Source organism: Thalassospira sp. ER-Se-21-Dark (genome assembly GCF_017922435.1).
Classification (GTDB): domain Bacteria; phylum Pseudomonadota; class Alphaproteobacteria; order Rhodospirillales; family Thalassospiraceae; genus Thalassospira.
The window spans coordinates 455,542-513,212 of record NZ_VDEZ01000002.1 but is presented as its reverse complement, the minus strand read 5'-3'; the positions used below and the strand labels follow the sequence as shown (position 1 = coordinate 513,212).

Below are 57,671 nucleotides of genomic sequence, written 5' to 3'. Positions count from 1 at the left end.
AACTCACTTGCATATTCAATGCAATTAAGATCAACTCGCATTTAATTCAACACAAATTTTCAAGACAGGGCGTCAAAATGTGACGGACTTCACGTCTGAAGTCATGCCTGGGCACAACGTCGAGCCATATCAAAGAACGTTGAACGACCCGCCACTCGATTGCTGCCAGGCATCCAAGAATTCCTGGTAGGCGGGAATATCCCCTGCCCGTTCTTCCAGCCAGCCTACAGTCAGATTGATCGCATGGTTATAGCCATCATGATCGGTCAACCCGGTATGAAGCGCATGGCGCAGATACAGCAGATAGGTATTCAAAACATCGGTCTCGCAATAGCGACGAATGCCATCAATCTCGCCATTGTCATACATATCCGAGACTTTACTGCCATCCACCCCGGTTTTGCCCGGCAGATCAAGTGCAGCACAGACTTCATTCATTTTGGTCCGCGCAGACGCACCGTAATCAGATAAGACTTCCGCCAGATCACAATGCCAATGCGGCGCATAGCGCGCGGTATAGTTTTCCCACTTATTGGACGCCTGATGCAGCCAACGGGCCGAAACGCCATGTTTCATCGCTCGGTATTTCAACACCGGCAGATCAAACCCCCGGCCGTTGAAACTGACCAAACGCGGATAAAGCTTGCCGCAATAGGCAAAGAACCCGTTCACAAGGTCCTTTTCCTCGGATGTCAGTTCGCCGCCCGACCGTAACTCTTCGATCTCGTACATTTCGGTATCGCCATCACGTTGAATGGTCGCGCGCAGGAAGCTGATCGCCACCACCTTGTGAAACGGCTGGCGCGGGAAGCCATTGCGACCACTGGTGATTTCAAGATGATAGTCTTCCAGCATCTTGCGACCGGTTTCAGGATCCGGCGCAGTTTCGCCGGTTAGCTGCGGCAGAACATCAATGTCGGGCACGGTTTCGATATCAAAAACGAACAGGTTGGTATGCATCATGACGGCCCCCGATAATCTGTGCCCGATTGGTTGGTTTGCCCAACATAACGACAAAGTCCGATAAATTCACGGGCAGAGTTAAACCAATCGCGCCCGCTACCGTAAATCACATTACCTGACATCTCCTGCCATCCCTGTCAGGAGCATTCTGCAATGATATCAGCACGGAAACACTTATCACGGCGGCGTTATAATCGACACCGGGGGTTGCGCGCGTTCTAACCACACGTCTAGAATTGCCGCACCTGTATCAGGGGCACGGTCAATTCGAAGTTCAGGATCACACCTGATCCCAAGCTTTGCGGGCTTCCCGCACCGACCATGCATTTGATGCGATTCCGGACCGCAACCACGAAGGGACAGAAGGATGAAAACCCTGCCTACCGGAGCCGCAATGCTTTTGGCCGCTGGCCTTGCATTTACTTCTCATTCAAGCGCAAACGCGCAAGATGCCACATGCGAAATTGATCGACCGGTGATGTTTGCCGGTCTCAATTACGACAGTGCGCTTTTCCATAACGCCGTTGCCCGCTTCATCATTGAAAAGGGCTATGGCTGTCAGACCGACGCCCTGCCCGGCGATGTCATTCCGCTTTTGACCGGGGCGGGCAAAGGGGACGTTGATATCGTCATGGAAATCTGGCGCGATAACGTTGCCGAGGCCTGGACCAAGGCCGAAGAAGCCGGCAATGTCAGCCAGATCGGGGTGAATTTCGATGACGCCGTCGAAGGCTGGTTCGTGCCAACCTATGTTATCGAAGGCGATGCCGAACGTGGTATAGAACCGATGGCGCCTGACCTGGAATCGGTCGATGATCTGGCAAAATACACTGAACTGTTCGAAGACCCGGAAGAACCCGGCAAGGGCCGCTTCTATAACTGCCCGTCGGGCTGGGTGTGTGAAAAGGTCAACTCCGCCAAGCTTGGCGCCTATGGCCTTGATGACAGCTTCACCAATTTCCGCCCCGGCACGGGTGCGGCGCTTTCGGCTGCCATCGCATCGGCGCATAAACGCGGCAAACCGGCCCTTTATTACTATTGGGGTCCGACCTGGGTGATGGGTCTTTATGACAGCACGCGTCTTGAAGAACCGGCTTATGACAAGGCGATCTTTGATGCGCTGAAAACCGAAGAAAACCCGACCAAGGCAACCGCCTACCCGCAAAGCACAATCACGATTGGTGTGAACAACGACTTCAAAGCCGCCGCACCAACCCTGATCAATTTCCTGACCAACTACGAAACCAGCAACGCGCTGGTCTCTGAAATGCTGGCTTACATGCAGGAAAATGATGAAAAGCCCGACGGGGCCGCGATGCATTTCCTGAAATCCAAGCCGGACGTCTGGAAAGCGTGGGTACCAGCGGATGTTGCCGCACGTGTTGAAAGCGCGATGTAAGTAACACCACCAATAAATTACTCAAACACCCCGCAGGGGAAATCCTGCGGGGTGTTTTGTTTAGCAAGAAAAATACGACGATAACTGAACAAACTAGGTCGGCTGGGGTCAATCCTCAACAGCCGCTAACTGGCAGTGCGTAAGGCGTTTGAAACGCCATGCGGCCCACAGTCGATACACAAGGTTTGCAATCTGACGAATGATCGGCAGCGCGACAATAGCTGCCAAAACACGCCATCTGTCTAGCTGGCGCCAGATCAGAATGAAGGCATCAGCACCTGCATGCCATTGCCCATCTGAGTCGAGGGCGCGCATTTGCTTTAAGCCATCAACAAGGGAAATGCCGTGCTTTTCAAGATCACCAGCGTGTTCCGTGACATCGCACCATTCGAAAACGCCTCTTGGCGCGATCTTGCGGTAGTAATTGATTTCTCTGGAACACAGACCGCATTTTCCATCAAAGAACACAGTGATCATCGCAACCTCTCAGGAAATCGATATTGTCTATGATTTACGGCTTTGGCTGGTCTCTGGATTATCAATCACATTAACAGGCTACCAAAAGAAGTCAGGAGATATCAGTCACAGTTCGATTTACGGTCGCGCGGTCCACGTGATCTTGTTAGGCTCTTACGCTCATTGATTTTTTGAGCAGATCGGGCCAATTGCGCCATGTTTCCAGAACAGTTGAATGTGCCTTTGGGCAAGTGGGTCAATCAGTTTGTTGATTGGCTGGTGGTCAATTATGGCGCGGCGTTTGAAGCCTTTGCCGACAGTTTGCTGACCGTTTTGGTGGCGTTGGAGCAGGTTTTGCGCGGTACGCCCTGGTGGGTGGTCTTGATCGCCATTGCCGCCATCACCTGGCATGCCAGCAAGAACTGGAAGCTGGTTGTCGGGCTGGTCATCGCCATGTTTGCCATTGGCATGCTGGGTCTTTGGGATAAGGCAATGCAGACCCTGGCGCTGATGATCGTCGCGACATCGCTTTCGGTTCTGATTGGCATTCCGGTCGGAATTGCCATGGCGATGTCCAATCGTTTGCGGGCCGTCATGTTGCCGATCCTTGATACCATGCAAACCATGCCGAGTTTCGTCTATCTGATCCCTGCCCTGATGCTGTTTGGATTGGGCAAGGTTCCAGCGATCCTCGCCACGGTGATTTATGCTGCCCCGCCCGTCATGCGCCTGACCGATCTTGGTATCCGCCTTGTTGATCAGGAAGTGCTCGAAGCATCGCGATCATTCGGCGCCAGCCGCAAGCAGATCCTGTTTGGTGTGCAGTTGCCACTCGCCCTTCCCAACATCATGGCCGGGATCAACCAGACGACGATGATGTCAATCTCGATGGTGGTGATTGCATCCATGATTGGCGCGCGCGGGCTTGGCGAGCAGGTCCTGATGGGTATTCAGCGTCTGGACGTAGGTGCGGGGATGGAAGCCGGGGTTGCGATTGTGCTTCTGGCCGTGGTGTTTGACCGGATCGGTCAGGCCTATGGCAAGCGATCACAACGATCGCACGATGCGGAGGACGCATAATGAGCTACATCGAAATCCGCAATATTTTCAAAATCTTCGGACCTGATCCGCAATCTGCACTTGAACTGGCAAAGGGTGGTGCTGACAAGGATGAAATCCTTGCCAAAACCGGTCATACGGTTGGTCTTCACGATGTCTCCCTGTCGATTGAACAAGGGGAAACCTTTGTCGTCATGGGCCTGTCCGGATCGGGAAAATCAACCCTGATCCGCCACCTTAATCGGCTGATTGATCCGACAGCGGGCGAAGTATCATTTGGTGGCGAAGATATCCTTGCCATGGATATCACAACCCTCAATGCGTTTCGTCGCAAGCGGCTTGGTATGGTGTTTCAGCGCTTTGGACTGCTTCCCCATCGCAATGTGATGGATAACGTTGCCTATGGGCTCGAAATCCAGGGTACCGCGCGCAAGGAGCGCGAAGCCGCCGCATCGAAATGGATCGAGCGGGTTGGTCTGGCCGGGTATGAGGCCAAGTATCCCGATCAGCTGTCGGGTGGCATGCAGCAACGCGTCGGCCTTGCCCGGGCCCTTGCGACCGATCCGGAAGTTTTACTGATGGACGAGGCTTTCTCGGCCCTTGATCCATTGATCCGATCCGACATGCAGGATGAGCTGATGAAGCTTCAGGCGGAGCTTCACAAGACCATCGTGTTCATTACCCATGATCTGGACGAGGCGCTTAAGATCGGCGACCGGATCGCGATCCTCAAAGACGGCAAGCTTGTGCAGGTCGGGCGGCCGGAAGAAATCGTGCTTAGACCCGCCGATGACTATGTCCAGGCCTTTACCCGCGATGTGAACAGATCACGCGTCTTGCGCGCAAAGTCGATTATGGAACCGATCACATCTGGCGAAAACCAAGCGGCACACGAAGACTGGCCGAGCATTGCGGCAAATGCACGTCTTGCCGATATTCTGCCTGTTGCGCTTGCCAATGGCACGTCAATGACGGTGCGTGATGCCAAAGACACTGCGATTGGGACACTGTCGCCAAAGCAGATTGTCGAAGCACTGGAAGGTTGAGCCAGAGCGCCCTGCAAAAACTTAGCGGTCAATAATCTGGCAGCGCCGAAAGTATCGTAATTCTGATTGCTCTGCCGCTTCGGCGGTTGATTGGTGAATGATGCGATACAGGCCGCCGTCGCCTGCGCGATTATGCTCTGTGGCAATGATCAGCCACAGAAAACCATTTTCATCAGCGCGTGCGCGATCTGCCGGCGATGGCAGGGCCTTGCCATTGGGGTGGGAATGAAAACATCCCACAACCCGCTCCCGCTTTTGCCGCGCAGTACGATGGGCATCAATCAGGGTTTGCGGATCAATTTCAAACGTGGTCAGCGGATCTTCCGCGACGTTGCGCGCAAACACCACACGGTCAATCCGGTTCGGGGTATCAATGGCGGCAATCAGAAGTCCACAGGCTTCCTCCGGCCATTTAACAGCGGCGAAATCGCGTATTTCTTCGAGAAGCGCCTTGCCAAGTGCGATGTGGGTCTGATCATCGCCACCTGATGAGTTGTTGTTTGCGATCCCCTGCCCGTTTGCCATCGCTGCACGCGCCCTTGTGGTTTCAGGCTACTTCGCGGCCTGTTGCAAAAGGATACGCCCAAGGATCTTCTTTTCGCTTAAGGAAACGATAACAAGACGCGCGTTGTCACCGTGTCGACCTTCGATATGGAGCGTTGCCTGCGGACCCTCGACAGTATAGCCAACAAGACGTTCACCGTCTTCAAGGTCGATAACGATATCACCGAATGCGCCAAGAGCACCTTGTGCGGCTGCATTATCGCCACCTGCAAACGGCACGGACGGCGTCACCGTTGGTGTATTTTGCTCGACACTTGTGTCTGGGGCGTTCTTGTCAAGCGACAGGCCATAGACGACAAGTCCGATACCCACCACGATCAGAATGCCCATGAACGCGACCAGAGCCTTAACTACACGCATCGTATTTCCAACTGACAAAGTTTGATGAAACCTGCATGCTCGCCAAAAGCGCGATCATACGTACCCTGTTTCAAGGCCATAGCGACAAGCACGACCAATTGCAAGGCAACAACGCCAAATGAAGCAAGTTGTCGCAATTCGTTGCAATCGCCGGACAAAGCGCTAAAAGCGGCGAACACATGCATCATTACAGTCACCCAATCAAACCATGCCAATAGCAAACAATGTCTGAAAACCTGACCTATACCGCGACAGACCAGGACGAAGGTGCCCGCCTTGATAAGGTGTTGGCGACCGCCTGGCCCAATCAGTCGCGTTCGCGGATCAAGGCCTTGATCGAAGACGGTCAGCTTTGCGTCAATGGCACGCCTGCAGCCAAGATGTCTGCCAAGGTCAAGGCTGGTGATGTTTTTGATCTGAGCGTGCCCGAACCGGAAATGGCCGAACCCACACCGGAAGACATCAAACTTGATGTGCTTTTTGAAGATGAAGACCTGCTGGTGATCAACAAGCCCGCCGGCATGGTTGTTCATCCTGCGGCCGGCAATGAAAGCGGAACGCTTGTGAATGCGCTTCTGGCCCACTGCGGGGACAGTCTTTCGGGCATTGGCGGGGTTAAACGCCCGGGGATCGTGCACAGGCTGGACAAGGACACCAGCGGTGCAATGGTGGTTGCCAAGAACGATGCCGCCCATCGCGCCCTTTCAAACCTGTTTGCCGAGGACAAGGAAAACATTGAGCGTGCCTACCTTGCGGTCGTATGGGGTGTTCCCCGCCCCCGTTCCGGTGAAATCGAAGGCAATATTGGCCGCAGCCCACGCAATCGGAAAAAGATGGCGATGGTCAAAAAAGGGGGGAAATATGCCCTCACACACTACAAGACTCTGCAAACTCGCGACGACTCGTTGGCGTCCCTTGTTGAATGCCGCCTTGCAACCGGACGGACGCATCAAATTCGTGTTCATATGAACCATATTGGGCACGCACTTGTATGTGATCCGGTTTACAGCCGAAACAGACCAGCTGGTAAACTCAACCTAGAAGCGCAACAGATTTTGAACGCATTCAACAAACAGGCTCTGCATGCCCGAACGTTAGGATTTCTGCACCCTCGCACCGGTGCCTATATATCCACAGAGGCACCTATACCAGGTGACCTTTTGGCACTGATAAAGGCCCTAGATCTATACCTTTGAATAGTTGATACTAGCCTTACTGTCTAATTTTCCATTGACGGTTTCTAATACTCCCGTATAAGCTCTTAAAAAGTGCAAGGGGTAAAATGCACTTTTCGAAAGCAATACGGGAGGCTTTGATGAAGCAAGGAAACGCTCTTCCAACTATCTCTCAAGATGGTCTCACGGTATACCTTCAACGTATACGCCGCTACCCGATGCTTACCCCGGAACAGGAAACGACCTATGCCTGCAATTTCCGGGACAAGGATTGCGATAAATCTGCTGAAAAACTGATTACCAGCCACTTGCGCCTGGTCGCCAAGATCGCGATGAGCTACCGCGGTTATGGCCTGCCGATCAATGAACTCATTTCCGAGGGTAATGTCGGCCTGCTGCAGTCGGTAAAACGCTTCGACCCGGACAAGGGCTTCCGCCTTGCGACATATGCAATGTGGTGGATACGCGCCGCCATCCAGGAATACATCCTGCATTCATGGTCGCTTGTGAAAATGGGCACGACTGCCGCACAGAAAAAGCTGTTCTTCAACCTGCGCAAACTCAAAAGCCAGATGCAGGCAATCGATGAAGGCGACCTTCAACCTGAACAGGTCGAGCTGATCGCGACCAAACTCAATGTGTCCGAAGATGACGTTGTGATGATGAACCGCCGCCTGGCCGGTCCGGATCACTCACTGAATGCGCCGGTCCGTATTGAGGGTGACGGTGAATGGGTCGACTGGATCGAAAGCGATGACGAAGACCAGGAAACCCTTTATGGCAAGCGTGAAGAATTCCTGCAGCGCATGAGCATGCTCAAGAACGCGATGTCGCATCTCAATGATCGTGAGCGCGATATTCTGACGCAGCGCCGCCTGCTTGAAAGCCCGGTCACGCTTGAAAACCTGAGCCTTGCCTATGGCATCTCGCGCGAGCGCATCCGCCAAATCGAAGTACGCGCCTTTGAAAAGGTCCGCAAATCGATCCATACGGACCTGCCCCACTAATACTGCCTGCTCTGCGTCCCTTCTGAAACAACTTGCGGCGGACAATGTCCGCCGCTTTCTTTTTGCATGGTCTTTTTCAATCAAGTCACGCAGTGATCAGTTCCCGGACCGATCCACTTCCTTGATCAGACTATCGCCCCAGGTTTTGATAAGTCCGCGCTGTTTCTTGCGCAATTCACTGACACGACGCTGGGCTGCCAGGTTCAGAACATTGGCAACAATTGGCGGCATGGCGAGGTATAGAAGCCAACCAAGGCCAGCTGCCCCATACATGATCGACAGCGCCAGCGGCTGGAAAACGGCCTGTGTTGCCCCACCAACCGTTTGCGATGGTTGCATCCATACTTCCAGAATATAGGGCGCAACCCCTGAAAAGTTCAGACCGAAGACACACCGCGCCATCGTCCTGCCCGCGCTGCGATCAAAGATAAAGGCCACAAGGGATGGCAAAAGCCCAACCGTCAACGTGATAAAGGTGGGAAGTGCGACCATGAACAGCAGCACGGCGGATGCAATAACCGACAAGCCGGAAAATGCGCTGCGACCGCCTTTTTTTGTGCCTGCTCGTTTACCCTTTGCCATGGCGATCCCTTAAAAGATATGCATCAAAAACAGCGCGGACACTGTCAGTAGTGCGATCATGGTAGACGCGAAAGCAGCCGCCTGTTGCCCGACCTTTTCGGCCAGCTCCATACGGGCCGGCCCCGACGATTCAAGATCAAACACTTCGCTTTCCGCTTCGGAATATTCCGCGACGGCTTCGACAAACTCTGACTGGTCCTTGCGACGTTCCTGTTCGTCATTGATCAGGTTGTACAGCTCGACAAGGTTGCCGCGTTTGGCCAGTTTGGGAATCTCGGTCTCGACCCGTTCACGACGTGCCTTGCTATGGAATACCTTGATCGCCGGTTCCATCAGACGCGCAACCCAATGCGACAGGTTCTGCAAATTGTCCGGCCCATGACGCCATTGCGCAATCGCCAGCATGCTGATTATTGCGCGGCTATATTCGACCTCGTCTGACGGGTTTTGCATCGCCAACAACTGCCCTTCGACGTCGTCCTCGAGGCGAGCGGCGATGAAGGCGGCGATATGACGATCCACCGGCCAGCTTTCTTCAGATGCGGTTTCGGCTGCCTTTTCAAGGGCTGGCAGCAGGTCTGCGATCTCGACGACATATTCCTCTTCGACCAGCGGACTCAGGCAATGCTGGTTGCGCACGGTCGCATAGAGGCAGCGTTCATACCCGTAACCGGCACTTTGCTGCTGAATGTAATAGCGCAGGTTCTTGTATAGCTGCTGTTGCCTCTGGACCTCGGGGCTGTATCCCATCTGACGGCCAAACCAGAAAGATGGAATATCGCGCACGATCACGTCGGCAAAACGTTGGGGCCCCTTTCCATGTTGGACATCATAGGACAGCATGAAGCCAAGCCCGTCGACCATCGACGAAAAGCCCTTGAACCGGATCGGGCCCGCCGGATCAAGAATCAGGATAGACCGCGCAACCAACACGTCCTCTGCCGACCGTTTATCCGTCCCGGCCCACTGCAGTTGTCGCATGGCATCCGATAGCGCCTTGGCGCGATCATTATCACCAAGGCCACGCCGCAACCAGACTTCGACCGTGCTGTCACGCAACGGGCCAAGCGCGGTTACCCAGTTCTTGGCGATCCCCTGCGCCAATGAGCGCACGGTATAATAATCCCGACCAGCCAGGTTTTGAGACCGCGCTGCGCGTTTTTCAGTATTGGCCTGAACCGGCTTGGTTCGTCTTCCATCCAGCCATGCGTTCAATTCGGCCAAGCCCCAGCGTTCTTCGGGGTCATCACACAACAGACCACGGACCGGTTCAATCAGAACAAGCGGCAGCTTTTCGTGTGATGCGATTGCCTGAAACGACCCTTTGGCCAGTTTAAGTTCGATAATTTCCTGATCATTCAGCTTTTTGAGTGGCTGGCGGCCAATGCCAAGCTCAGCCAAAGTCATGCCAAGAGCGTAAAAATCGTCGGTCGCATTGCCAGAACCACGACCGGCAGGATCAGCACTCATACGTGCTGTGGTCTCATAAACAGCTGGCTGATCATAACCGGGCGGTCCACTGGCACAATCGCCAAGCACGACCTTTTCACGCATTGGATCGGCAAAGAACAGGTTATCGGCGCGAATATTGCGGTGTGCCAGCCCCTTCTCGCTGAATGCCTGCATGGCATTCATCAGCGGCTCGACCACAACCGTGGCAATATCATGCTCATCGATGGCGAGTTTCTTGTGTTCGCGCGCGACGACCTTTCCGCCTGCCGGCTTTTCATAGAAAAGCACCATCGTCTTGCGACCAATTGGCGGCCAGTAGGCGGTTTCATAATCGATAAGGTCAATCTGACCGGCCATATGCATACCGGCCAGGAAGGTCAGATGGTCATGGCGGGTCGGAAGAACAGGATCGGTTACCAGCGCAAAGGCGCTGCCCTCTTCCCGGCGGAGATTGTCAGCCGAATAGGCCTTACAGTGGCCCATATCGAATTCGGGCATCCGCAAATCCAGAAAGACGCGAAAATTGCCGATCTCGACACTTTTGCCGCCTGCATTGATTGCGACACCATCAAGTTCAGGGGCTTCTTCGGGTTCCTCAGGCGCAGATGCACCACCGCCCGGTGCATCCATCACCGGCCCTGTCGCAGCACCATTCGAAACGTCCTGTTCCTGATCTTCTGCTTGCTCTGCCATGGTCCCGATATTTCTTTACAGGTTATCATTCCCTGAGTGACGCACATACTTGGGCCAAAAGTCTTCCTGACCTAACCCTCAGAACGCTATCCTCAAAAGGTTGATAAAACGATACTTGTGATCCCCCCTGTCGGCAAGCTGTTATCCCGCGGCCGCAGTCACGGATGAACGGTAAGCCCCGCAACTGCAAACAAAAAAGCCACCAGTCATAAACTGGTGGCTTTCGAAGTTCGTAAATTCAGGCAATCAGGCGCTGAACGGATCGTGTACCAGAATGGTGTCATCGCGCTCCGGGCTGGTTGACAGAAGCGCAACCGGCGCTTCAATCAGCTCTTCGATGCGGCGAACATATTTGATCGCCGTTGCCGGAAGGTCGGCCCAGCTACGCGCACCCATGGTCGTTTCCGACCAGCCGTCGATGGTTTCGTAAACCGGCTTGGCTTTTGCCTGCAGACGCTGGTTGGCCGGCAGATGATCATAGATTTTGCCATCAATGTCGTAACCGGTGCAGATCTTGATTTCATCAAAGCCATCAAGAACGTCCAGCTTGGTAAGCGCAATACCGGTGATGCCGTTGACCTTGACCGACTGACGGACAAGGGCCGCATCAAACCAGCCGCAACGACGCTTACGGCCGGTGACAACACCGAACTCGTGACCGCGCTGACCAAGACGTTCGCCGTCTTCATCAAACAGTTCGGACGGGAACGGACCTTCACCAACACGGGTGGTGTATGCCTTGGTGATACCCAGAACATAACCAACGCCCGACGGGCCCATACCAGAGCCAGCAGCAGCCTGACCGGAAACAGTGTTCGACGAGGTCACAAACGGATACGTGCCGTGATCGACATCAAGCATGGTGCCCTGTGCACCTTCGAACAGGATGCGTTTACCCGCTTCCTTGAACTGATTAAGCGACTTCCAGACAGTGTCGGAAAACGGCAGGATTTTCGGTGCGATTTCCTTAAGCTGCGCAAGCAGTTCCGCACCGTCGACTTCCGGCTGGCCGAGACCACGCAAAAGCGCGTTATGGTGCGTCAGAAGGTTTTCGACCTTGGCTTCAAGAAGATCAGTGTCTGCCAGATCACCTACGCGGATCGCACGGCGACCAACGCGGTCTTCATATGCCGGGCCAATGCCACGACCGGTGGTGCCGATCTTGTTGTCGCCCGAAGCAGCCGCTTCGCGCGCACGATCAAGATTGCCATGCAGTGGCAGGATCAGGCAGGCATTTTCAGCCAGACGCAGGTTTTCCGGGGTGATGTCCACACCCTGCTCTTTCAGGCGGCCGATTTCGGCAAGCAGCGCCCACGGATCAACAACAACGCCGTTGCCGATCACCGAAAGTTTATTTTCACGGACGATACCTGACGGCAGCAGGCTCAGTTTATAGGTGGTTCCGTCGATCACCAAAGTATGACCGGCGTTGTGACCACCCTGGAAACGCACAACAACGTCTGCCCGTTCGGACAGCCAGTCGACGATCTTGCCTTTACCTTCGTCCCCCCACTGGGAACCGATCACGGCAACATTGGTCATCGCAAAACTCCTTGCGCGATAAAAAGTTCGTTCGATTAGGCGTTCAGCGGCACAACCTGACCGCCGATATAAATATGATTACAGCCCATGCCTTGCGCTTCGATGCGTGCGGCGGCTTCGGTTTTGGCCTCGGCCGCACCTTCAAGGGCGGCAACGGTGTAATGGCCTTCTGCGCGCAATTTGCGCGCTTCACGCTGTGGCGTTCCAAGCGGCAGATAAACACGATCAACCGGCTCGGCATCTGGAAGACCACGCAAAATGCTGTCCATATAAAGCGACATACCTGTTGCGGCTTCGCCCGAGGCACCCCCGGCACGATAACGGCCACCGCGGCCGATTTCGCCACGTACGTTGCGCGCAAACAGCGTAAAGCTGACGCCGGTCTGATAGCGGAAACCAGCCATCTCGACCGGATCAATGGTGAGCGCTGCGTCAAGGCCGGACGCCAGAACGCGTTCAGCAACATCGATCAGGCGATAAAGTTCCTCGGATGCACCAAGCGGCAGTTCGAGTTTTTTGAGTTTCGGCAAAGCTGACTGTGCCGGGCCAGCGGCCTCAAGCAAGGCAACCAGAACACCGGTAACTTTGCCATCGGCAGCACGAAGGGCCGCGACATCACGCCGTTCAAGCGCCTCGGTCAATACTTCACGGTCATCGCGCGACACACCAAAGGCATCAAAAAGACGAACCGGGAGTGTTGGCAAATTAAGGTCAACCGAGACATCGGCCAAACCGATGCTTTCCAAAGCTTCGAGCGCAAGCAGAACAATCTCGGTATCAGCAGCAGCACTCGACACACCGATCAACTCGGCACCGACCTGTGCAAACTGGCGTTCCGGGCGCAGATGCGATCCCTTGATCCGCAAGACATCGCCGGAATAGGAAAGACGAAGAGGACGGGGTGCATCAACCAGACGGGTCGCTGCAATGCGTCCGACCTGGGGTGTCATATCGGAACGAACGCCCATCATGCGGCGGGACTCAGGGTCCATCAAACGGAACGTCTGGGTCGACAATTCCGGTGCAGCACCTTCAAGCAAGCTTTCTTCGAACTCGACCAGTGGGGTTTTCACGCGGTCATAGCCTGCATGCGCCAGACTGGCCATCAGCTTTTCACGGATTTCAGCTTCCCGTGCAGCGGTTCCTGGCAGGACATCCTGCAGGCCGGCGGGCAAAAGAGCTTTCCTGGCAAGTTCGGTCATTTTGTGTGCTTTCCCGGACGAGGCGCGCAGATTTAAATTGATAATATCCCGAGCAACGCTCAGGGCTCACTATCCGGTAGCGGTTACTACCGCGTTGTGCCGGACAGAGCAACGGGGAAAAACCCTGTAACGCAAATAATACGTACGAATTATTTCCTAGCTGGCCGCAAATTCGGCTTTTACCACCGCATATGCCCAATCGAGCCAAGGCAGCAAAGCCTTGATATCGCTGGGCTCCACGGTTGCACCACCCCAAATACGCAGTCCCGGAGGCGCATCACGATACCCGTTGATATCAAGTGCGACATTTTCCGCTTCAAGAAGCTGCGAAATCTTTTTCGGCAGCAAAGCCTGCTGATCGGCAGACAGACCAAGCGCCCATGGATCGACAATCTTGATGCACATCGAGGTGTTTGAGCCGGTTGCCGGATCCTCGGCAAGGTCGGCCGCCCAGACGCTGCTGGCAAGCCACGCATCAAGATGCGCGCGGTTTGCACGGGTACGTTTCAGAAGCCCTTCAAGGCCACCAATCTCTTCGGCCCATTTCAAGGCATCAATGGCATCTTCGACAACCAACATCGATGGCGTATTGATGGTTTCACCGCGGAAAATGCCATCAATCAGCTTGCCGCCCTTGGTCATGCGGAAGATTTTCGGCATTGGCCATGATGGCGTGTAGCTCTCAAGGCGTTCAACAGCACGCGGGCTAAGGATAATGATCCCGTGACCACCCTCGCCGCCCAGAACCTTCTGCCAGCTATAGGTCACGACATCGAGCTTGTCCCAAGGCAATTCCATGGCAAAGATGGCCGAGGTCGCATCGCAAATGGTCAAACCCTTGCGGTCGTCGGCAATCCAGTCGCCATTGGGCACACGAACACCGGCCGTCGTGCCGTTCCAGGTAAAGACAACATCGCGATCAAAATCAACCGATGCCAGATCCGGCAGCTTGCCATAATCGGCTTCAAGGGTGCGCACATCATCAAGTTTGAGCTGCTTGATCACATCGGTGACCCAGGTCGCCCCGAAGCTTTCCCACGCCAGCATATCAACGCCACGTGCGCCCAGCATCGACCACAGCGCCATTTCAACGGCACCGGTATCGGATGCCGGAACCACACCCAACAGATAATCTTCTGGCAGGTTCAAGATAGCGCGCGAACGTTCAATCACCTCTTCAAGACGTTGCTTGCCCAGCTTGGATCGATGTGAACGGCCAAGTATCTCCGTCTGCAATGCGTCTACCGACCAACCCGGGCGTTTTTTGCACGGGCCCGACGAAAAATTCGGGCTGGTCGGACGAGTAGTCGGCTTTGCAAGTACGGCAGTCTGGGCCATCTGTAAGTTCCTGAGAAAGAAGGATAACCAATGCAGGTTGGTTTAGAATATTCAAGCGACCCGATCCTATTGCCCCAAAGGCAAAAGTCAAACGCCTTCCACACAGACATGACAGCCATTTTTGCATGGCTGAAACGAACCGCCGCAAACAATCATTCTTTGGTTTATGCGCCTTAGAACGGGATGTCGTAATACCAAGGCGCAAACAGGCTGAACGCAATCCAAAGAATAATGATCAGCGGTGTGCCTGCCTTCAGGAAGTCGATAAACCGATAGTGCCCTGGCCCCATGACAAGAAGGTTGGTTTGATACCCGACCGGCGATGCAAACGAACAGTTGGCCGCCATCACCACCGCAATCGCAAACACATGTGGCTCCACGCCAAGTTGCTGGGCCATGCCGATACCGATGGGCGTAAACAGAACCGCACAGGCATTGTTGGACAGAACGTTGGTGAAGCCCGCCACAATCAGGAAGAACAGCGACAAAATAACCGGTGCGGGTGCGCCGCGGGTTGCCGCCAACAACTGATCGGCAACGAATTCTGCGCCGCCGGTCAATTGCAACGCATTACCAAGGGCAAGTGCAGCAGCAACAAGCAAAACGATTTTGCGATCAATTGCGCGCGATGCCTGACGCAAATTAAGCGCGCCAGATGCGATCATCAATCCGGCACCAATAAAGCTTGAAACCATGATCGGCACGACACCGGTCGCAGCAAGCGCAATCACGCCAAGGAATATGGCTGCTGCCCTACGCGCGTGGAATGGACGGGGCAAGGTTCTGGTCGACCATTCCAGCAACACAACGTCGCGGATGGTACGAAGGGCCTCGACATCCTCTGATCGTCCCTGCACCAGCAAAACGTCCCCGGCCTCAAGCCGGATCTCGGTCATCTGGCTTCGGATCATGCGCGAACGACGCTGGATACCAAGCACAAGGCACTTGTACTGATACCGGAACCCGATCTGCTCAAGGTTAAAGCCAATCAGGCGCGACCCTGGCGGCAACATGACCTCGGCCAACAACTGCGTGGATTTCTGCGGGGTTTCGTCACCGTCTGCACCAACGGCGGCGGCGTCTGAATGCAACAATCCCGGATCCTTTTGCAGAGCCTCGGTCAGTGCCTTGCGGGTGGCGGCAACCACTAGAACGTCGCCCGCCTGAATTTCCATATCGTCTTCAAACGGCGGCAGTTCAGCATGTTCGCGCCGAACAATCATCTGAACGGTGATATTGGGCAGGTTCTTGAAGAACCCGGCAACCGGCTTGGTGCCAATCATGTTCGCCGCTGGCCCAACCGTGATCTGGGCGATGAACTGCTTGCCGCTGCTATCGGGATTGGCAAGTTTGCTGCGCATAGATGCCAAGGCCGGAAGCAGGCGCGGCGCAATCAAAAGGACATAGACAAAGCCGGTCAGGGCAAGCACGCTGCCAATCGTTGTGAATTCAAAGAATTCAAGCCCCGGCATGCCGAGTTCGATCAGGGAACTAGACACCAGAAGGTTGGTCGATGAACCGATCAGGGTCGTCATGCCGCCAAGGATCGCGGCATAGGAAAGCGGGATCATCAATGCTGACGGGGAACGTTCAATACGCTCGGCGAGTGCCTGAATAATCGGGATAAAGATAACAACAACCGGCGTATTGTTCAGGAAGGCCGACAATACCATCACAACGAACAACCCGACAAAAATCGCAACCGAGGCATTCTTGCCGCCATGTTCGGTAATCAGACCGGCGATGTAACTGACCCCGCCGGTCAGGACCATTCCCTGCCCGACAACCAGCAAGGACAACACCGTCAGCAAGGCCGGGTTGGCAAAGCCCGACATGACCGTGGCAGGCCCCATCAGGTTTTCACCATCCGCATCAAGCAGCGGGAAAAAATCAAAGAAAAGCAAAAGCGTTGCGATAAGGGCAATACTGGTCAGTTCGAGCGAGATACGCTCCAACCCATACAGAACAAGCGATCCGGCAACGAGTGCAAGGACCACCCACATCTGCATCGGCGTTGCAGAACTGGCAACAACACTTTCGAGCACGATAAACTTTCCCCTGTAAAGCCTGCATTCTTGCGGTTATCGCGCACCTTTGCACTGGCGAGATCTGTCCACAATCGTTTCATTTTGCCTTTTACTTAGACGAAAGCCCTATAGCGCGGTCAATAAAAAAACAAAGCAAATCAGTTCGAATGCGGATTAGTCGGTAGAATACCCCAAAACAGAATGCAGCCCCCTTGAACAAGGAAAGGCGGGCAAATACCAGATTGCCCGCCCTTTTGAATTCATTGCCCGACACCGCCAAGCCAATCACGCCGGAACCGTCATTTCCCCTTTGAGATACTGCACGGCTTCGCCCTTGAGATGCACACGGTCACCGTCGATTTTGCAGGCAACCACACCACCCCGCGCGGACGCCTGATATCCGACAACATCGACCTGCCTCAGTTTTTCTGCCCAATAGGGCCCAACGACACAGTGCATATAACCGGTGACCGGGTCTTCATTGATTCCAAGTGCTGGCAGGAAATAACGTGAAATCATATCAAGTCCGGTTTTATCGCCGGGTGCCGTAACAATCACACTGCGCCCCGCCAATTTGCCCAACGCCGACATATCCGGGCGCATATTTCGCACAATGGCAGCGTCATCATAGACAATCACAATGTCGGTATCACGGCTTACCACGCCAAATGTCTCGGCGGGCTTAACTCCGCCAAGGGCGACAAGCACCTCCTCGGAGACAGTTTCAGCCTTGATCGGTTGTTTCGGGAAGTTCAGGACAATCGCATCACCTTCGCGCCGGGCGGTCAAAACGCCGCTTTGGCTTTGCAACCTGATCAGATCGCCCTCAAAACCAAGTCGATTGAAAATCACAAATGCACTTGCAAGCGTCGCGTGGCCACACAGCGGCACCTCGACGGTCGGCGTGAACCAACGAATATGAAAATCGGCCTCGTCACCGGCAGTTGGGACGAAAAAGGCCGTTTCCGAGAGATTGTTTTCCATCGCGATTTTCTGCAGCACGTCATCAGGCAACCAGTGAGATAACGGCACAACCGCCGCCGGATTGCCGGCAAACAAAACATCGGTGAAGGCATCGATCTGATAGATCGGCAGGGTTTGGGTCGTCATCGTCTTATCCTGAACTCGGCATATGTGTGATGTAGAAGTCGATACATCGAATGGGTTATCGATGATTTGGGTTCGCCTTTACAAGGCCGTTTGAATGGCCTGCTTGACGACCACAAGATCTTCGTCGCGGGTCCGCCAGTTGCTGAAGGCCGCGCGGAATCCGAAACGACCGCCATAAACCGTTGGTGTCAGGAAAACCTTGCCGGTCTCATTGATACGCTGGAGCAAGGCCCGATTCTCGTCATCAGTTCCACGCGATGCGAACATTGTCACATTGAGTTTGGGTTCACGCAGTAGTTCGAGCTTCTCATGGGTTCGAATCCACGCGGCCAGGTTTGCCGTCTGATCACAGTTTGCCCGGATGATGGATGCAATTCCGTCGCGACCATAAGCCGTCATCGCCATCCAAAGCGGCAACGCGCGGAAGCGCCTGGAGTTTTCGACCCCGCGATTGATATAGCTATTCCCGTCCGCCTTGGTATCGAGATACGGCGCGAAGGCGCGGCAGCATGTCTCCAGCACTGAAATATGACGGGTCAGGAAAATTCCGCAATCATATGGGACATTGAGCCACTTATGCCCGTCTGATGTGATGGAGTCCGCACGTGCTATTCCCTTGGTAATGTAGGCACGACGATCATCCAGGGCAGCGAAAAAGCCAAACGCGGCATCGACATGAAGCCATGCGCCAAAGTCACGACACAAATCGGCAATCGCATCAAGGTTATCGAAATCCGTGGCGTTCACGGTTCCCGCCGACGCAATAACGATCTTGGCACGAGCATCACTGGCCGCAACTTTGGCCTTGAGGTCTGCAATATCGGTTTCTTCCGATCCCGGTTTGGTTGCAACCTTGGTAAAGCTGTTACGACCAATGCCGGCAATCGATAAATCCTTGATCATGCTGGCGTGCGGACTCGCGGCAAAAATCTCAAGATCTGGCAAAACGCTTGCACCATCGGCATCGACATTCACACCAATCTGTTCACCACACCACTGGCGGGCCGCAACCAGACCCAAAAGGTTTGATACCGTTGCACCGGTCGTCAACACACCATCAAACGTATCTGATGGCACACCACCCAGCTCACACAACCAGTTGATGACCTGTTCTTCAACCGCGGCATTGACTGATCCTTCCGGTCCGGTGGCGTTCTGATCAATTGCACTGACAAGCCAATCGCCAACAAGGGCGGCCGGCGTCGTGCCACCGGTAACAAATCCAAGATAACGAGGACCAATTGATGCGGCGAGCAGCGGCAGAATTTCTTCCTTCGCTGCCCGCAACGCATCAAGCGCACCGCGTCCCTGCCCCGGCATGGGGCGCGAGGGGTCAAAGGCAGAGAAATCGCGGCAGGTTACATCCATGTTATCCGCAGCCTGAATAAAGCTGTGTGCAACATCACCTGTTTCCACAAGAATGCGGCCAAGTTTTTCAAGGTCATCAAACATGAGATGACGTTCATCAACAGTGGGGCTGTCATCTGAACGATTTGAAATGCTGTTCATTTGTTCTCTCCTGAAAGGATGCGCGCAAAGTCGGAGCGATCGATGTTCGCCCCGGTCAACACAACGGCAACCTTCTTGCCGATATTGCTTTCGCGCTGTGCAATCGCAGCCGCCAGCGGCACGGCACCTGCACCCTCGGCAATGGTGTGACAAGAACTGAAATAAAGGCGCATGGCATCCGCGATCTGTTCGTCATCGACAGCAACAATGTCCGCAGCACCGCTTTTAATGATCTCAAACGCGCCCGGATCGGGGCTACGGCAGGCAACCCCGTCGGCAAATGTATTGGCCGTCGGTGTCTGGATGATTTCACCGGCCATGAATGATTGACGTATGGCATCCGCACCCGTTGCGACCACACCAATAATTTCGGTCTTAAGGCCCAGCGCATCACGCACCGTGATCAGCGAACAAATCCCGGATCCCATGCCAACCGGCACATAGATACGATCCAGACCGGAAATAGCGTCAAACAGCTCCAACCCATAGGACGCGACACCACGCACAAGTTCCCGATGGAACGGCGGGACCATTACAAGGTCTTCCTTGGTGGCAAGTGCCTTGGCGTATTCCGCTGCCTCCTGGAAGTCATGACCATGCTCAATCACCTCTGCACCCCAGGCTCGCATGGCGGCGTTCTTTTCAACGGAATTGCCATGCGGGACAATAATGGTCGCAGGCATACCAAAACGGCTGGCCGCATGAGCAAGGCTCTGACCATGGTTGCCCCGTGTCGCCGAGATAATCCCGCGGTTCACATCAACCGACTTTCCGAGATAACGACAAAAGGTCAGCCCACCCCGGATTTTGAACGCACCAAGTCGAGTGTGGTTTTCGTGTTTCACATACAGGGACAATCCGGTCGCACGATCAAGCAGCGGCCACTGAATTGTCGGCGTCGGCGCAACATATTGATGCACAAAATCCGCGGCCTCGCGCAACTCACCCGTATTAAACATTGCATTGTATTCCTGACAGATCAAAATCGTGACAATTTGCATTTACAGCCGCTTCCCGCCGAACGGAGGCACAATGGGAGCAAAGTGACTCCGTCAAACGCGGCGGTGGCGAGCCGCGCTGGGGGAAACCTTACAGGAACGGCTTTGACAGTTCCTGTTCGATATCTGATCGGGTCAGCCCGACATCCTTAAGCATATAATCATCAAGCCCTTGCAAAGCGTGACGATCGCGCGAATGCGCCTGCAGACAGGCAAGATATTCAGCCGCAGAGATCATCACGCCAGTGATCGCGGCACGCCAGGTCACAGGCTGCTTGGCCTGCTTAAATGTGCTTGCTGTGCGCTCAGTGACATTGATGCCAGGAAGCTGGATTGTATCGTTACAATTTACCATTTCCATCTCCTTTCGGTGAATTGTCTCGATATTGTTTTGTCATTGACATTATTATTGTGTCAATTTAAACATTGTCACCATGACAATATGGTTCCCGAAACTTGATGAGGCTGGTGGTCCCGTTTATCGACAGATCGCGCAAGCCATCCGCAAAGCAGTCAAAGACGGCTCTCTGAAACCCGGAGACCGACTGCCCACCCATCGCGACCTCGCCTATCAACTTGGCGTCACGGTTGGCACAATTACCCGCTCCTACCGCGAGGCGGAAAGATTGGGGCTGGTGGCCGGTGAAGTTGGCCGTGGAACCTATGTGCTCGACAATATCCAGTCGGAACTTGATATGGCGGCCACCGCGCCAATTCCGATGGCATTTACCAACAACCTCACCCAGCTGGCGCGATCTACCGGTACTGCGCCATCGACGAACTCCCAGTCAAATGAGACCGAAGATACCGGACCGATCAATTTCAGGATGAACTGCCCTCTCCCACCAAGGGAAGGCCGCATTCGCGAAACCCTGATTGAGGTTGCGACTACCATGTCGACAGACGATATGGTGTCCTACAAATCGGAATATGGCGTTGCTCATCAGCGTGAAGCATTGGCTTTTTCCGCCGGAAGACTGGGGTTGGATGACAACCCGGAACGCGTGTTACCAACGGCGGGCGTGCAACATGGCATGACGGTCTCGCTGCTGGCGACAGTGCGCCCAGGCGATCTTGTCCTGTGCGAGGAACTCACCTATCCCAACCTGCGCAGCCTTGCCAATTTGTTGCAGTTCCGTCTGCGCGGTGTGGCCATGGACGACGACGGCATCATGCCAGACGCACTGGAAAACATCTGCCGCACACAAAGCCCGCGTGCGATTTATCTGATGCCGACGCTGCACAACCCGCTTTGCAGCACCATGAGCCAGAAGCGCCGCATCGAAATTGCCGAAATCCTGCGTAAATATGATCTGACATTGATCGAGGACGGCATATACCACTTCCTTGATCCGGATGCCCCACCCCCGCTGTCTTGCTTTGCACCGGAACGCAGCATTTATCTTGATGGCGTATCAAAAAGTATCGGTGGTGGCTTGCGTGTCGGTTATATCCATGCACCGGGCGAAATGATCGGCAAACTTGCCAGTGCGATCCGGTCTACCTGCTGGATGGTTTCAACCATCAACCTTGAACTTGTCACACGCATGATCATGGATGGCAGCCTTGCCCAGTTCGAGGCATGGCACCGCGAAGAAGCGGCCAAACGTCTGGCGATCGTGCTTGGCACGCTCAAGGGTTATGATATCCGTTTCCACCCAACCAACTATCACATCTGGCTGGAACTTCCCGAACATATCGACACAAGTGAACTGGTGATGGATGCGGCCAACAATGGTGTTCTTTTGACCGCAGCACAGCAATTCGCTGTTGGCCACGTGCCAAGGGGTATGCGCCTATGCTTCGGCGCAGAACGATCCCCCGAAAGATTACGCCGCGGCGTGCAAATCGTCGACCGCCTGCTTCAGAGCAGTGATTTTGGCAATTCTGTCGTCATGTAACGCACGTTTTTCTTATGCATGATGACCGTGCAATTTTGAGGCAAAGTCACGGTTCTTACTGGCATTTCAATTATTTCCGCACGCAACGCTTGACCGCGTGATTGCGTTGCTTCCAAGATATGCTGCGGGGGCAAGAAGCCCCTGCTTGATACCTTGATCTTGGGCAGCAGAAAGTCAGCAGATGCCAGTTTCCCGCCTTGACGCAGATGATTGCGGTTTCCCGCATTTCCGTATTCGCAGCCCACACAAAGACCAACAGCCGAAAATATTCGATTTTTCATCGCATTACCGCGCGGCAGAGGCTCTTAAATTCGGACTTTCGATGTCCGAACCCGGTTTCAACATTTTTGTTCTTGGCCTTGATCGCGCTGGCCGCATGACGGCGACACTCGATTACCTCAACAAGGCCATGGAAGAACGCGAAGCCCCCGATGACTGGGTTTATCTCAATAATTTTTCGCGAACCAATCGCCCGCGTCCCTATGCCCTTCCGGCTGGTCAGGGCCAAAAGCTTTTGGCGGCGATGGAAACGCTGATCACACATCTGCGCGAAGCTTTCGCTTCGGCCTTCAACGCCCCGGCCCACCTGACCGAAACCCAGACCCAGACCGAAGAAGCGCGCGCACAGCTTCGCGAAAAGTTCGATGCGTTGCGTGAATATGCCCGCGAACGCGGTCTGGATGTTCAGGAAAACGAAAAAGGCGTGATGATTGTCGCGCTGAACGAGGACGGCGAACCGGTTTCACTCGACGAGATCCCAAAGGATCGCCGCAACGAGGCCGAAGACGCGTTTGAGGAAGTCGCCGAAGAAGCCCGCAAAACGCTGCTTTCCACCCGCGACCTCGAAGAACAGATCGCCGATACGCTTGATAGTTTGCGTCGCGGGGCAGCGAAGGTTGTTCTGAAACCGCGTATCAAGAAACTGCGCGACAAATTCACAAGCCCCGGGCTCAAGGCATGGTTCGACGCGCTTGAAAAAGACATTCTCGACAATATCGACGCATTCGAGGAAGCCAGCGACCAACCCGCCATCGAAAGTGGGGATGGCAAGATCCCCGAAACCGTCGATGATCGCTATGCCGTCAACCTGCTGATTGATCATTCGCGCGATAATCACCCCGATGTCGTGCTTGAACCAAGTCCAAGCTACGACAACCTGTTTGGGCAAATTCAGTACCGCCCGATGGGGGGCGGCATGCATCCGCATTTCAGCCTGATCAAGCCAGGCGCCCTTCATCGCGCCAATGGCGGCGTACTTGTGTTGCGTGCGGAAAGCCTTCTGGAACACGAAGAATGCTGGGGCTTTTTGAAAGCAGCCCTTCGTGACCGTGAAATCCGTATCGAGGAAACCCACAAGGGCGGCCCGCCGACCGCAGGCGCACCGGAACCGCGCCCGATCCCGCTTGACCTCAAGGTGGTTATCGTCGGCGCACCGAAGTTTTATTACACCTTCTTCTCGCTAGATGTAGATTTCAGAAACCACTTCCGGGTCAAGGCCGATATTGATGCCGACATGCCAGCGGCTGGTCGCAATATTTCGATCTATACCGGGCTTCTGCGGGCATCCGCCCTGTCACGCTCCGGCATCCCGGTTGATAATGGTGCGATCCGTCAATTGCTTGGTCAGGCGGCGCGTTGGGCAGGCGAACGTGACAAGCTGACAGCCCAGATTGAACGGGTCGAAGATGTCGCGATCGAGGCCGGCGCACTCAGCAAGGCCGAAGGTCGCGAAACCATTCGTGCTGCAGATGTCCGGCGTGCGATCGAGGAACGTCGCCATCGCAATTCACGTCTTGAAGACCGATCCCACGAACGGGTTCAAAGGCGCGAAATCCTGATCGACAGCTTTGGCAGCGTGGTTGGTCAGGTCAACGCACTGACGGTTCTCGATTACGGCGATCATGCCTTTGGCCTGCCAGCACGCGTGTCGGCACGGTCCTATGTCGGTAGCCTCGGCGTTTTAAACATCGAACGCATGGTCGATATGTCCGGCCCATTGCAGCAAAAGTCTGTGATGATCATTGAAGGCTTCCTGAAATCGCGCTTTGCGCAGGATTTTCCGCTCTCATTCGCCTGTAACGTTACGTTTGAACAGAACTATGGCGGGATCGAAGGGGATTCGGCCTCGATGGCGGAACTTTGCGCCATCATTTCCGCTGTTTCAAACATCCCGATGCGCCAGAATGTCGGCATTACGGGGTCGATGAACCAGTTTGGTCAGGCACAGCCGGTCGGGGGCATTTCGCACAAGATCGAAGGGTTCTATCGCATTTGCGCCGATCAGGGCTTTACCGGTGATCAGGGCGTGATCATTCCTTCGGCCAATGCGGAAAACGTAGTTCTGCGAGAAGAAGTCGTTCAGGCCATTCGCCAGGGCAAATTCAACATCTGGACCGTTGAACACATCAATGATGCGATTGAGCTTCTGACCGGAATGGCAACAGGTGACCGGACAGATGGTCAATATGCGCCAGACACAGTCTACGGCAAAGCCATGGAACGCCTGCGCAACAATGATCTGATTTTGCGCGAACGCCATGCATATGGCCCGCGCACGGAGATGTAGGAATGGCAAAACCACCCCACGCATATCCAACCCCTGTGGCACAGTTGTCGCAGGCGATTGGCTTTGCCGGAATGTGGGGTGGTTTTTCTTTTTCGGTCACTTTTGCTGCGGCACTGATGGCCGCCATGATCTTTAATGTCGGTGCAGTGGCACAAACACTTGCGCCTGAAACAGGACCAACCGGGATCGATATCATCCCGACAGATTTGCCTGCCCGCGCATCAAGTGTGCGATCAGGCAATCAGCCTCTAAGCCTCCTGCCCGGAACAATTCCAACTGAAACCCGGCTTGAGGAAGAAATCGAAATCCCCTCCTTGGCAGATCAGTATCAACGAACGATCAACGGAAAGCCCCCAATCCGTTCGGTCCAACCCGTCCATCAAAGGGCACCAAGCCCCACGGAAACTCGGATTACCCCGGCGGCTTCAACAACTTCGCCTCCAACTCAGACCACTCTGCCCGCCGTGACCGTGCAACGCACGACGGCATCTGATCTTGTTGAAACAGCAACGCCTGTGTCGGCAGTCAGCGGTAGCGGCTTCCGAATACAGATTGGCGCCTTTCGCGACACATTTACCGCTGAAACCTATTGGGCAAGCTTTAGTATCCGCTATCCGGAACTGGCTAAATCGCACGACAAAAAAATCGTATCCGCTGATCTCGGCAGTCAGGGCATTTATCACCGGCTGCAGCTTGCAGGATTTGAAGACTACGAGTCTGCGCAAAAACAATGCCGCCAGCTCAAGGCTGACGGCACGGATTGTTTTGCAACTGCGCGCTAGACAAAGGCTCAGTCAGCAGGTGCAAGCAGGACAATCTTGTCAACGATCAGGGTTGTTGCCTCGGTACAGGTTGTCATCAGTGCCAGATGGCCCGTGATGCGTACCTTGTCGCCCGGGCGCAGCCTGCTTGCCTTGTTGGCGAGTGCATATAGCGTCCCATCTTCGGCACGGAACGTAACGCATTCCTGCCCCTGATCGGTGATTTCACCACCAACCGTAAAGTTTTCTTTTTGCAGGAACGAACACCCTGCCAACGCCAGAGCCACGCCCGCAACAGCGATTTTTCGCGCCAATCCGGCCCCCAAAAGGTACTTCATCCGTCGTGCTCCTTTGCGTGATCGACAGTGCTTCGTCACAAAATACGCTTCATGTGCGTTAATGTTCTTGTAACGCCATGAAAGATAGAATGGTTCCACCCCTTTTAAGGGTTTCGGTATCCAATGTCATTGAGAACAAGACGCCCAATGGAAAAGTCGCAGATAGATTTGTTGATAGAGCTTGCTGCTGATTTTCAGCATCAGACGGCAATCAACAATCGCGCGACCGAAGAAACAGACGAAAGCGAACAACGTAGTGCGCTTTCGACATTGGTTGATCTTGCCCGCGACATGCAAACCCGACTTGATCAGCAGCAAAACCGGATCAGACAGCTCGAACTCATGGTCGAAACCGATGAGTTGACCGGACTTTATAACCGTCGCGGCTTCATGAAGCGCACCCGGGAGGCAATCTCGCGCGCGTCACGAACCGACGAACGCGGCATTCTGGTCATTGCAGATCTTGATGGTTTCAAACAAATCAATGACATGCACGGGCATGCGGCGGGGGACGCCGTCCTTCGGCACTTTGGCCAGAACCTGCGCACGCACACCCGGTCTGATGATTTTGTTGCCCGCTTTGGCGGCGATGAATTTGCCATCCTGATGACCGGCAGCGACCCTGCCGCTGCGGCAAAACGGATTGTGCAGCTTCAGAACGCGACGGAGCGGTTCCCGCTGATATGGCAGGGCAAGGCACTGTCGATCAGAGCAAGCTTCGGTCACGCATCATTTGGCGCAAAATGCGATATTGCCGATTTGATCCGCGAAGCAGATGAAGCCATGTACGATCAGAAGCACAGCCGCCGCAAGGCCAGCGAGCCCCGGAAAGCCGATCATAACGCCGCCTGATATCTGATAAGACAGGATAGGCTGTCGGTTTCCCCTAACCTTCCTCGTCGATTATATACTCTGCTGCGCGCAGACCGGTCATGAACGCCCCATGGGTTGTCCCGGCATAGTCAAAGATCGTGTGTTCACCAGCCAAGATCAATCGATCTGAAATCGGCTCTCCGAGACCGTCAAAATCAGATTTTCGGTTACCCGGACGCGGAAAAGCATATGCGCCAAGTGTGAATGGATCGGTGGCCCAGTGGGTTGCCAGAACGTCAATCGGTTCTGTCACGTCATCTTCCCAGACAGTGCGCAGCACATCGAGTGCATCTTCAACCATTTCCGCATCCGTCATACGATCAGCCGTCAGCGCATAATCCCCGACACTTAGCCCCAGCAAGATGTTCTCATCTGAAAACGTTCGGTAGCTCAGCCAATAGTTCCAACGCCCTTTCGGCTCGGTTGTGATGCCGAAATACTGGGTTTCGATATCCCAGAACGGTTCTTCGAACTTCAGTGCGAGTTTGGTCACACTGCCAAAGCCGAGATTTTCGATGGAATCGCGATAGCTGCCGGGAAGTTCGGGCGTAAACTGGATATTGTTAGCTTTCAGAACACCGAGTGGAACCGAACAAATGCAATAGTCAGCCACGAAAGTTCCCTGATCGGTGGTGATCACCACTCCCTCATCGGCACTGTAATCAATTGCCGAGACCACATTAGAAAGCTTAATATCAAGCCCCTCTTTCAGAGGTTTTAAAATCTCGTCATAGCCGGATGTGACGACGACATCCGCACCGTCAAATGCCTCATCCCAGTTAAATAGGGGCGCTGACAATTTTTCGATCGCCCCACCCTTTGAAAATTCGGTAAAGGCAGAAAACGCCCACATGATCCCCGGATCATCAAGATACGCCGGACGATAGTCCTTGATCGCTTGCAAAAGACTGCGCGGGTCATTTACCTCATAGGTGCCGTCGATGTGTCCAAGAACCCCTTCCCAGGCATCGACAATTCTCTCGACCTCGTCCTCATCATATTCGTAGCCGTTGATGTCAAAGAACACTGCGTTCTCATCGTCGGTGACGGCATACTGGGCGTTAACCGCATCAGCAAGTTGCTTGGTCGGGTTGTCCGACGATGGACCGTGGATCCATCCAGCACCGACTTCAAACGGTGCGCCCATAGACCAGTCTGTTAGAAGACGACCACCGGTATGGTCCTTTGCCTCAAGCACGGTCACTGTGGCCCCGTGTTTACGCAACAAATTCGCCGCACCGAGCCCGGCAATACCTGCACCGACCACAACCACAGAAACATTTTCCAGCGCATGGGCACTTTTGACGGCAAATTTTGATGCAAAAGCGACAGCCCCGCTTGCCATCAGGACAGACTTCATAAATCGGCGGCGGTTGATGTTTCGGCTTAACACAGCGACCTCACTAAGCTGATGATGCAGTTTCCCCGACAGAAGGTGGAAGGCGCAGATAACTGCCCAATTCAGAGTTGATAGAACAATCGAAAAAACATCAAGTCTCAATGTCTGCGATGGCATTGAGGTGAAAGTCAGCGTCCCTAAACTTTCGCTTAGAATTGATCGGCACACCGCCCCTTGCGACGTGTCAAAAATCGATCTTTTGAAGCCGGAATGTTTTTTTTGCCATATCAAGTGCAAATCCTTCATATCCTTTGTAAGATCGCTATTTATGAGAGACAGGCAAAGCTGCGGCTTAGAAAAACAAACAGGCGGCTTACGATGACGGGTCGAAAATGACAGACAGCACCGGCCACTCGGCAGAAACGAATGACCAAGACCTTCTGGCAGCCATGGCATTCTGCTGGGCTGACATGCTTCTTGAGGTCGATGAGAACGGCTATATTCTGTTTGTCGCAGGCGCGACCGAGAGCCTTCTGGGATGCACGCCAGACCGTCTGATCGGCGAAGCCTTCGAGAAAATTGTTGTTAAGTCCGAACGTCCTTTGCTGCGCGCCTATCTTCACGGCGGCACTGGGCTGAAACGCCTTGAAGAGCTTGATCTTGATTTCCAGCTTTGCGAGTCCGACGGCAAACCGGTTCAGGAAGCTGTGCCGCTGTCACTCAGCGGTTATATGATCGCCGACCCTTCAAGCCGCTATTACATCGCAGCACGTCACCGCGCCATTCGTCCTCGGGCCAGGTCGGGCATTGACCGTATCATTTTGCAAAATGCCGTCATTCGCCAGAACATGAACGCCGAAACCAGCCAGACCGGTTCGGTTGGCGATCTTTCAAGCATGAACTACCACAACGAAGCCTTGGTGGTGCTCGAAAACCTTGCAGCTTCGCGGTCTCAGGCGGAAACGGCCGCAACCAATGAATTGGCCCGTCTGATCGGAATTGGCGCAAAGCAATTCAATGCCAGTGTGGTCAAGGATCAGGAACAGTCACGGCGACCACATAAAATTCATCCGGTTGACGAACCGATGATCGAGCTCGAACGCCGTATCGTGGCCTATGCGAGTGCGCTGCGCGCCGACCTTGAGGAAATTGATAAAACCACCTCGGCCGAGAGTATCAGCGGATTGATGTCTTTGACCAACACCTCGGGCGTTAACGGCAAAAATACCAAAAAGTCCAAAACAGCAGACCTGTTTGGCAATGACTATGAAAGTGCTCGGAACATCCATCATTTCGATACCGAGAATGCCGAAAGTGACCGGGACACCAACCTGACACGGGCAGTTGCCTATGCGCTCAACCGGATGCAGCGCAAGGCACAGAATGATGTCACCGCCGCCCGCCTTTCGGCAAGCCTGCCGCACCTGATCAACGAAACACTGAAGTCCGTGCGTGCTTTCCGCGAAATCGTGGAAAATGGATCATTTGCTGTTGCATTGCAGCCGATTGTCCATCTTGGCAATCGGGAAATGCATCATTTCGAAGCATTGGCGCGCTTTAACATCGGCGACAGCACGTTGGCCGTTGACCAGATCATTCATTTCGCCGAAGGAACCGGTCTGATTACCGAGTTTGATCTGGCAATGTGCAGCAAGGTTCTTGATCACCTGCGCGACAATCCTGACAGCATCCCCTATCCGGTTGCCGTCAATCTTTCCGGCCACTCGCTTGAACAGGCCGGTTTCATGCCAGCCCTGATCGAACTGCTTGGCGACTATGACATCCCCTCGGAACAAGTCCTTTTCGAAGTGACCGAAACGTCGCGTATTCGTGGATTGACCGATGTGAATAACGGGTTGCAAATGCTACGCGCCCGTGGCCATGCCATCTGTCTTGATGACTTCGGTGCCGGGGCAGCCAACTTCGAATATCTGAGCGCGCTTGATGTCGACATTATCAAGTTTGATGGCGGGGCGATGAGAACTGCACTTGCCAATCCCAAAGGGCGCGCATTTCTTAAGGCAACCGCCCTGCTTTGTCGCGACCTTGGTATTCATACAATCGCCGAAATGATCCACGATCAGGCCAGTTACGAACTGGTATGTGATTTAGGCATCGACTATGGTCAAGGCTATCATCTGGGGCCGCCAATCACGATTGGCAGCGAAGACGACTATCACAAGACCAATCTCGCCAGCTCAAATAGCAGTGCTGACACCGACGATCAGAACGCGTCGACCACAACAGGAGGACGCGCATGACTTCCCGTCATCCGGTGGATCCGCAAAACCAGAATACAAACTTTGCAGACGATCTGACAAACTACGATGCCGACGTGTTTACCCTTGACCCCAAAGTCATGGCCGAGGCCGAGGCCCCCGTCATCGTGATGGACGCAAAGGGTGTGCCGCTATTTGCCAACAAAAATGCCGTCGGCTTTGCAAACGGTATTCGTGACGGCCTGTTCCCTGAAATCTATCAACTGATCCGACGCGCATTGACCACTCCGGGTGGTGTAGTTGAACTGATGACCTTTGAAGTCCAGCGCGGTACCGCAACACTGGAGCTGACTGCCCTTCCGACCACAAAGAACGAGGTCATGATCCTGCCGCGTGATGTCAGCATGGATCGGAACTTGCGTGAAGCTCTGATCGACTCACGCCAGCGCTATCGCGACATTGTCGAAGTTTCATCCGCCTTTGCCTGGGAGACGGATGAAACAGGCAAGTTTATCTTTGTCTCGCCGCGCGGGGCACTTGGATACCGTGCTGATGACATCGTCGGTCGGTTCCCGGGGAAATTCCTGCTTGATACTGCCGATCAGGACAGCGAACACGTATTTCGCAGCCAGAAGGCCGTGCGTGATGTCCCGGTTTGGTTCCGGCGTTCGAACGGACGCGACGCGTGCCTGTCTGTTTCATCGACGCCCGTATATTCGCGCGAAGGGGTCTGGATTGGCACACGTGGTCTCGCCCATGACATTACCGAACAGCGCCGCCGCGAAAGCGAAGTCGCTACCGCCCGAAATCGTGACCGCCTGATGACCTATATCGTGCGCACCATGCGTGATGAAATTGATCCGCTTATGGTCCTTAAGGGCGCGTCCGAGGCCAGCACGCGTGCATTGGCCTGTTCACATTGCGTTATTTTCAAACGCAATGATGAAACCGGCGACCTTGAACTTACCGCCGGCGATGCAGACAAGGCGGCCAACGAGATCGCCCACCAGGCGCTTCATCAGATGCAAAAAACGAATGAAACGTTTGATGCCCATGTCGGAAACTACCGGCTCATTGGCCTTCGCTGCCACTATCATCAGCGCAACAATGGCGCTGTGATCTTTATGTTTGATGCGGATCACCCGGAACCAACCGACGGCGAACGTGCCATCATGACCGAGGTTGCCGATCAGGTCGGTATCGCCATTGAACAGGCCATCCAGCATGAACGCATCCTGACGCTTTCGCGTACCGATGGCATGACCGGGCTTTTGAACCGCCGCGCGTTCTTTGAGGAACTCAAACGTCGCCACAGTCGCCTGCGACGTGAAAATGCACCTGCGGCTTTGATGTATGTCGATATGGACAACTTCAAACTGGTCAATGATATCCATGGCCATCAGGCTGGCGACGACGCCATTCTTACGCTAACGCAAGTGTTACTTGATAATGTGCGCCCGTCTGATCTTGTAGCCCGTCTTGGTGGCGACGAATTTGTTCTGTGGCTGGAAGGTGCTGATATTCCGGCCGCGTCGGCACGCGCCAAGACCCTGATGAAGGAAAGTGCCGTTCTTGGAAAGTATTCCGGGGATGCCGAACATCCGCTGGGCATTTCCGTGGGTATTGCGGTTCACGAACCTGATTCAAAAGAAACGCTTGAACAACTTGTGCAACGCGCAGATCAGACCATGTATCAGGTCAAGAAACTTGGCAAAGGCCGTTTTGGTATCGCTGCCGCGCCGGGGTCAAAAGACCCGGCGAAAATCGAAGTTTAGGAGGAATGCCCGATGAAGGGATTTTTGCAGCGGGTATTTACCAAGCGAAGCGAAACGCCGATCACCTATGATGAAGCCAAGGAAATGGCGGCAAGCCCGGATGCAGATGTTCGCGGCAAACTGGCACAACGCCATGATACCCGGCCCGAAATCCTGTATTTCCTCGCCACTGACCACGATTCTTCCGTTCGTCGTCACATTGCCGCCAACCAGGCAACCCCGGTTCAGGCCGACGTCCTTCTGACCGATGACAGCGATGACAGTGTCCGTGGCAGTCTGGCGGAAAAAATCGCGCATCTCTCTGCTGGCCTGACCGCCCACGAGACGGATAAACTGCGCCGCATGACTTACGAGGCGCTCGACAAGCTTGTGCGTGACCAGGCTGTTCATGTCCGCCAAGTGATCTCAGAAACCCTCAAAGACATTGCTGACGCCCCGCAGCCAATCATTCAGCAGCTTGCACGCGACGCCGAAAGTGTCGTATCCGGCCCGGTCCTGCAATATTCGCCGGTTCTGACCGAGGAAGATCTGCTTGAAATCATTGAGGGCAGCTCTGGTCGTGGTGCGCTCAGCTTTGTGTCGCGTCGCAGAAACGTTGGTGAAAAGCTTGCCGATGCCATTGCCGCAAGCAGTGACAAGGATGCAATTTCCCATCTGCTTGGCAACAAGTCTGCACAGATCCGCGAAGAAACGCTTGATCAACTGATTGATCGCGCCCCGGATTACCCGGAATGGCACGAACCGCTTGTCAAACGCCCAACCCTGACACCGACTGCGGCCGGAAAACTGGCGCGCTTTGTCGCCGAAAATCTGATCAGTGTGCTGGAACGCCGCAAAGACCTCAAGAAAGACCAACTTGAAGCGGTCCGCGAAGTCGTTCAGCGCCGTATCGCATCTGGCGAGTTCGAAAAGCGCGACGACGTTGCGACCGATGCGAAAAAGATCAAGGCTGACAAGGACAAAGCCAAACCGTCCGACAAGGCAGAACCGAAGTCTGACAAAAAAGGCGTGGTCGCAGAAGACGGTGACGAAGAGGAAGGCGAACCTGCCTTTGAGAAGGCACTGGCCATGCATGCCAAGAAAAAGCTGACCGATCAGGAAGTGGCAAAGGCGCTGGCGGCAAACGATGTCAAATTTGCCCGCGCATCGCTGGCCGTTCTGGCTGGAATTTCGCCCGACGCCGTATCAAAGGTGCTGAACACCCATTCGGCAAAAGGCGTTGTGTCGCTTGCATGGAAGGCCGGTCTTCCTGCTGACCTCGCGGTAAAAATTCAGGTCAAGCTTGGTCACGTCCCGCCGAGCCAGACACTTAATCCCCGCAGCGGCAATCAATATCCGCTAAGCGAGGATGACATGAATTGGCAGCTTGAATTCTTCACCGGCATGGCGACCAGCGGCGCACGCTAAGGTGCGCCGCTATTAATCACTTCAGGCGGACCTATTTCAGGTTTGCCGGGCGTTCCATGCTGATATGGGCGATACCGTCTTCGTCATATTCATCGCCAAATTGCACGAAGCCTAGGCTTTCGTAGAAACCTCGAAGATATAGCTGCCCGTTCAGATAGATCGGTTTGCCTGCAAACTGCTTTTCACAAACCTCAATCGCACGGCGCATCACTTCGCGGCCAATGCCCTGCCCGCGTAAACGATCGCTGGTAACAACGCGCCCAATTGCGGGACGGTCACCTTGTTCTGCATGGTCGGGATCAATGCCCGGTGCAACGATACGGGCCGCAGCCAGAACATCGTCACCCTCGTAGGCGACAATGTGCCTGCATCGCGGATCAAGCCCGTCTATGTCGGGAAATATGCAGGTCTGCTCAATAATGAAAATCTGCTGGCGAAGCTTCAAAAGGCTGTGCACGTGGCGCGCGGACAGATCATCAAAATCACAATCCAGCCAAGTCAGATTAGGTGGGGTTGGCGACATTCAGGGAACTTTCATCGTGTGGGGCGCTTTAAAACCCGGTGTCAGGTACCGGATTTTTCAATGTGATAGATAAAGACATCTTCGTCCTGTTCAGACGATATCAGGCGATTACCGGTCATCTCGCAAAAGGCTTTCATATCGGCGACAGAACCGGGATCGGTCGCAAGGACTTGTAGAATCCCGCCATCCTTGACGTCACGCAGTGCTTTTTTTGCCTTCAGAACGGGCATCGGGCACATCAGTCCGCGCGCGTCGAGAATTGCATCATGGGGACCACTTGAAGATGTCGACATAAGAAACCTTATAAAAAATACGAAACCGGTCCGATATAGCGGCAATTGGCGATTGTTGCATTTGCACAATATGTTAGACTGAACCACAACAATCAATCAAACGCTGTTAGCCCGCCCGCGATGCAAATCTATCTCCCGATTGCCGAGATATCGGTAAATATATTTCTGATCTTGGGACTGGGCGGCGGGGTCGGCTTCTTGTCGGGTCTTTTTGGCGTTGGTGGCGGCTTTCTGATTACGCCGCTTTTGATTTTTTATGGTATTCCCCCGGCCGTATCCGTGGCAACTGCTGCGAACCAGATCGTGGCATCTTCTGTATCGGGTGTGTTCGCCCACTGGAAGCGCGGCAATGTCGACCTTAAAATGGGTCTGGTTCTTCTGGCAGGCGGTATTGTCGGGTCGACCGTCGGTGTCTGGGTGTTTGCCTGGTTGCGGTCACTTGGTCAGATCGATCTTGTCATTTCGCTCTGCTACGTGATCTTCCTTGGTATCATTGGCGGTATGATGCTGTTTGAAGCCACGCGCGCCATTTTCCGTACCCGGCGTCGCGGCGGCCAAATCCGCCGATCCAAAAAACATCAACACAGCTTTATCCACGGCCTGCCCTTGAAGATGCGGTTTTATCGCTCCGGGCTTTATATCAGCGCCCTGTTGCCACTTGCCGTTGGCTTCTTTGTTGGCATGCTGACCGCATTGATGGGCGTTGGTGGCGGCTTCGTGATGGTGCCAGCCATGATCTATCTGTTGGGCATGCCGACCGGCGTTGTCATTGGCACATCGCTGTTTCAGATCATCTTTGTCACGGCCAACGTCACCTTCCTGCAATCAGTGCAAACACAGACGGTTGATGTCGCCCTTGCCATCCTGTTGCTGATTGGCGGCGTAATCGGCGCACAGTTTGGTGCGCAGTTTGGCTCCCGCCTGAAGGCGGAACATCTTCGTGCCCTGCTCGGCCTTTTGGTTTTGTCGGTCTGCCTGAAGCTTCTGTTTGATCTGGTGATTACTCCAAGCGACCTTTATTCCGTCATGCCGGGGGATCTGTGATGATAGTACCCTCAGCCATTCGGGTCGCATTTATGATTGCCTTGGCGCTGCCGCTTTTGAGTATCGGGGCTGGCCCCAAAAAGGCGTCGGCTGATCCGCTGGTCGTCGATTTGTCGAACCATCTTGTGGCCATCACCACCGGCTTTACCGGCACCAACGTGCTGTTGTTTGGCGCGGTCGAAGAAGAAGGTGACGTCGTCGTCACGGTGCGTGGCCCGGATCAGGACATGGTGGTCCGAAAAAAAGAGCGCAAAGTCGGCATTTGGGTCAACAGCGAAAGCGCACGCTATAAGAACGTGCCAGCCTATTATGCCAGCGCATCAAACCGTCCGATGGACATCATCGCATCCCCCGAAGTCTTGCTCGATTACCGCATTGGCCTTCAAAATCAGCGCTTTATAGGCGAAAGCACGCTGAGCGATGATGATCAGAAAGTCTATCGCGAGGCGCTGGTGCGCAATATGCAAGGTGCGGGTCTGTTTGGAGAACGTCCGGCCAAAATCAGTTTTCTGTCCAATCAGCTGTTTCGAACTGATATCCATTTTCCGGCCAATACCCCGACGGGAACCTACACCATCAACGTGTATCTGATCCGGGATGGCCGTGTTGCCAGCGTCAAAACCACACCACTGGTTGTTTCAAAAACCGGCATCAGTGCCGAGGTTTATGAGTTCGCCCATCGTTACTCGGCCCTTTACGGCATTATTGCCGTGATCATCGCCGTGGTTGCGGGCTGGATTGCCAGTGTCGTATTCCGCAAACGCTAACAGCGTGCCGGCCTGCTCACCCTCAAAACGCGCATTCCGGGTCCTTGCGACTTCGCAGCCGCAGCATTACCTCAATCAATAACGCAACGCATAAATCTTTGTCGCTATTACCAAAAATCACTTGGAAACCGGCATTGAGTTGCGGCACAATTTGACTGTCCGCTCGTAACAACAGTCCCACATCTGTTCAGTGTCGCAGCGGTTGAGTGCAACTGTTCAGAGAACCCATATGCCTTCTTTTGATGCCGATCAGGAACTTCGTGCGACTTCGAACAGGACATTTCTTGTTGTCGTGGATGACAGCGATGAGATGACCAAGGCATTGCGTTATGCCTGCCGTCGCGCACAACATACCGGCGGTCGTGTCGCCCTTCTCAGCGTCATTGAACCGGCCGAGTTCCAGCACTGGATGGCGGTTGGCGATCTGATGAAGGAAGAAGCCCGTGACGAGGCGGAATCCCGCGTGAACGAGCTTGCGGCCTACGTCCATGAACAAACCGGCAGCATGCCGCTTCTGTTCATCCGCGAAGGACGTCTCAAGGACGAATTGTTGAACCTTCTTGACGAAGAAGAACAGATTTCCATTCTGGTCCTTGCCGCAGGCACGACAAGTGAAGGCCCCGGCCCACTGATTACGGCATTGACCAAAAGCGACACCGTCGGTCAGTTGCGCCTGCCACTGACCATTGTGCCAGCGGCCCTCTCCGAAGCCGACATTGACGTGTTGAGCTAACCTCAACCCGTCATCGGCGTCCTAGCTTTTGACAGGACCACGTCCGAAAATCCGGCGCAACAACGCGCCCCAAAGCGCAAAACTGCCTGCCGGTTTTGACGCGTTATCGATCCCGGTCGTGTAAAGCACACGGATCAACGCATCGCGCACTTCGCCGGCGGGCTCCGGCGTGAAATCGAGTGTCAGGACAAGCTGTTTCTGATCATTCACAAAGACACGCGCCAATTTGGCGTCCAGCGGTGGCAGTTCTTCGGCATCGAGCTTGATTAATGCCCCCTTCTGGAACCTGTCACGATCAATGCCCGTTGCAGGGCACATCGCGCGTGCGCCGCCCAATGACATATCGATGATCGTCATATCAAGCGGGTCATCGTCACTGTTGGCCGTAATCTTTGCCTGCAAGCTGGTCGGGAATCGTTCCTGCTGGCGCTGTACCGGGCTTTCAAAGCAAATCAAAATCGCAACAAGCAATGTCAGCGAATTGATTACGGCCCATAATCCCCCAACAAGCAGAAAATCGGCGTTATCGATGATCCGGATGTCTGTGTTGATGTTGTAAAAGAACCCGCCAATCGTCAAAACGAACAGCACGCCGAGAATTATTGCCTCAGTCCTGGAGTTCCCCACCCCGGACTGGGATCCCTTTGGTGTCACCTTGAACGGGCGCCCGAATGGCCGGATCAAAGATGATACGACAATTGGAAACAGCCTGAGGGATACCAGCACCGCTGGCCCTTCATTGACGATGGGATAGGCTTGCCTGCCATTGTGCCACATCGCCGTTGCCCATCCGCCAATCAAAACCGGCAACTGCCAATAGAAAATTTCCCAACTTCGGGCATTTTCAAGCGGTTGCAGGCCAAACCAGAAATAAAAGATCGGGATCATGATCACCAGCAAGCGCGCCGGGATATGAAACACCCAATAGATCGGAAACAGCAATATCCGCTGCCAAAGCGAAAGCCCCGGCCCCAGCGGCCCCGCCTTTAAAAACAATGTCTGGATACCGCCCTGACACCAACGTTCGCGCTGGGTGTGGAACGCCAGAAGACTCTCGGCCGCAAGACCGATAGACAGTTTTTCATTGAGGTAACGGGTGCGATAGCCTTCGCGCAGCATCTCAAGCGAGGTCAGGATATCTTCGGTGATGGACGCGGTCGGCACACCGCCGATGGCATCAAGCGCCTTGCGCCGCATGACCATGCAAGATCCGCAGCAAAACATTGAATCCCATGCATCAACCGACGGCGCAATGTGATCAAAGAACAGCCTTTGTTCATCCGGCCACCGATCAGCAATCCAAAGATTGCGCTGCATCGGGTCCTTGTTGAAGAAATGCTGTGGCGTCTGGACGATGCCAATTGTCGGATCCTCGAAAAACCCGACCACGCGTTTCAGGAAGTGGCGATAGGCCACGAAATCTGCATCGAAAATACAGACAAGGTCACCACTGGAATGTGCCAGCCCGTTATTAACATTACCGGCCTTGGCATGGGTCCCGTCCTTGCGTGTTAGGTACTTGGCCCCCTTTTCTTGGCAAAAATCACGCAACCAGCCCCGCTTACCGTCATCAAGCACCCAGACAGTCTTGTTCGGGTAATCAATGGCCAACGCGCCGACAATGCTGCGTTCAAGTACATCAAGCGGTTCATTGTAACTCGGAATGAAGACATCGACGCTTGGCCAGCTTTCGACTGGCCGGGCGGACAGTCTGGCACAGGCCTGATCTGCTTCGGCACTGCGATTGACAATTTTGCAGTGAATAAGCGACTGACGCAGCATGTCACACAAAAACACGATTTCAATCGCAAACAGGAAAACAACCCACCAGCCCTGAAACGTGGTGAGGTCGGCTGGCAAAACTGTTTCGGTGATCCGCCACGGCAAATACCGCGCAATCAGCGCGATCAGGAAAAACACAACCAGCCAACGCGCCCATAACCGGTCACGACGCAGAAAGGGTGATGCCAGCATCATGACACCGACAACAAGTGCCAGCGGTGCAAATTGCGCCATCGCGTTCATTATGACGGGTCGCTCTCGCCAAACCAGCTATGAAGTCGGCTTGGAATGCTGACTTCGGCGCGACGACCGACATTACAGAAGGTCTCGGGGCGATCTTCAAAGCCGGAATCGGGAATATTGACGACCAGAAGGACTTCATCCTTCTTAAGCAACGGCGGCAAGGCTGCATATTCAAGTTCCGGCGATACCGCACGGGTGCCGATCACGCCGCTGATGATCCCTTCAAACGTTTCGGGTGATCCTTGCAGGCGAACCGAAACAACCGCCCCAATTTCCATCCGATCAGACAGGCTTTCATCGACCGGCACCTCAATGCGAATGTCCGAACAATCCAGAATTTTTGCCAAGTCATTGTTTTTGGTAACCGTCGCAAGTTCTGTTGCCATGCGCCGCCATATCAACCCGTCAATCGGGCTGCGCACCAGCATGGACTCGCGCCGCCCCGCACGCGCGCTTTCATCGCGGAGCTGCTTTTCAAGGGATGCCATGCGACCATTGGTTTCGGTCAGCTGAACATTCAGATCGGCAATCGCAAGAACGACTTCGTCAAGACGCTGCTGGGAATATGGCACATCATTTTGCCCGTCCCCGACAAAGACACCTTTTTCAAGCGCCCCGGATTCCTTGCGGTAACGTTCTTCATCGGCGCGTGCGCGCTCGACCTCTTGCTGTGCCTGTTCAAGCAGGCTTTCGGCCTCTTCCACGCGCGCCTTGGCAACATGACCATCCGCCAACAGGGTTTTCTGCCGTGCGAGGCTCAAATCACGTTCCTTGACGACCGACATCCAGCCTTTCTGGCGGGCCGCTGCCTCAAGCATTTTGTAATGCAGGCTTTCCATCGAGCCCGTCACCATTTCACGGACGCGCTCGCCCAGTTCGCGGCGCAGGCCATTCAGGGTCGACAGCTTTTCAACCAATGCCGTTTTTCGCGACCGCAGCAGTTGATATTCACCATCAAGCTGGGTAAGCAGCGCCTGGGGTTCGGTATCGTCAGTTATTCTTGTCACAATCGACCCGGCCGAAACGGGCTCTCCGACGTCGGGGATTGCGCGAACAAGCTGACCACTGATCGGTGCCTGAATGGTCACCAATTTGGCATTCACAACGCCGTTCGGGCGAATATCAGAAACGGTAAGTGGTGCGAGTTGCCAGATCGCAATAACGACAATAGCCAAGGCGACAGTCAGACGGACAATCTGCCCCTTGGAAAAACGCAAGGCCATAAAACTACCTCAACCGGGTCTGGCATCACTGCCATATACAAACATCACCTTAGAATTTGTGAGTCGATTGGATCGTTTCAAGGTTATCTATCGGAAATTAAATCACTTTATCGGCCGGCAGTGCGATTGATCGGTCAAGAAACTGCATATAGGCATCAAAGGATGATTTCTGGCCAAACAGAATGTGCGACCGGCTCTTGATGGCGTGCGAAACGACCGAGCGACGGCGTTTATCGGTCGCGAGCGTAAGGGCCGTGTCGACAAAATCGGCCGAATGATAGGCAACGCAATCAAAGACCGATATCTGGCGATAACAGGTATGGCTGCGCCGGGATCGCGCCGCATTCCCCGGCAAGGTAACAAGCGGCACACCAAGCCCCAGACAATCAAAGGCCAGCATCGCATCATTCCATGCCGGACTTTCAAGCACGACATCCACAGCACATAGAAGCGACAACAAATCGGACCGGTTGCGCACATTCACAAACCGCATCCGACCGGCAACATCGGCATGATTGATGGCAAAGCGGCGCCCCCATGCCGCATCCCAGCTATCGCGTTCCGGCGCAATCAACAGAAGTTCTGCGGTTTCATCCAACCGCAAGATTTCGGCAATCAACGGATCAAACTCGGCCGTCAGGACATCAAGCGGCTGCGGGCACAAATAGGTATTGCGGTCTTGTGCCAAACGCCATCGCCGCTGCAACTCTGTTGTCGACATCTCGACAGGTTCTGGCGGGCTGGCATTCACAAACAAGCCCGGAAGGCGCACCAGCTTCTCGCTGAACCGCTTTTCACCGCCGGCTGTTTCCCAATCCTCGGCGATCAGATGATAATCAATGTTGGAAAGACCGCTGGTCGCGGCAATCCCGCCACCTGAAATCTGAAGCGGCGCCAAGCGCCAGCTTGCCAGCAACATCGTATAGGCATCGGCCTGTGGATCGACATAATGCAGAACATCAAGACCAAGCCCGGCAATCACCCGTGCCGAATGCAACGGATCAAGCGGTAATGGCACGACAAGGTCGGCATGTTCGTCAATGCGGGCGGTAATGTCGTCTTCGCCCGTCGGCGGACGAATGATTGTCACATCAAACCGGTCGCGATCAATCGCCTCGGCAAGGCCTTCGATCCAACGCCCTACGCCATTATCACACATATTGGCCGAAACGATGCCGATGCGGATTTTCCCACCGAGCCGTGTAGCAGACGCACTGACTTCTGGCACGTCATAACCGGACACCAGACGTTCCCAGTAATGACCAACCGCGCGTAACTGCTTGTCCCCTTCCGGGCGCAATGCGGCGCGCCAGACCGGCGGAAAGCGGGTCAGAACAATGGGATTGATCCGGTCAGAACCAACAAATTCAAGGTCTGGCTCAAGTGCGTCTTCATCAAGCGTATCATCAAGAAGATCACGCACGACTTCATCATTCTGGGCGGCAAGATCGGTCGGCACGGGGGCAAACAACAAACGGCGTGCTGTGCGGAATAGCGCGGTATTCTCGCCCGCGGCAATTTTGCGATCTATCCCGCTTTGCAGGACCGATTGCGCGGAGCCTGTATCCCCTTCTTCGGCCAGCTCGACGGCAAGACGGAAAACCGCGTCATCACCACCACCGGCCCCGATGGCTGCGCCAAACTGTTCAACGGCCTCACCATGACGGCCAACAAGGCTAAGCGCCTCGCCCATCATCAACAGTAATTGCGGATCTTCCGGACTGTGGGCCAATAGTGGCTCAAGTGCCCCAATCGCCTCAAGCCCCTGCCCGACGCGCAAATTAAGCAACGCAAGCGTCCTGCGTGCCTTGGCGTCATCCGGATCAAGGGCAAGCACCTGTCGCAGGCAATGTTGCGCACCGGCAAATTGACCCAGTTGGAAAAGTGCATCGCCATAGGCGGTTAGTGCGCGTGGATGACCGGGTTCAAGCGATAGCGCACGGCGCAACGGTTCGCTTGCGGAAACTGTGCGCCCCTGATCCAGGCGAATTTGGCCGATCAGAACCAATGCATTGACGATGTCGTCGCGCATCTTAAGCGCGGTCAAACAGGACGCTTCAGCACCTTCGATATCGCCCATCGCATATTGGCAGGCGGCATAATTGGCATGAATTTCGGCGACATCCGGGGCCAGTTCGAGCGCGCGTTCATAATTTTCCCGCGCATCTTCAAGTTCATCAAGCTGGCGATAGGTGTTGGCGATATTGCAATAAAGTGCCGGGGCATCCGGGCACAGACGGATGGCCCGCTTGAACGCGCCAACGGCGTCGCGCAATTTGCCGATGGCCTTAAGGGCCTGCGCGTGGTCATGCTGAATTTCTGCACTATTGGCATCGGCAATGGCGGCACGGCCCATACGCTCTGCTGCCAGGGACTGATTACCGTGGCGCATCGCAACGAGACCGGCCAGATGCATTGCCTCTGCGGCCTGTGGGAATGATCGGATCATTCGCTGACAGGATTCTTCTGCCTCTGCGTATCGGCCTGCCTCATACAGGTTCAATGCAGAACGGTAGATGTCGGCAAAATCAGACAAGGAATACCTATTACCCAAGAGAAAGCAGATTTCGTCCCACCATAAGGTCCAACCGTTAACAAACCACGTCCTTGATGGAATTTTTCAAAACAATTCATGACGGCGAAGTCATCGCTTCTCTAACCGATTGCAAGAACACCTTTTTCTAAGAAATCAGGAAAACTTTCCCCTAATACAGAATTGAAAAATAAAGAAACCCTCCGGAATTTCTTCCGGAGGGTTTCGGTACAAAATATCAAATGCAGGTCGTTGGGCGCACTCAACCAGCGTGGCTGTAGTATCGACCAAACCGGTTTGCCAGAAAATCTTCCAGCCTGACTTCTTCTTGTCGGACGTACCCGGTTGCGGGCAATTTACCGGTCAAAACCATATCCATCACAGCACACAATCCGGCCGATGTTGTAATCTGGATCGCTGACCAGTCCATATCACCAACACGCGTGCCATGGACCTTGCGAATAAAGCTCTCTTCACAAAGTTCCCCGCGCCGCGTGCCGACAGCATCGGCAAAGATCACGATCACGTCCTGTTTGGTGACTGGCAGGGCATTTTCGAAGATTTCCTTCATCATCTCCGGACGTTCACCCAGTCTGAGGTCCTCGATCAGGATTTTAAGAATTTCCTGATGCCCCGGATACCGCACGGTTTTGTAATCAAGGTTGTCAACCTTGCCTTCAAGCATATCACACAGTGCGCCCACGCCACCCGATGTATTGAAGGCCTCATACTCCGTACCGTCGATGGTAAAGCGCTCATATCCTTCGAGGGGCAGCACTTCGACCCGCTTGCCATTCAAGATCGCTTCGCACGGGTTCAGATACTCGTTGATCAGCCCGTCAGTCGACCAGGTCAGGTTATATTTCAAACGGTTGGTCGGATTTTGCGGCAAAGCCCCGACGCGCAAACGAAGCTTGTTTACGTGATCGAACCGATTGAACAAGTCATGAGCCGCGATGGAAATAAATCCCGGTGCCAAACCACATTGCGGCACGAAAGCACATTGCGCACCTTTGGAAACTTCCCGAATGGCGCGGGTGGTTTCGACATCTTCGGTAACGTCAAAATAGGATGCCCCAACCGCGCGTGCGACACGGGCAATCGCCACATTCAAAAAGAACGGGCATGTCGACAGGATCGCATCATGCCCTTTGGCAACATCGGTGAGTGCGGCCTCATCCGTGACATCAACTTTTACCAAGGTAGCTGCGTTGTCTTCGGCACAGATTTCCAGCATTTCACCACTGGCATCGGCCAGCGTCACCGCATAATCGCCACTTTCATTGAGCATCACCGCAGCAATGCGACCAATTTTCCCGGCGCCGAGGATTAAAATCTTTTTCATTTTCTCTAACTCCCGAACGAGCAGACACCTTCACCGTCGATGTCGCACCTGCCCTGATCATGTTTTTGTTTTTACCGTCATAATGTTCCGCTGCTGGACGAACGCTTTCAACCCGGCAATACTGTCAAAACACAATAAAACCCCGTCATTTTAATGGGTAAAACCGATGAAACGTCAGATTGATGAAGTTGACCGCCAACTGATCGCACGCCTGCAGGAAAATGCCCGCATGCCTACCGCTGCCCTTGCGCGCGAAGTCGGTCTGTCACGCAGTGCCGTTCAGGAAAGGTTGGAGCGCCTTGAAAAGGCAGAAGTTATCAAGGGTTACACCGTTCAGCTTGGCGATGTGGCAAAGCCCGTCTTGCTGGCAGAAGTCCTGATACAGCTTGAACAAAAACAGTCGGCAGGTGTCGTGGGCGCCCTTCAAAAAGTCCCGCACTGCATTCGATGCCTTGCGGTTTCAGGCGAATATGACCTGATTGCCGAGGTCGCCGCAAACACGCCCGAAGAACTTGATGGCGTGCTTGACCGGATCGGGGAAATGTCGGGGATAAAACGCACATCAAGCTCAATCATCCTTTCAACAAAGTTCGATCGCCGCTAAGATCGGCGCGGGGTTGGGGAAAACCTCTTTTCTGGAAGAAAACCGATTGAAATCAAAACGCAGATATTCAGTCCTTTCTGTACTGCTTGCCGGTTTTATCGCCACCAGTGTCTTTGGCGTCGGACTATCCCTTTATGTCGGTCTTGGAACGGCCTATGAAAACACCCGCAATCTGTGGGTGATGCTGGCTGATATTGACCTGACATCGGTGCAGCGCACCATGCATGAACGCATGGACGAGGTCGAACAACGTTCTGACTGGGTCGCAGAACAGGTCGCCAGCGGCGCACTTGATCCAAGTTTTCAATATGGCTGGACCAGCACAATGCGCGCCCTTGCGGCGGCAGACATGGGTGTCATGGCCTATGGGCTAGTGACCGGGGAACGCGAATTTATCGGCTTTAATCCCGAAGACATGAGTGACATTCGAAGAACCCTGCCCGAAAACGACATGCTGTTTTCCGAGCTTGCGCATATCCGCGGGCCTATCAGCAACCGCACGGGCTATCCGCGTTGGGACCCCTATTTTGACCGTACCGTCCTGACAAGCTGGGTACCGCTGTTTTATGACGGGCAGTATCTGGGAACGTTCATTCAGTATCTGTCACTGTCCAATCTGTCTGAAAGCCTGATCCGCGGGCGCGAAGATTTGCCAGGCACGCCCTTTGTCCTGATTGGTGGCAATCGGGTCATGGCCCATCCGGGATTGCGCAACTGGGGGGAAAAAACAACAACCGAGCTGGTCAATGGCAACAACATCGCACGCAGCCCGATTCCCCTGCCCACCATTCATGACATTGGCGACCCTGTTCTTGCCAACATCGGAAAATCCGAAAGCATCCGGCTTGATCCCGATGACGAACGTCACAACAGCGGCATTCGCCTTTCGGGGCTTGAGTACAATGATCGCTATCACCTGATCGTCACGCGCCAGGTTCAAACCGCGCCAATTTCACCGGTCGTAATCGGCATGTATTTTGACCAGGAATTGTTTGACGATGAATGGGATCGACTGGTTCTGGCCTCTGTTCTTGGCGGTGCCGTTTTTATCCTGTCGGTTATCGTTGCCATCGTCCTGTCGCGACACTTCACCAAGCCGATCCGCCGGTTTGCCAGTGCTGCGCGCGCCTTTGAAGACGAAGACATCGCATCAATCGATGTGCCGCAACTCAAAGGCAGCCGCATTCGCGAATATGACGACGCCGCGCGATCATTCAATCACATGATGATGGCGGTACATGACCGCGAACGCATCACCAGCCTGTTTGGTAAGTTCGTGCCGCAATCAATTGCCAAAAAGCTGTTGGCATCGGGCAATGATTCTGGTGTCCTGCCGCCGCAAACCTCCGAAGCCACCGTGCTTTTTGTCGATATCGTCGGCTTTACATCGATGTGCGAAAGTCTTGATCCGAAACAGATCATTGCGATGCTTAATGACTATTTCGACTGTGCGACGCACATCATCGAACGCCATGGCGGCATCATCACCCAGTTCCAGGGCGATGCGATCCTTGCAGTCTATAACGTGTTTGATGATCTAAAAAACCACGCAGATGCCGCTGTCGATAGCGCGATTGCTCTGCAAGCCGAGGTCGAAAAGCGCAAGTTCGAAGGTCTTGAGTTAAAGGTTCGCTGTGGTGTGAATACCGGCCCGATGGTTGCCGGGAATGTCGGCGCAAAAGCCCGTCTGTCATTCACTGTTCACGGGGATGCCGTCAATACGGCGTCTCGCCTTGAACAGGAAAACAAGGTTCTCGGAACACAAATCCTGATCTCGGAGACAACCCGTAACCTGCTGGCTGATCCTGATCGTGTTGCCAAGGCAGGTGACGTTCTTTTGCGCGGACGTCATACCACGACAGAGCTGTTTACAACCCGGCCCGACAAATAAACAAAGGGGGCATTCACTGCCCCCTTCATCATTCCAGGAATACAAACAACAAAACGCCGCATTGGATAAACCGATGCGGCGTTTTGTAAAACCTTAGAACAAGGTACCGGGAATTAACCCTGGCGCGCCTTGAAACGCGGGTTCTTTTTATTGATCACGTATACGCGGCCACGGCGGCGCACGATACGGCAGCCTTTTTCCCGCAGCTTCGCGGATTTCAATGAGTTCCGGATCTTCATAATCTTAAACCTTAGAAACTTGGCCCCTTCGAGGAAGCCGGAAAATAGAAGTACGACATGCCCCTGTCAACACCTAAAACAGGTTGCGGCGACAGAAAGTGGAACAAATCCCCTCTGCGTCGCCAGCAGCAGTCTCGGCTCAGGATCTTAAACCTGAGCACTCAGTTGATCGTTGCGTAGAACCGATAAAAGGCCAGGCTGCCATTTTCAAGCATTTTTACGCGATTCATCCACATTTCCATCTCTGGCTCCAGATAATCCATGATATCGGGGTCCAGACCGGCTTTCTGGATGTCTGAAAGCATCGTCATCCAGGCCAGTTTGATATGCTTCAGATGCGTTTCCGACTCATCCTTGGCAATACGGATATCAAATTTCAGCTGACCAAGACGGGATTTGTACTCCTGTGCTGTCCAAGGAAACAGCTCTTCGCCTTCAAGTTTGGCCCAGTTTGCCAACTCATTTTCATCAAGGTCACGCGTCAAAACATAATCCGTAACCAAAAGCTGCCCATGGTCGCGCAGCGTTTCGGCCAAAGCTTTGAGAAAGGTTTCCTTTTCCGGGATCTTATAAAGCTCGCCATAGGAATAAACGACGTTGAAATAGCCCTTGCGAAGCTCCGGCTGAAGCGGGTCAAGCGTTTGAACCGGGACTCTCTTCTGAACACCGGCCTGAACAGATCGTTCCATGCCCAGAAGTGCAAGCTCGCCGTCCGGCTCTAATGCCGTCACCCAAACGCCAAGACGGTCTGCCAGCAAGCGGGCCACACCGCCAAGCTTTGCACCAATCTCAAGACAACTGAGTGTTTCATCAAGTGCCAGCGGCTTGGCAAGCTCAAGGGCGTATTCATGACCGCCCGGCATCATGATCCCGTGATCAAACAGTTTGTCATAGAGCCGGATACGGTCCGGCGGCCAGCGACCGATTTCGTCATCGAGGGCAAGTTCACTCAGCTCCGGCTCGACCGGACGGGCAAGCCAGACACGCATCTTGCGCAACCAGTCGGTATAGGCATCGATTTCAAGCTGCAGAAGGTAGTATTCAACAGGATCGTCGTACCCTTCCCACTTCGCGCGCAACCGCGTGCCGAAATCAAGGTGATGTCCCGGCGGCATTTCGAATTCGGGTGCCTCGCCTTGGGCGACGCCAACGGAACCTCCGCCCTTTTCGGGCGCATCACCATCCGCATCAGACTTGCGTTGCCAAAATTTCAGTTTCAAGGCGTTTACCTGTTTGTTCGCATCGCGTGCACTTGCGATTCCTGAAAATATGGCAATTAGCCAAAAGTGACAACGTGTTAAGATTTCCAGCATATGATTGCACCGCGAAATACAATCGATAAAATTGTCGTTTGCTGGATTACTGCGCTGACAAGCATGCCTGACAGGAATTTTCATTCATCATGAACACCGATAACCTCGGCATTTATTATCGCATGCTGAACATTGCGCCGGGGGCGAGCGCAAAGGAAATCAAACTGGCCTATCGTAAACTAGCCTTTGAATTTCATCCGGACCGCAACACAGACCCGGACTCCGAGGACAGGTTCAAGGACATTACCGAAGCCTATGAAATCCTGATTGGCGAACGTAAACCGCCCAAGCAATCTGGCAATGCGCCCTCGGGAGCCCAAAAGTCCGGTACCGCCAGCAACGGGACATCGACCGCTTATGGCCCGAACGCAGCCGGTGCGCAAAATGCGAACCGCCAGAAACAGGGCTTTGCTGGCGCAGGGCGCAAACAGGAAAAAGCCAAGGAAACTGCCGAGGAAAAATTTGCCCGCGCCAATCAGGCCTACCGCGAACAACAGGCCAAGGCCAATGCACGCAAAAGCAACATTCATCCCGGTGCGCGTCGCCACAAAGGCAAAAAGACCGAACCCAACGCACAAGGATTTATTCAGTGCGCGGTCACCGGCGTGGTATCGGCCCAACCGCGTCAGGTGGAATTCAAGGTCGTGCGTGGTTTCCTGAATTCCTGCAATATCGAAACCATCACAGCCAACCTCGCCCCCAAGGGCGCAAAGCGTATGGCACTTAAGGCAAGTTTCAAGACGTGGCTGCGCGGGTTTTGGGGCTGGAAAAGCTTTTTACCGGCCTGGAAGGCGATTATTGGCAACATGCGCGGCGGCACTTTCCCGCCGGAAGGCAACGCCAAAATGCTGTTTACACAGGCCAATGCCTTTGAACGGTCTGGTAACAAGCCGCTTGCGCGCGCAGTTCTGATGCAGGCGCTTGATTTCATCGGGTCGAACCGCTCTGCCCTTGCTGAACAGGTGCGCGCAACGCAGCGCCGCCTCGATGACGGGCAACCTGCACGGCGCGTTCGTGACGAGTGGAAGCGTGCGGGCATGTTCGATGCGCTGCTCCATCTTAGTCCACTGTTTTTGCTGATTTTTGCTGCCCTGATTGCCTTTGGCCCCGGCCAGGGATTTGTCACCCGTGACATCCCTGAACTGGTCGCCCGCCAAGGCACGGAAATCACCCGTCAGGTCAAGGACCTGATTGGTGAAGAACGCGAGCCCTATTATGTCGATCGCGAACTTTTGAATCTGCGCGATGGTCCAAGTGTCAACGACACCATCATTCGCCGCCTGACCCGCTTTGAAACTGTCTATGTAGCCGGCGACAGTCAGGGATTCTGGATCGAAATCGAAACCAGCATCGGTGAAAACGGCTTTGTGAACCTTGACGCACTGGTGCCGGGAAATGGTTCTGATGCCCGCGATGCGTGGTGTGCTGAAAACAAATGCGACTGACCGGTTTCCCGATCAGTCGCATCAACTTCATCAAATCCGATAAAGGCCTTATCCCTTGGCCGGGATCGCCTTTAGCGCAGCCAGAAGATAGTCCCAGAAACGCGCAACGCTTGGCACATGAACACATTCATCCGGGCTGTGCGCGCGCTTGATGGTCGGGCCAAACGATACCATGTCCCAGTGCGGGTATTTCGATCCGAGTACGCCGCATTCAAGACCAGCGTGAATGACGCGAATTTCCGGTTCCTTGCCAAACATGTCCTTGTGAACCGCCTTCATCAGGCTGACCACTTCGCTGTTGGCATCAGGCTTCCAGCCCGGATAGGCATCGCCCCAGGCAACAGATGCGCCGATATTCTCAAATACCGCTGTTGCGACCTCACGCATGGCATCGCGCGCAGAATTGATCGAGCTACGTGCTGACAGCGTCACCTTGGCCTTACCTTCGCCAAGCTTGACGATGGCAAGATTGATCGAGGTTTCAACAACACCTTCGACCGAGGTACTCATGGCCTGAACACCGTTCGGCGCACCGACACAGGCATTGTTGAACGCCTCGGAGTCTTTTGCGCTCATTGCGTTCGTTGGGACATCTGCGTTGGTTGCGGCAATGGCAAATTTCGGCTCAATCGCGCCGATTTCGTCTTTGATGTCGCTGGCAAAAGCATTCAATGCCGCATCGAAATCAGAAACCTTGCCTTCCGGCAGAACGATGGTCGCAAACGACTCCCGCGGGATGGCGTTGCGGGCGGTCCCGGCATTGATTTTAACAATACGCGCATCAAAATCACGGATCGCAGTGCGCAGGAAACGCGCCATCAGTTTGTTGGCATTGCCAAGACCAAGAATGATGTCGATGCCGGAATGGCCACCTTTCAAACCGGTCAGCGCGATATCACGGGCCACCTGCCCTGCGCCAACGGCTTCTTCGCTGTATTCATAGCTTGCGACCAGATCACCACCGCCAGCACACCCGACACAAAGCTCGTACTCGTCTTCGGTATCAAGGTTGAGAAGGATCTCACCCTTAAGGCGGCCCGGCTCCAGGTTCATCGCACCGGTCAGGCCGCGTTCTTCATCAACCGTGAACAAAAGTTCAAGCGGGCCGTGTTCAAGACCGTCTTCGGTCATGAAGCCCATCATTGCCGCCGCACCGATACCGTTATCAGCACCAAGGGTGGTGTTATCGGCAGTGATCCATTCCCCATCCATCACCATGCGGATCGGGTCGGTGTCGAAATTGTGGGTCGATCCGGAATTGGCCTGGGTCACCATGTCGACATGGGACTGCAAGATCACCATTTTGCGGTCTTCACAGCCGGCTGTTGCCGGCACAGACACAACAAGGTTGCCACCGCTGTCGCGGAAATGCGCAAGCCCCTTGTCATCGGCCATCTTCTCCAGAAGCTTTAAAACTGCCTCTTCTTTATTGGACGGACGCGGTGTATCGCAAAGTTTCTGGAAATTGTCCCAGATTGCGACAGGCGCAATTTTACGGATCTTGTTCACGGTGGCGCTCCTGGCAAATTTTCGTCTACGGGTTCTCACTTACCCAGACCTGTTGATTACCTTATTGCCGCGCGAATTTAAAGCGTGCCAAGGACGTTTTCGACCAAGCCACATACAAATTCGAAAAAACCGCATTCCGCGCGCAGTTTGCGCACGCAAAGCGGGAAAATGCGCAATATGATTTTAACTTAGTCGACACCAACGACCTGACTGCGGCGCTGCAACAGCATGACATCGCGCCATTGTCCGGCCAGCGGTCCGTAGCCCATGCGCCCCAGCCCACGCTTACGGCCGACGATGTCGAAGCCCAATGTCTTATGCAGTTCGAGGCTTGCTTCGTTTTCCGGAAAAATACCGGCCTCAAGCGACCAGATACCATTTTCCTCGCTGGCAGCAATCAAGGCTGAAAGCAGCGCTTTGCCAATACCCTTCCCGTGATGATCGGGGTCAACATAGACCGATATCTCGGCAATCCCGCGATAGACACAGCGATTTGAAACGCCAGATAACCCGGCCCAGCCAATGACGATGTCATTGTCGTCGCAGGCAACCAGCCGGCATTCCGGCAAATGCCCCTGATCCCAGTCTTCCCAGGTTCCTGGATTTTCCTGAAACGTGGCATGGCCCGATTTGATGGCCTGCCCATAGATTTCAACAACACGATCAGCATCAGAAACGGTCATGGAACGAACACGCATTACGGCCTCGCACAGAAACTGCCACGCAACTACCAAACAGGTGCGGCATCGAATGTCAGGAAAGCATTATGGAAAGCGATGATAATCGATGATCCGGTGATCAGCTATCTTGTTCTTGCCCGGCGAAGCGAAAGACAAGTTGATCACGTCCGGCATCCTTGGCGGCGTACATTGCTTCGTCTGCGACCTTCATCGCTTCTGAAAGTTCGATGAATTTTTGCCGGCCCTCGCCGCCAACGGTTGCGCCAAAGCTGGCCGTGACATTGACATATTCCGTACCGGACTTGTCGATTGGCACCCTGATTTCACGGATCATGTTCGACAAACGCTCGCCAATGCGCTTGGTGACTGCCGCAGTCGCAGATGGCAACAAGACCGCAAATTCCTCTCCCCCCAGACGAACGACAAGGTCGTCATCGCGCAACGCCTGACGCAAGGTATCGGCAACCCTCTCAAGAACCCGGTCGCCCACCGCATGCCCGTGGGTATCATTGACAATCTTGAAGTAATCAAGATCAAGAACGATCAACCCGAACAGCCAGCTTTTATCCTTGAGATGGCGAATTTCGCGCAATCTGCTGACCGCGCTTTCAAATCCGCGACGGTTAAGCGCACGGGTCAACGCATCGGTTGACGCCAGGGTGTCTAGCATCTGCTCCTTGCGCTTGTGATCGGTAATATCAGTCGCCGACACCATGACGCCGCCATCATCCATCATGTTCATGCGGATGTCGGCCAGACGGCCCGATGGTGTTTGCATTTCGTCGATATTGGCATGGCCATGCCCGTTTCGCATCATCTCGGCACAACATTCATGCAGTGCTGAAATATCAAATACCGGTTCGGAGCCATCCGTTGTTTCTCCGCCGAAAAGACGGGAAAACTCGTGATTAAAATGAATAACCTCAAGCTTGTCATCCAGCATCGCAACAGCCGACGGCACCATCCGGATGACTTCGGTAACCGCCTGTTCCAGGCTTGCTTTGGCGCGGACAAGTTGCTGATGCATTTCGACTTCGTCGCGGACATCATGGGCAGTCGTCAGGATCGCCGGCTTGCCGTCATACCAAAGAATGCGTTCATCGGTCAGATCACGCCAGACCGAACTGCCATCATCGAGGATATCGCGCACACGGTGCCGGTCGCCGCGTCGTTCGCCGCTCAGAATTGCCGCAACATGGCGGATTGCGCGCGGACGATTTTCGTCGGGGATAAAGCGAAGGATATTGGGATTTTCCATAAAGGCACTGACGTCCTTTGCCCCCATCAGGCGGGCAAAGCTCTCATTAACGTATAATGCAGTCATGTTGCGATGGACCATGACACCAATGAAAGATCGACCCAGCATATGGTCGACCTGCATCGCAGTCGTACCATTATCGATCATCTGTGCCGTCGTCAGGACCGCATTACCGCCTTCCCATTCGACGGTCTCGTCACTGATTTCCATCCAGACCGGCGTTCCATCCGTCCGGATGTTGTAGACTTTCTTCCAGCCGTGGAAACCACTGCTTTTCTGGAAACTGTTGGAAAGCTTGTCCGCCTCATGATGGAAACTTGGCGGAATATACTGGCGCATGTCAGGGTCGCTCATAAAGTCCGAGACATCGCGACGGCCCAGCATTTTCGCATAGGCATCGTTGACATACACAGCTTCGAGATCCTTGTGTACAACAACGCCTACGCGTGACCGCCCATACAGACGTGCGATTTCTGTTGGTTCGAACCGCATCAACGTCCTGTATCCCCCGACACATCTAAACCCTGAATGAAAGCACAGTTATCTAAGACTTGTTTCTCTGCGCACCATATTCGAAAGATTACATCAGTTTTGATGCAATTGAAACCGACGGATGCCACCCTCGCCCCGGCAAATATGGTCACGATGAGAAACATCATGGTATCAAATAACAGCAGATCAGCTCGAATATATAAGAACTACAAAATATTAATAGCAACAGTAAATCAACTGAATAGATCGACAATGTCACATTTTCCGGGAGAAACGCCGTGGCAGAAATGAAATTTGAAATAATTGCCAAAAATCGAAGCTGGGACGGTTACTGCAAGATTGATGTCTATCAGTTGCAACATGACCGATTTGATGGTGGTCAAAGCCCTGTCCTGCAACGCGAGGTCCTTGAACGTGGCCACGCTGCTGCCGTCCTGCCCTATGACCCGGTTCGCGATGAAGTTGTACTGATTGAACAATTCCGCCCCGGTGCCATTTCTGTCAACGACAGCGATCCAACAATGCCGGTCTGGCTGACCGAAATCGTTGCAGGCATCATAGAAGACGGCAAAACGGCCGAAGATGTTGCGCGCCGTGAAGCGTTTGAAGAAGCCGGGTGCGAACTTATCGGATCGCCCAAACTGATTTCGCATTATTACGTCACACCGGGATGCTCGACTGAAACGGTCCACCTGTTTTACGGTCAGGTCGACACAACAAATATTGGCGGGCTGCATGGTGTCGCCGAGGAAGGTGAAGATATCCGCGTCTTCACAGTGTCGGCCGAAGAATGCTTTGCCATGTTGCAGAATGGACAACTCTGCAATGCAATGACGACCATCGCCGTTCAGTGGTTGATGCTAAACCGCGATCGACTTCGGCAGAATTCAGAGGCTTGAGGATACCACAGCGATTAATCAGAAAAACAATAATCACACAAACTTTACGTTATATTTTTTAATCTGCCTTGACTTTTGTGTGCAAAAAGACCAATCAACTATCAAACACATTTGAAATCACCATGTTTGGAGTCTGTCATGGACATTCGCAATGGTACCATCGAAGCCATTGGCCGCACCCCGCTTGTGAAGCTTAAAAAGGTTTCCGAGCTGACGGGCTGCACCATTCTTGGCAAGGCGGAATACGCAAACCCGGGCGGGTCGGTCAAGGACCGTGCAGCCCTTGCCATCATTCGCGATGCAGAGGCGCGCGGTCTTCTGAAACCGGGCGGCGTCATCGTCGAAGGTACGGCTGGCAACACCGGCATCGGTCTTGCGGTTGTCGGCAATGCGCTGGGCTATCGCACCGTGATCGTTATCCCTGAAACCCAAAGCCAGGAAAAGAAAGACCTGCTGCGGCTTCTCGGTGCGGATCTGCGCGAAGTTCCGGCTGTCCCCTATCGCGACCAGAACAACTATGTGCATGTGTCGCGCCGTCTGGCCGAAGAACTCGCACAGTCCGAACCGAATGGCGCGATCTGGGCCAACCAGTTTGACAACGTCGCCAACCGTCAGGGCCACATCGACACCACCGCACCCGAAATCTGGGAACAGACCGACGGCAAAGTGGATGGCTTTATCTGTGCGGTCGGTACCGGCGGCACGCTGGCCGGAGTTTCGATGGCGCTTAAGGATCGCAACAAAAACATCCAGATCGGCCTCGCCGATCCGATGGGTGCGGCCCTTTACAGCCACTACAAGTTCGGTGAACTGAAATCCGAAGGCAGCTCAATCTCCGAAGGTATCGGTCAGGGTCGTATCACCGCCAATCTTGAAGGCGTTGAGATCGATCACCCGTTCCAGATCTCGGACGAGGAAATGCTGCCGATCGTGTTTGACCTGCTCAAGGAAGAAGGTCTGTGCATGGGTGGCTCAACGGGGATTAACATTGCCGGTGCCGTGCGCCTTGCACGTGAACTTGGCCCTGGAAAAACCATCGTCACCATTCTGTGTGACCTTGGAACCCGCTATCAGAGCAAGCTCTGGAACCCTGCGTTCCTTAAGGAAAAAGGCCTGCCGAGCCCCGATTGGCTCTAAGCCGCAGCCATCCCGAGAGATAAAAACCCCCGTCCGGTTTCCGGCGGGGGTTTTGTTTTAATCAGGTCGCGCGGGCAACCTCATTTCGGGATTGGCGAATGTCCTGCGCCGCGCGCGCCCAAAGATAAAGCCCGCAGAACAACGCACACAGCAACAACGATCCGGCAAAACCCGCAACCGCGTTCCATCCGCCCTGATCCCAGAACCAGCCGCCAACCGACCCCATGATGCTGGATCCCAGATAATAGGCCAGAAGATACAGCGATGATGCATGCCCCTTGGCCGTTTCGGCAAGTCGCCCGACCCAGCCACTGGCAATCGAATGGGCAACGAAAAAGCCACTGGTCAGGATGACAATCCCGCCAATGATCACCGGCAGGCTGTCAGAGACAGTCAGCCCGACACCAAAGGCCGCCAACAACAGCCCCACCACCAGCACCGGACCACGTCCGATCTTGTCAGACAACGCACCAGCAATCGATGAGGTCACCGATCCACACAGATAGACAACAAAGATCAAGCCAATCTGACTTTGCGATAGGCCATAGGGCGCATCCGAAAGACGGAAACCGACATAGTTAAACACTGTCACGAAGCAGCCCATGGCAAAGGCCCCGATCAGAAACACGAACGGCAAACCCGCATGTTTCAGATGCCTGCCCCAGGCCCGCAGGTGATAGCCCACCTGAAAACCGGGACGCCGGACAAAGTTTCGCGATGCCGGCAACAGAACAGCAAAACCAAGCGCGGCAATCAGGCCCAAGGCGCCCATCGCACCAAGGGCAATGTGCCAGCCAAACAGATCGGTCAGAAAACCGATCACAACACGACCACTTAAGCCCCCGATCGCCGTCCCGCTGATATAGATGCCCATCGCCATGCCAAGGCCCTTGGGATCGATTTCCTCGGCCAAATAGGCCATGGCAACGGCCGGAACCCCGCCCAGCATCAGACCTTCCAACGCGCGCACCACAAGAAAAGCGTGCCAATCGGACAGAAACGGCGCGATCAGGTTCAAAACCGAAGCCACACAAATGGAAATCAGCATCAATTGCTTGCGCCCGACGGCCTCGGACACAGCACCGGCCAGCAAAATGGCAAAGGCCAGAAATCCGGTGGTCAACGAAAGTGCGAGCGAGCTTTCAGCCGGCCCAACCGCAAAGTGGTTTGCAAGTTCCGGCAACAGTGGCTGCACACAGTAAATCAGCGAAAAGGTCGCGTATCCGGCCAAAAACAGTGCAATGCTGATACGGCGAAATGCGGCCGATCCCGGCTTTATCCAAACCGGGTCGGCAGACGCATTTGCGTTGGTGGACGCGAGCGGGCTTTGCGAACGTATGGGGGGCGTTGCATCAGATGACGCCGTATCAGCAGCACTATCAGAATGTTCTTCTGGGTCAGTGTCCCGGGAAACAGACATTTGCGACCTCTTTTGGAATGGTTCGTGGGGTGACGCTTATGATTGCACTATCGCGCCTATCCGTCCAATATATGGAACTGTCTTCTTTGATATCTTTTGGATATACCATCAATGGAACTGCGCCATATCCGCTACTTCCTTGCCGTCGCCCGTGAAGGGAACTTTACCCGTGCTGCGGCCCGCATCGGCATCGGGCAGCCACCGCTTAGTCAGCAAATCCGCGATCTGGAAAATGAAATCGGCACGGCCCTGTTTCATCGTCTCCCCCATGGCGCCGAACTGACAGAGGCCGGAACGGCGTTTCTTGAGGTGGTTGCACAGTTCCCCGATCTGGCAGAGCGCGCCATTCGTGCCGCACAACGTGCCGGGCGCGGCGAAGTCGGATCGATCCGGGTGGGATTCACGGCGTCCGCCGCGTTCAGCCCGTCTGTGCCACGTGTATTCCGTGACTTCCGGCGCAGTTACCCCGGTGTTGAAATGACACTCGAAGAAGCCAACTCTGCCCAACTTGTCGCCGGCCTGCGCGATGAACGCCTTGATGCGGTATTCCTGCGCCAGGATACGATTGCAGGCGATGGCATTCGCCTGCATGTGATTTCAAGCGAACCGATGGTGCTTGTGCTCCCCTCCGGTCACC

General features: G+C 54.3%; 49 protein-coding genes (1 of these 49 running past the window's edge). 21 read left to right on the top strand and 28 right to left on the bottom strand.

Features of this window, described 5'->3' with window-relative positions; translation table 11 throughout:
• Window positions 1-129: 129 nt before the first annotated feature.
• Window positions 130-963 carry a 3'-5' exonuclease gene (locus tag FHI25_RS10025; RefSeq protein WP_210517387.1) on the bottom strand — a complete coding sequence of 278 codons (834 nt, stop codon included), beginning with the start codon at window positions 961-963 and terminating at the stop codon, window positions 130-132.
• 367 nt (window positions 964-1,330) lie between these two features.
• On the opposite strand from FHI25_RS10025, the gene FHI25_RS10020 reads away from it, so the two are divergent.
• Complete coding sequence (locus FHI25_RS10020) at window positions 1,331-2,362, top strand: ABC transporter substrate-binding protein (RefSeq protein WP_210517384.1); 1,032 nt, start codon at window positions 1,331-1,333, stop codon at window positions 2,360-2,362.
• 108 nt (window positions 2,363-2,470) lie between these two features.
• Here the strand turns inward: FHI25_RS10020 and FHI25_RS10015 are convergent, their stop codons facing one another.
• Window positions 2,471-2,839 (bottom strand): DUF393 domain-containing protein, encoded by a 369-nt coding sequence (locus FHI25_RS10015; RefSeq protein WP_210517381.1) that lies wholly within the window; start codon window positions 2,837-2,839, stop codon window positions 2,471-2,473.
• 195 nt (window positions 2,840-3,034) lie between these two features.
• On the opposite strand from FHI25_RS10015, the gene FHI25_RS10010 reads away from it, so the two are divergent.
• Both FHI25_RS10010 and FHI25_RS10005 read left to right on the top strand, forming a co-directional pair.
• The gene (locus tag FHI25_RS10010) at window positions 3,035-3,898 is read left to right on the top strand and encodes a proline/glycine betaine ABC transporter permease (protein ID WP_210517378.1); all 864 of its coding nucleotides are present in this window, start codon (window positions 3,035-3,037) and stop codon (window positions 3,896-3,898) included.
• Window positions 3,898-4,923, top strand: coding sequence for a glycine betaine/L-proline ABC transporter ATP-binding protein (locus FHI25_RS10005; RefSeq protein ID WP_210517375.1), 1,026 nt, complete (start codon window positions 3,898-3,900; stop codon window positions 4,921-4,923). Before FHI25_RS10010 ends, FHI25_RS10005 begins: the two co-directional genes overlap by 1 nt.
• 21 nt (window positions 4,924-4,944) lie before the next feature.
• Here the strand turns inward: FHI25_RS10005 and FHI25_RS10000 are convergent, their stop codons facing one another.
• Window positions 4,945-5,448 carry a M67 family metallopeptidase gene (locus tag FHI25_RS10000; RefSeq protein ID WP_210517372.1) on the bottom strand — a complete coding sequence of 168 codons (504 nt, stop codon included), beginning with the start codon at window positions 5,446-5,448 and terminating at the stop codon, window positions 4,945-4,947.
• A gap of 27 nt (window positions 5,449-5,475) precedes the next feature.
• Window positions 5,476-5,847 carry a hypothetical protein gene (locus FHI25_RS09995; protein WP_210517368.1) on the bottom strand — a complete coding sequence of 124 codons (372 nt, stop codon included), beginning with the start codon at window positions 5,845-5,847 and terminating at the stop codon, window positions 5,476-5,478.
• A 224-nt stretch (window positions 5,848-6,071) separates the two neighbouring features.
• On the opposite strand from FHI25_RS09995, the gene FHI25_RS09990 reads away from it, so the two are divergent.
• Window positions 6,072-7,043: an RluA family pseudouridine synthase gene (locus FHI25_RS09990; protein ID WP_210517365.1), complete on the top strand. Its 972-nt coding sequence runs from the start codon at window positions 6,072-6,074 to the stop codon at window positions 7,041-7,043.
• 119 nt (window positions 7,044-7,162) lie between these two features.
• Window positions 7,163-8,029: an RNA polymerase sigma factor RpoH gene (gene rpoH / locus FHI25_RS09985; RefSeq protein WP_040823769.1), complete on the top strand. Its 867-nt coding sequence runs from the start codon at window positions 7,163-7,165 to the stop codon at window positions 8,027-8,029.
• A 96-nt stretch (window positions 8,030-8,125) separates the two neighbouring features.
• Here rpoH and FHI25_RS09980 read toward each other — a convergent pair whose 3' ends face one another.
• From FHI25_RS09980 to FHI25_RS09935, 10 genes are all read right to left on the bottom strand, one after another.
• Entirely contained in the window at window positions 8,126-8,611 is a 486-nt protein-coding gene (locus tag FHI25_RS09980; RefSeq protein ID WP_063089899.1) for a hypothetical protein, read from the bottom strand.
• Between the two features lie 9 nt (window positions 8,612-8,620).
• Complete coding sequence (locus FHI25_RS09975; RefSeq protein ID WP_210517362.1) at window positions 8,621-10,756, bottom strand: protein kinase family protein; 2,136 nt, start codon at window positions 10,754-10,756, stop codon at window positions 8,621-8,623.
• 246 nt (window positions 10,757-11,002) lie between these two features.
• Window positions 11,003-12,298 (bottom strand): adenylosuccinate synthase, encoded by a 1,296-nt coding sequence (locus FHI25_RS09970; RefSeq protein ID WP_063089905.1) that lies wholly within the window; start codon window positions 12,296-12,298, stop codon window positions 11,003-11,005.
• A gap of 35 nt (window positions 12,299-12,333) precedes the next feature.
• Entirely contained in the window at window positions 12,334-13,500 is a 1,167-nt protein-coding gene (locus FHI25_RS09965) for an ATP phosphoribosyltransferase regulatory subunit (protein WP_210517359.1), read from the bottom strand.
• 156 nt (window positions 13,501-13,656) lie between these two features.
• On the bottom strand, window positions 13,657-14,838 hold the full coding sequence (locus FHI25_RS09960; RefSeq protein WP_210517356.1) for a phosphoserine transaminase: 1,182 nt from the start codon (window positions 14,836-14,838) through the stop codon (window positions 13,657-13,659).
• A gap of 173 nt (window positions 14,839-15,011) precedes the next feature.
• Window positions 15,012-16,883 (bottom strand): SLC13 family permease, encoded by a 1,872-nt coding sequence (locus FHI25_RS09955; RefSeq protein WP_210517353.1) that lies wholly within the window; start codon window positions 16,881-16,883, stop codon window positions 15,012-15,014.
• Between the two features lie 267 nt (window positions 16,884-17,150).
• Window positions 17,151-17,975, bottom strand: a complete 825-nt coding sequence (locus FHI25_RS09950; RefSeq protein WP_210517350.1) for a PhzF family phenazine biosynthesis protein — start codon at window positions 17,973-17,975, stop codon at window positions 17,151-17,153.
• A 78-nt stretch (window positions 17,976-18,053) separates the two neighbouring features.
• Entirely contained in the window at window positions 18,054-19,484 is a 1,431-nt protein-coding gene (locus FHI25_RS09945; RefSeq protein WP_210517347.1) for a pyridoxal-dependent decarboxylase, read from the bottom strand.
• Window positions 19,481-20,443: a threonine dehydratase gene (locus FHI25_RS09940; RefSeq protein ID WP_210517344.1), complete on the bottom strand. Its 963-nt coding sequence runs from the start codon at window positions 20,441-20,443 to the stop codon at window positions 19,481-19,483. The genes FHI25_RS09945 and FHI25_RS09940 overlap by 4 nt, the downstream gene beginning before the upstream one ends.
• A gap of 130 nt (window positions 20,444-20,573) precedes the next feature.
• Complete coding sequence (locus FHI25_RS09935; protein ID WP_210517337.1) at window positions 20,574-20,837, bottom strand: DUF1127 domain-containing protein; 264 nt, start codon at window positions 20,835-20,837, stop codon at window positions 20,574-20,576.
• A gap of 79 nt (window positions 20,838-20,916) precedes the next feature.
• On the opposite strand from FHI25_RS09935, the gene FHI25_RS09930 reads away from it, so the two are divergent.
• From FHI25_RS09930 to FHI25_RS09920, 3 genes are all read left to right on the top strand, one after another.
• Complete coding sequence (locus FHI25_RS09930; protein WP_210517335.1) at window positions 20,917-22,383, top strand: PLP-dependent aminotransferase family protein; 1,467 nt, start codon at window positions 20,917-20,919, stop codon at window positions 22,381-22,383.
• 181 nt (window positions 22,384-22,564) lie between these two features.
• Window positions 22,565-24,949, top strand: coding sequence for an ATP-binding protein (locus FHI25_RS09925; RefSeq protein WP_008890838.1), 2,385 nt, complete (start codon window positions 22,565-22,567; stop codon window positions 24,947-24,949).
• A gap of 2 nt (window positions 24,950-24,951) precedes the next feature.
• Window positions 24,952-25,731, top strand: coding sequence for an SPOR domain-containing protein (locus tag FHI25_RS09920; protein WP_210517330.1), 780 nt, complete (start codon window positions 24,952-24,954; stop codon window positions 25,729-25,731).
• 8 nt (window positions 25,732-25,739) lie between these two features.
• Here the strand turns inward: FHI25_RS09920 and FHI25_RS09915 are convergent, their stop codons facing one another.
• Entirely contained in the window at window positions 25,740-26,048 is a 309-nt protein-coding gene (locus FHI25_RS09915; protein WP_120224868.1) for a DUF5818 domain-containing protein, read from the bottom strand.
• Window positions 26,049-26,195: 147 nt separating this feature from the next.
• On the opposite strand from FHI25_RS09915, the gene FHI25_RS09910 reads away from it, so the two are divergent.
• The gene (locus FHI25_RS09910) at window positions 26,196-26,900 is read left to right on the top strand and encodes a GGDEF domain-containing protein (RefSeq protein ID WP_210517326.1); all 705 of its coding nucleotides are present in this window, start codon (window positions 26,196-26,198) and stop codon (window positions 26,898-26,900) included.
• Between the two features lie 34 nt (window positions 26,901-26,934).
• Here FHI25_RS09910 and FHI25_RS09905 read toward each other — a convergent pair whose 3' ends face one another.
• Window positions 26,935-28,281: an FAD-dependent oxidoreductase gene (locus FHI25_RS09905; protein WP_246879025.1), complete on the bottom strand. Its 1,347-nt coding sequence runs from the start codon at window positions 28,279-28,281 to the stop codon at window positions 26,935-26,937.
• Window positions 28,282-28,652: 371 nt separating this feature from the next.
• Here FHI25_RS09905 and FHI25_RS09900 point away from each other — a divergent pair, with 371 nt between their 5' ends.
• The 3 genes from FHI25_RS09900 to FHI25_RS09890 are packed head-to-tail and all read left to right on the top strand — an operon-like array spanning window position 28,653 to window position 33,661.
• Window positions 28,653-30,521, top strand: a complete 1,869-nt coding sequence (locus tag FHI25_RS09900; RefSeq protein WP_064780854.1) for an EAL domain-containing protein — start codon at window positions 28,653-28,655, stop codon at window positions 30,519-30,521.
• Window positions 30,518-32,254, top strand: coding sequence for a diguanylate cyclase (locus tag FHI25_RS09895; RefSeq protein WP_210517320.1), 1,737 nt, complete (start codon window positions 30,518-30,520; stop codon window positions 32,252-32,254). The genes FHI25_RS09900 and FHI25_RS09895 overlap by 4 nt, the downstream gene beginning before the upstream one ends.
• 12 nt (window positions 32,255-32,266) lie before the next feature.
• Entirely contained in the window at window positions 32,267-33,661 is a 1,395-nt protein-coding gene (locus FHI25_RS09890) for a DUF2336 domain-containing protein (RefSeq protein WP_210517301.1), read from the top strand.
• A gap of 31 nt (window positions 33,662-33,692) precedes the next feature.
• Here the strand turns inward: FHI25_RS09890 and FHI25_RS09885 are convergent, their stop codons facing one another.
• Both FHI25_RS09885 and FHI25_RS09880 read right to left on the bottom strand, forming a co-directional pair.
• Window positions 33,693-34,184, bottom strand: coding sequence for a GNAT family N-acetyltransferase (locus FHI25_RS09885; RefSeq protein ID WP_008890846.1), 492 nt, complete (start codon window positions 34,182-34,184; stop codon window positions 33,693-33,695).
• 41 nt (window positions 34,185-34,225) lie between these two features.
• Window positions 34,226-34,477, bottom strand: a complete 252-nt coding sequence (locus FHI25_RS09880; protein ID WP_063089936.1) for a sulfurtransferase TusA family protein — start codon at window positions 34,475-34,477, stop codon at window positions 34,226-34,228.
• Window positions 34,478-34,597: 120 nt separating this feature from the next.
• Between FHI25_RS09880 and FHI25_RS09875 the strand changes: the two genes are divergently transcribed.
• The 3 genes from FHI25_RS09875 (at window position 34,598) to FHI25_RS09865 (ending at window position 37,021) form a co-directional block, all read left to right on the top strand.
• Window positions 34,598-35,521, top strand: coding sequence for a sulfite exporter TauE/SafE family protein (locus FHI25_RS09875; RefSeq protein WP_008890848.1), 924 nt, complete (start codon window positions 34,598-34,600; stop codon window positions 35,519-35,521).
• Complete coding sequence (locus tag FHI25_RS09870) at window positions 35,521-36,288, top strand: TIGR02186 family protein (RefSeq protein ID WP_210517296.1); 768 nt, start codon at window positions 35,521-35,523, stop codon at window positions 36,286-36,288. The genes FHI25_RS09875 and FHI25_RS09870 overlap by 1 nt, the downstream gene beginning before the upstream one ends.
• A 229-nt stretch (window positions 36,289-36,517) precedes the next feature.
• Window positions 36,518-37,021, top strand: a complete 504-nt coding sequence (locus FHI25_RS09865; protein WP_210517292.1) for a universal stress protein — start codon at window positions 36,518-36,520, stop codon at window positions 37,019-37,021.
• Window positions 37,022-37,042: 21 nt separating this feature from the next.
• Here the strand turns inward: FHI25_RS09865 and FHI25_RS09860 are convergent, their stop codons facing one another.
• From FHI25_RS09860 to FHI25_RS09845, 4 genes are all read right to left on the bottom strand, one after another.
• The gene (locus FHI25_RS09860) at window positions 37,043-39,037 is read right to left on the bottom strand and encodes a glycosyltransferase (protein ID WP_210517289.1); all 1,995 of its coding nucleotides are present in this window, start codon (window positions 39,035-39,037) and stop codon (window positions 37,043-37,045) included.
• 8 nt (window positions 39,038-39,045) lie between these two features.
• Window positions 39,046-40,269: an HlyD family efflux transporter periplasmic adaptor subunit gene (locus tag FHI25_RS09855; RefSeq protein ID WP_210517286.1), complete on the bottom strand. Its 1,224-nt coding sequence runs from the start codon at window positions 40,267-40,269 to the stop codon at window positions 39,046-39,048.
• Window positions 40,270-40,366: 97 nt separating this feature from the next.
• Entirely contained in the window at window positions 40,367-42,772 is a 2,406-nt protein-coding gene (locus FHI25_RS09850) for a tetratricopeptide repeat protein (RefSeq protein ID WP_246879077.1), read from the bottom strand.
• 292 nt (window positions 42,773-43,064) lie between these two features.
• Window positions 43,065-44,171, bottom strand: coding sequence for a saccharopine dehydrogenase C-terminal domain-containing protein (locus FHI25_RS09845; RefSeq protein ID WP_282597585.1), 1,107 nt, complete (start codon window positions 44,169-44,171; stop codon window positions 43,065-43,067).
• Window positions 44,172-44,313: 142 nt separating this feature from the next.
• Here FHI25_RS09845 and FHI25_RS09840 point away from each other — a divergent pair, with 142 nt between their 5' ends.
• Both FHI25_RS09840 and FHI25_RS09835 read left to right on the top strand, forming a co-directional pair.
• On the top strand, window positions 44,314-44,751 hold the full coding sequence (locus FHI25_RS09840) for an Lrp/AsnC family transcriptional regulator (RefSeq protein ID WP_210517278.1): 438 nt from the start codon (window positions 44,314-44,316) through the stop codon (window positions 44,749-44,751).
• Between the two features lie 46 nt (window positions 44,752-44,797).
• The gene (locus tag FHI25_RS09835; RefSeq protein WP_246879024.1) at window positions 44,798-46,642 is read left to right on the top strand and encodes an adenylate/guanylate cyclase domain-containing protein; all 1,845 of its coding nucleotides are present in this window, start codon (window positions 44,798-44,800) and stop codon (window positions 46,640-46,642) included.
• A gap of 113 nt (window positions 46,643-46,755) precedes the next feature.
• On the opposite strand, the gene ykgO is transcribed toward FHI25_RS09835, so the two are convergent.
• Window positions 46,756-46,881 (bottom strand): type B 50S ribosomal protein L36, encoded by a 126-nt coding sequence (ykgO, locus tag FHI25_RS09830; RefSeq protein WP_007090004.1) that lies wholly within the window; start codon window positions 46,879-46,881, stop codon window positions 46,756-46,758.
• Between the two features lie 161 nt (window positions 46,882-47,042).
• Complete coding sequence (locus tag FHI25_RS09825) at window positions 47,043-48,101, bottom strand: methyltransferase domain-containing protein (protein WP_246879023.1); 1,059 nt, start codon at window positions 48,099-48,101, stop codon at window positions 47,043-47,045.
• A 182-nt stretch (window positions 48,102-48,283) separates the two neighbouring features.
• Here FHI25_RS09825 and FHI25_RS09820 point away from each other — a divergent pair, with 182 nt between their 5' ends.
• Entirely contained in the window at window positions 48,284-49,639 is a 1,356-nt protein-coding gene (locus FHI25_RS09820) for a DnaJ domain-containing protein (RefSeq protein ID WP_210517269.1), read from the top strand.
• A gap of 48 nt (window positions 49,640-49,687) precedes the next feature.
• Here FHI25_RS09820 and FHI25_RS09815 read toward each other — a convergent pair whose 3' ends face one another.
• The 3 genes from FHI25_RS09815 to FHI25_RS09805 form a co-directional block, all read right to left on the bottom strand.
• A complete protein-coding gene (locus FHI25_RS09815) occupies window positions 49,688-51,148 on the bottom strand; it encodes an aminoacyl-histidine dipeptidase (RefSeq protein ID WP_210517266.1) in 1,461 nt (486 codons plus the stop codon).
• Window positions 51,149-51,336: 188 nt separating this feature from the next.
• A complete protein-coding gene (locus tag FHI25_RS09810) occupies window positions 51,337-51,846 on the bottom strand; it encodes a GNAT family N-acetyltransferase (protein ID WP_210517263.1) in 510 nt (169 codons plus the stop codon).
• Between the two features lie 100 nt (window positions 51,847-51,946).
• Entirely contained in the window at window positions 51,947-53,578 is a 1,632-nt protein-coding gene (locus tag FHI25_RS09805; protein WP_210517260.1) for a diguanylate cyclase, read from the bottom strand.
• A 287-nt stretch (window positions 53,579-53,865) separates the two neighbouring features.
• Here FHI25_RS09805 and FHI25_RS09800 point away from each other — a divergent pair, with 287 nt between their 5' ends.
• Together FHI25_RS09800 and FHI25_RS09795 are read left to right on the top strand one after the other, a co-directional pair.
• Complete coding sequence (locus tag FHI25_RS09800; protein WP_210518255.1) at window positions 53,866-54,477, top strand: NUDIX domain-containing protein; 612 nt, start codon at window positions 53,866-53,868, stop codon at window positions 54,475-54,477.
• 138 nt (window positions 54,478-54,615) lie between these two features.
• The gene (locus tag FHI25_RS09795; protein ID WP_063089955.1) at window positions 54,616-55,614 is read left to right on the top strand and encodes a cysteine synthase A; all 999 of its coding nucleotides are present in this window, start codon (window positions 54,616-54,618) and stop codon (window positions 55,612-55,614) included.
• A 61-nt stretch (window positions 55,615-55,675) separates the two neighbouring features.
• On the opposite strand, the gene FHI25_RS09790 is transcribed toward FHI25_RS09795, so the two are convergent.
• Entirely contained in the window at window positions 55,676-57,034 is a 1,359-nt protein-coding gene (locus FHI25_RS09790; RefSeq protein WP_210517257.1) for an MFS transporter, read from the bottom strand.
• Between the two features lie 111 nt (window positions 57,035-57,145).
• Between FHI25_RS09790 and FHI25_RS09785 the strand changes: the two genes are divergently transcribed.
• Window positions 57,146-57,671, top strand: the 5' portion of a protein-coding gene (locus FHI25_RS09785; RefSeq protein WP_210517254.1) for a LysR family transcriptional regulator. The gene runs 380 nt beyond the window's last position; only the first 526 of its 906 coding nucleotides appear in the window; the start codon lies at window positions 57,146-57,148; its stop codon lies beyond the right edge, outside the window.

What these genes read in the sequence shown, in the direction of transcription:
- FHI25_RS09945 (WP_210517347.1), bottom strand. Translation starts at nt 19,484, where the DNA reads ATGAACAGCATTTCAAATCGTTCAGATGACAGCCCCACTGTTGATGAA.
- FHI25_RS09860 (WP_210517289.1), bottom strand. Translation starts at nt 39,037, where the DNA reads ATGGCGCAATTTGCACCGCTGGCACTTGTTGTCGGTGTCATGATGCTG.
- FHI25_RS09900 (WP_064780854.1), top strand. Translation starts at nt 28,653, where the DNA reads ATGACAGACAGCACCGGCCACTCGGCAGAAACGAATGACCAAGACCTT.
- FHI25_RS09950 (WP_210517350.1), bottom strand. Translation starts at nt 17,975, where the DNA reads ATGACGACCCAAACCCTGCCGATCTATCAGATCGATGCCTTCACCGAT.
- FHI25_RS09905 (WP_246879025.1), bottom strand. Translation starts at nt 28,281, where the DNA reads ATGAAGTCTGTCCTGATGGCAAGCGGGGCTGTCGCTTTTGCATCAAAA.
- FHI25_RS09920 (WP_210517330.1), top strand. Translation starts at nt 24,952, where the DNA reads ATGGCAAAACCACCCCACGCATATCCAACCCCTGTGGCACAGTTGTCG.
- FHI25_RS10005 (WP_210517375.1), top strand. Translation starts at nt 3,898, where the DNA reads ATGAGCTACATCGAAATCCGCAATATTTTCAAAATCTTCGGACCTGAT.
- FHI25_RS09990 (WP_210517365.1), top strand. Translation starts at nt 6,072, where the DNA reads ATGTCTGAAAACCTGACCTATACCGCGACAGACCAGGACGAAGGTGCC.
- FHI25_RS09970 (WP_063089905.1), bottom strand. Translation starts at nt 12,298, where the DNA reads ATGACCAATGTTGCCGTGATCGGTTCCCAGTGGGGGGACGAAGGTAAA.
- FHI25_RS10025 (WP_210517387.1), bottom strand. Translation starts at nt 963, where the DNA reads ATGATGCATACCAACCTGTTCGTTTTTGATATCGAAACCGTGCCCGAC.
- FHI25_RS09800 (WP_210518255.1), top strand. Translation starts at nt 53,866, where the DNA reads ATGAAATTTGAAATAATTGCCAAAAATCGAAGCTGGGACGGTTACTGC.
- FHI25_RS09895 (WP_210517320.1), top strand. Translation starts at nt 30,518, where the DNA reads ATGACTTCCCGTCATCCGGTGGATCCGCAAAACCAGAATACAAACTTT.
- FHI25_RS09795 (WP_063089955.1), top strand. Translation starts at nt 54,616, where the DNA reads ATGGACATTCGCAATGGTACCATCGAAGCCATTGGCCGCACCCCGCTT.
- FHI25_RS09790 (WP_210517257.1), bottom strand. Translation starts at nt 57,034, where the DNA reads ATGTCTGTTTCCCGGGACACTGACCCAGAAGAACATTCTGATAGTGCT.
- FHI25_RS09855 (WP_210517286.1), bottom strand. Translation starts at nt 40,269, where the DNA reads ATGGCCTTGCGTTTTTCCAAGGGGCAGATTGTCCGTCTGACTGTCGCC.
- FHI25_RS10015 (WP_210517381.1), bottom strand. Translation starts at nt 2,839, where the DNA reads ATGATCACTGTGTTCTTTGATGGAAAATGCGGTCTGTGTTCCAGAGAA.
- FHI25_RS09935 (WP_210517337.1), bottom strand. Translation starts at nt 20,837, where the DNA reads ATGGTAAATTGTAACGATACAATCCAGCTTCCTGGCATCAATGTCACT.
- FHI25_RS09820 (WP_210517269.1), top strand. Translation starts at nt 48,284, where the DNA reads ATGAACACCGATAACCTCGGCATTTATTATCGCATGCTGAACATTGCG.
- FHI25_RS10010 (WP_210517378.1), top strand. Translation starts at nt 3,035, where the DNA reads ATGTTTCCAGAACAGTTGAATGTGCCTTTGGGCAAGTGGGTCAATCAG.
- FHI25_RS09805 (WP_210517260.1), bottom strand. Translation starts at nt 53,578, where the DNA reads ATGCGGTTCGAACCAACAGAAATCGCACGTCTGTATGGGCGGTCACGC.
- FHI25_RS09890 (WP_210517301.1), top strand. Translation starts at nt 32,267, where the DNA reads ATGAAGGGATTTTTGCAGCGGGTATTTACCAAGCGAAGCGAAACGCCG.
- FHI25_RS09940 (WP_210517344.1), bottom strand. Translation starts at nt 20,443, where the DNA reads ATGTTTAATACGGGTGAGTTGCGCGAGGCCGCGGATTTTGTGCATCAA.
- FHI25_RS09965 (WP_210517359.1), bottom strand. Translation starts at nt 13,500, where the DNA reads ATGACCGAACTTGCCAGGAAAGCTCTTTTGCCCGCCGGCCTGCAGGAT.
- FHI25_RS09980 (WP_063089899.1), bottom strand. Translation starts at nt 8,611, where the DNA reads ATGGCAAAGGGTAAACGAGCAGGCACAAAAAAAGGCGGTCGCAGCGCA.
- FHI25_RS09925 (WP_008890838.1), top strand. Translation starts at nt 22,565, where the DNA reads ATGCCAGTTTCCCGCCTTGACGCAGATGATTGCGGTTTCCCGCATTTC.
- FHI25_RS09975 (WP_210517362.1), bottom strand. Translation starts at nt 10,756, where the DNA reads ATGGCAGAGCAAGCAGAAGATCAGGAACAGGACGTTTCGAATGGTGCT.
- FHI25_RS09915 (WP_120224868.1), bottom strand. Translation starts at nt 26,048, where the DNA reads ATGAAGTACCTTTTGGGGGCCGGATTGGCGCGAAAAATCGCTGTTGCG.
- FHI25_RS09840 (WP_210517278.1), top strand. Translation starts at nt 44,314, where the DNA reads ATGAAACGTCAGATTGATGAAGTTGACCGCCAACTGATCGCACGCCTG.
- FHI25_RS09910 (WP_210517326.1), top strand. Translation starts at nt 26,196, where the DNA reads ATGGAAAAGTCGCAGATAGATTTGTTGATAGAGCTTGCTGCTGATTTT.
- ykgO (WP_007090004.1), bottom strand. Translation starts at nt 46,881, where the DNA reads ATGAAGATCCGGAACTCATTGAAATCCGCGAAGCTGCGGGAAAAAGGC.
- FHI25_RS10020 (WP_210517384.1), top strand. Translation starts at nt 1,331, where the DNA reads ATGAAAACCCTGCCTACCGGAGCCGCAATGCTTTTGGCCGCTGGCCTT.
- FHI25_RS09995 (WP_210517368.1), bottom strand. Translation starts at nt 5,847, where the DNA reads ATGCGTGTAGTTAAGGCTCTGGTCGCGTTCATGGGCATTCTGATCGTG.
- rpoH (WP_040823769.1), top strand. Translation starts at nt 7,163, where the DNA reads ATGAAGCAAGGAAACGCTCTTCCAACTATCTCTCAAGATGGTCTCACG.
- FHI25_RS09870 (WP_210517296.1), top strand. Translation starts at nt 35,521, where the DNA reads ATGATAGTACCCTCAGCCATTCGGGTCGCATTTATGATTGCCTTGGCG.
- FHI25_RS09875 (WP_008890848.1), top strand. Translation starts at nt 34,598, where the DNA reads ATGCAAATCTATCTCCCGATTGCCGAGATATCGGTAAATATATTTCTG.
- FHI25_RS09960 (WP_210517356.1), bottom strand. Translation starts at nt 14,838, where the DNA reads ATGGCCCAGACTGCCGTACTTGCAAAGCCGACTACTCGTCCGACCAGC.
- FHI25_RS09885 (WP_008890846.1), bottom strand. Translation starts at nt 34,184, where the DNA reads ATGTCGCCAACCCCACCTAATCTGACTTGGCTGGATTGTGATTTTGAT.
- FHI25_RS09880 (WP_063089936.1), bottom strand. Translation starts at nt 34,477, where the DNA reads ATGTCGACATCTTCAAGTGGTCCCCATGATGCAATTCTCGACGCGCGC.
- FHI25_RS09930 (WP_210517335.1), top strand. Translation starts at nt 20,917, where the DNA reads ATGACAATATGGTTCCCGAAACTTGATGAGGCTGGTGGTCCCGTTTAT.
- FHI25_RS09810 (WP_210517263.1), bottom strand. Translation starts at nt 51,846, where the DNA reads ATGCGTGTTCGTTCCATGACCGTTTCTGATGCTGATCGTGTTGTTGAA.
- FHI25_RS10000 (WP_210517372.1), bottom strand. Translation starts at nt 5,448, where the DNA reads ATGGCAAACGGGCAGGGGATCGCAAACAACAACTCATCAGGTGGCGAT.
- FHI25_RS09865 (WP_210517292.1), top strand. Translation starts at nt 36,518, where the DNA reads ATGCCTTCTTTTGATGCCGATCAGGAACTTCGTGCGACTTCGAACAGG.